This window comes from Caulobacter sp. 17J65-9 (assembly GCF_010975005.1).
Lineage (GTDB): Bacteria > Pseudomonadota > Alphaproteobacteria > Caulobacterales > Caulobacteraceae > 17J80-11.
Window position 1 is genome coordinate 1 of sequence record NZ_JAAIVC010000013.1, and the last position, 45,886, is coordinate 45,886.

Below are 45,886 nucleotides of genomic sequence, written 5' to 3' on the forward strand. Positions count from 1 at the left end.
GGTGGCGCCCGAGGCGTCCTTCAGCTCGGCCGTGGCCGCCGGCTTGGGGGCGGGCTCTGCGGCGGCGGGCTTGGCGGCCGGGGCCGGGGCCGGGGCGGCGGCCAGGGCCGCCGCGATCAGGAACGCTTCGAACATCGGTCCTCCCTCTCAGGGTTTGCGCGTCCACAGAAAACTGTCGGGACGGCCAAGTCGATCATCCGAATGGAGGGGCGCCGGAAATTCCCTTGTGGTTCAGCCCCGCGGCCTATCTCGCGGGGAGAACGCCCGGTCCGCGCGGCCGCGGCTTCTCGCGTCAGGCGCGAACCGGCGCAAACGTGTGGGGACAGCTCGACCGCGCCTTTTGCGCCAACGGGGCCAGGGTGCTAATCAGAGCCGGAACGCAATCGTTTCGATTCCCAAGCTTTCCCCGTGAGCGACGACGCGACCATACCCTCCGGTTCGGAGCCGGGCCGTGGGGGCATCGCCCCCATCGCCATCGAAGACGAGCTGAAGCGCTCGTACCTCGACTACGCCATGAGCGTGATCGTTTCGCGCGCCCTGCCGGACGCGCGCGACGGCCTGAAACCCGTGCACCGGCGCATCCTGTTCTCGATGCACGAGCAGGGGAACACGCCGGACCGCCCCTATGTGAAGTCGGCGCGTATCGTCGGCGACGTGATGGGTAAGTATCACCCGCACGGCGACCAGGCGATCTACGACAGCTTGGTGCGCATGGCGCAGCCCTTCTCCATGGGGCTGGTGCTGGTCGACGGCCAGGGCAACTTCGGCTCGGTCGACGGCGATCCGGCGGCGGCCATGCGCTACACCGAATCGCGCATGGCCAAGCCCACCGTGGCGCTGCTGGCCGACATCGAGAAGGACACGGTCGACTTCCAGGCCAACTACGACGGCAAGGAACTGGAACCGGTCGTCCTGCCGTCGCGGATCCCGAACCTGCTGGTCAACGGCGCCGGCGGCATCGCCGTCGGCATGGCCACCAACATCCCGCCGCACAACCTCGGCGAGGTGGTCGACGCCTGCCTGGCGCTGCTGGACGATCCGAACATCGGCCTGGACGACCTGCTGGACATCGTGCCCGGCCCGGACTTCCCGACCGGCGGCGAGATCATCGGCCGGACCGCGCCGCGCAACGCGCTGATCTCGGGCCGCGGCTCGGTGATCACCCGCGGCAAGGCCTCGGTCGAGACGATCCGCAAGGACCGCGAGGCCGTGGTCATCACCGAGATCCCGTATCAGGTGAACAAGGCCACGATGATCGAGCGCATCGCCGAACTGGTGCGCGAGAAGAAGATCGAGGGCGTCTCCGACATCCGCGACGAGTCCGACCGCGACGGCATGCGCGTGGTGGTCGAGCTGAAGCGCGACGCCTCGGGCGACGTGGTCCTCAACCAGCTGTACCGTTACACCCAGCTGCAGACCTCGTTCGGGGTCAACATGCTGGCCCTGGACCGCGGCCGGCCCGAGCAGATGGGCCTGCGCCGCCTGCTGGACCTGTTCCTGGAGTTCCGGGAAGAGGTGGTGGTCCGCCGCACCAAGTTCGAGCTGGCCAAGGCCCGCGACCGCGGCCACGTGCTGGTCGGTCTGGCCATCGCGGTGGCCAACATCGACGAGGTCATCCACATCATCCGCTCCTCGGCCGATCCGACCGAGGCGCGCGAACGCCTGCAGGCGAAGAACTGGCCGGCCGGCGACATGATCTCGCTGGTCGAGCTGATCGCCGACCCGCGCTCCATCGTGCTGGACGGCGGGCTGATCCGCCTGACCGACGAGCAGACCCGCGCCATCCTGGCCCTGACCCTGTCGCGTCTGACCGGCCTGGGCCGCGACGAGATCTTCGACGAGGCGCGCCAGCTGGCTGGCGCCATCCAGGGCTATCTGGAAATCCTGGCCTCGCGCGAGCGGGTGCTGGGCATCGTGCGCGCCGAACTGGTCGAGGTCCGTGACGCCTACGCCGTGCCGCGCCGCACCCAGATCGTGGAAGGCGACGCCGAGCTCGAGGACGAGGACCTGATCCCCCGCGAGGAGATGGTCGTCACCATCACCCACTCGGGCTACGTCAAGCGCACGCCGCTTTCGACCTATCGGGTCCAGCATCGCGGCGGCAAAGGCCGCGGCGGCATGGCCATGAAGGACGAGGACGCGATCGTGGGCGTGTTCAGCGCCTCCACCCACGCGCCGGTGCTGTTCTTCTCGTCGGCCGGCAAGGTCTACAAGATGAAGGTGTGGCGCCTGCCGCTGGGCACGCCGACCTCCAAGGGCAAGGCCTGGGTCAACCTGCTGCCGCTCGAGACCGGCGACACCATCACCAACGTGCTGCCGCTGCCCGAGGACGAGGCGCAGTGGGACGCGCTGGACGTGATGTTCGCCACCCGCGCCGGCGACGTGCGCCGCAACAAGCTGTCCGACTTCGTCAACGTCAACCGCGCCGGCAAGATCGCCATGAAGCTGGGCGAGGACGACGCCCTGGTCGGCGTGGCGGTCGCCACGGAAGACCAGGACGTGCTGCTGACCACGGCGCTGGCCCGCTGCATCCGCTTCGCGGTGGACGACGTGCGGGTGTTCAAGGGCCGTGACTCCACCGGCGTGCGCGGCATCCGCCTCGCGTCCGGCGACGAGGTCATCTCCATGGCCGTTCTGGGCCGCGTCGACGCCACCCCGGCCGAGCGCACCGCCTATCTGAAAGAGCTGCGCCGCCAGTTGGGCGACGCCGGCGAGGAGGCCGCTCCGGCCGCCGAAGAGGCCGAGGAGGAGGGCGCCGAAGGCGTCGTCACCCTGACCGCCGAACGGTTCAACGAGCTGAAGGCGGCCGAGCAGGTGATCCTGACCGTGGCCGACACCGGCTTCGGCAAGCGCTCGTCGGCCTACGAGTACCGGCGCACCGGGCGCGGTGGTCAGGGCCTGCAGGCCCACGACCTGTCCAAGCGCGGCGGCAAGCTGGTGGCCTCCTTCCCGATCGAGGAAGGCGACGAGATCCTGCTGGTCACCGACGGCGGCCAGCTGATCCGCACCCCGGCCAAGCAGGTCCGCCGGGCTGGACGCAACACCCAGGGCGTGACCATCTTCCGCACCGCGGGCGGCGAGCGCGTCGTCTCGGTCGAGCGTCTGGCCGAGGGCGAGTCCAGCGAATCTGAAGAAGAGGCGGCGGTCGAGGCGTAAGCCTCGGCCGGCTGCAACGACGGGGGGCGCTAATGCGCGTCGGTCTCTATCCGGGCACCTTCGACCCGATCACCAACGGCCACCTGGACATCATCGGGCGGGCCGTGAAGCTGGTGGACCGGCTGGTGATCGGCGTCGCCATCAACCGCGACAAGGGCCCGCTGTTCAGCCTCGAGGAACGGGTCGAGACCGTCCGCGAGGAGTGCGCGAAGATCTCCGACGGCCAGATCGTCGTTCAGCCCTTCGACAGCCTGCTGATGCACTTCGCCGAGCAGGTCGGGGCCCAGGTCATCGTGCGCGGCCTGCGCGCGGTCGCCGACTTCGAATACGAATTCCAGATGACCGCGATGAACCAGCAGCTCAATCGCGACATTGAGACGGTCTTCCTGATGGCGGACCCGAGGCACCAGGCGGTGGCCTCGCGCCTGGTCAAGGAAATCGCCCGCCTGGGCGGCGACATCTCCGCCTTCGTGCCCGAGACGGTGGCCGAGCGGGTGAAGGCGAAGTTCGCCTAAGCGCTACGCCAGATGCATTCAGCGCAACCGAGCGTGGCCGAAGCGCGAAGGCTGCACGGCCAGCTCTACGACATGCTGACCCAGAGCCAGTACTGGTCGGCCGATCGCATGGCGGCGCACCAGCGCGGCCAGCTCGCTCACCTGCTGCGTCACGCCCGCGCGACCGTGCCGTTCTACGAGACGCGGCTGGACGCCGTTCTCGGGGCTGACGGCGAGATCGACTGGGACCGCTGGCACGAAATCCCCGTCCTGACCCGCGCGGACCTGCAGACCCGCTACGACGCCATGCAGTCGGGCGCCTCGCCCCCGGGGCATGGCGAGATCATGCAGTCGCGCAGTTCGGGCTCGACCGGCCAGCCGATCGTCACCTCGCAGAACGCGCTGGCGGCCCTGGCCGCGAGCAGCGCCACCGCCCGCGCCTACGACTGGCACGGGATCGACGTGGCGCGCACCCACGTGTGCGTCTTCGGCGACGACCCGCAGGTCGGCGCCTATCCCGACGGCCTGCTGCATGAGCCCTGGGGGCCGCCCGCGCTGCGGACCGGGGCGCCCGGCCGCCAGTACGACCTGAACCTGGCGGCGTCCCCCGACCAGGCGCTCGAATTCATCCAGCGGCGCCGGCCGAGCTATCTCAGCGGGCTGGTCACCCGCCTCTCGGTGCTGGCGCACGAGGTCCTGCGGCGCGGGCTCGACATCCGGGTCGAGGCGATCCTGCCCTTCGGCGAGGCGGTGAGCCCGGCCCGGCGCAAGCTGTTTGACGACGCCTTCGGCGCACGGACGATCCCGTTCTACGCCTCCCAGGAGACCTACCGGATCGCCCACGCCTGCCCGATGGCGGACCACTACCACGTCAACGCCGAGCTGATGCTGGTCGAGGTCGTCGGCGACGACGGCCGGCCCGCGGCGGCCGGGCAGCCGGGCCGGGTGGTGATCACGCCGTTCTACAACACGGCCCAGCCGCTCATTCGCTACCAGATCGGCGACATCGCCACGGCGAGCGGTAACGACTGCCGCTGCGGCAGGACCCTGCCGGTGCTGGGCGACATCCTCGGCCGCATCGCCCACATGTTCCGCCTGCCGGACGGACGGCCGATCCTGCCCAACATCTCGGACGACGACGTCCTCGAACTGGGCGCGGAGATCTGGCAACTCGCCCAGGTCGCGCCGGACAGGCTGGAATTCCGGTATGTGCCGGGCGAGCGCGCGGGCGACGAAGACCGCTTCGCGCAGCGCCTGAAGGCGCAGCTGCACCCGGACTTCGAGATCGCGTTCAGGAGGCTTGCGTCTTCCGATTTTCAGGAAAGACGCAAGTTCATCCCCTACCTGTGCGAGCTGGCCTGAATGCTGGCCTGTCCGATCAGGTGCAGTGTTCGGCGGTCCAGGTGAAGCCGGCCGCCTCGCAGGCGCCCTGGCTGGTGAAGTCGGAGGCCACGGCGGGCCGCTCCAGCGCCTGACGGCCGGCGGCGGCGAACAGGTCGAAGCCGCGGTCGCGCGGGTCGTCCTGGCGATGGCGCTGGATCAGCGTCTTGCGCTCGCCGCCGAAGTAGAATCGCAGGCCGGCCAGGCCGGACGCTTCGCCGTCTTCGTCGACGCGGGCGTCGAAGGTGAAGGACAGGGGCAGGCTGGCGAACTGGTATTCCGCGCCGAAGTTCACCGAGTCGGCGCCGAAGACCGAGGCCGCGCCCAGGCCAAGGCGCAGGTCGTCGGTGGGATAGTAGCCCGCGCCGACCATGGCGAAGCCGCCGTCCTTGTCCGGCGCGACCGTCTCGTCATAGTCGAGCGAGCCGTAGCCGGCCCAGCCGTCGAGCGTGAAGCGGCCCAGGTAGAGCTCGCCCTCGGCGCCGATCGCGCCCAGGGTCGCGGCGTCGGACTGCACGCCCGAGACGGTGGCCCCGAAGAGGTAGCGATCCGGATCGCGGGTGAAGAGGTGCACGGCGCCGGCGCCCGCCGTCTGGCCGTAGTCCTGGTACGAGCCGTCGGCCTGCAGCCCCCAGTCGCGTCCCAGCGGCAGGGTCACCGACCCGCCGACCCGATAGTGGGTGTCGCCGCCGCCGTCGGCCGCGCCGGCGGCCGCTTCGATCTTGCCGTTCAGGCCCGAAACCGCCGGCCCTTCGGCGTGGGCGACGCCGCTCAGCGACAACTGCATGCAGAAGGCGGCGCCGAGCACGACGCCAGTGTTTATCGAACGCACCATTTGGATTCCCCGACCATTCGCTTGCATCGACGCCGGCGTAACGGCGGTTGCGATGTGTGGATTCGCGGGGGATGGTTAAGTTGAGGTGAACGGAGTTCACTTAGGCGCGTCTGGCCTGCCGCCAGGCTCGTGCCACCAGGAAAGCCAGCGCGACGTGCAGGATCACGGCCGGCCAGAGTAGGACCCCTGCAGGTCCGGTGCTCCCCAGCCAGGCCAGGTCCGCGCCGACCAGCAGGTTGTAGATCGTCAGCGCCCGCAGCTGCGCGACGCTCGCCGTCGGGGCCGGCCAGCAGGCCAGCGCCAGGCCGATCAGCACGACGCCCCCGAGCCGCCCCAGCGCCGAGCCCGGCTCGGTCAGGTCGGCGCCCAGGATCAGCCGGGCGAACAGCGGCGGGCTGGCCAGCAGCAGCAGGCCGGTCGCGCCGGCCTCAATCGCCGCGACGCGGGCGATCCAGTCCGTTGCGGAGGGACGGTGGGCCATGCCCGACAACGGCGCGCGCCGCCGGGCGGGTCCGCCCTCACATGCTGATCTGCGGCAGGTACAGCGCGAAATAGCCGGCCAGGGTCGCGAACAGGCCCACGCCCGCGACCCACTGCGCCCAACGCGCGGGGACGAACCAGGCCAGCGCCAGCAGGCCCAGCATCACCGGGATGCTGGCGTTCACGCCGACGAACTGCTTGGTCAGGGTGGCGTTCAGGACCGCGCCGATCACCAGGTAGACGCCCATGGCGACCGCGTAGCCGCGCCGGTTGTCCAGGTGGAACTGGTAGAGGTCGCGCGGCTCGTCCGACGCGGCCGGCGTGACGAACATGGCGAACAGGTAGAGCACCACGGTCGAGGCGAACACGATGAGCAGGACCGGCAGGCTCCAGGCCTGCAGGTCGCGCAGGCCCCAGAGGCTGAGCCACATGTCGAAGGTCAGCAGCAGGCACATCGCCGCCCACAGGGCGTGCAGGCCTGAGAACTTCACCTTGCCGCCGCCCTGCACCAGGGCGCCGAAGCCGGACAACAGGTGGGTCAGGCCGAGCGACAGCACGACCGACACCAGGACCATCACGTACTCGAAGATCGACACTGTCCGTCCCCCGGCGACCCGCGTTCGCGCGCGAGCCTCCGCTGACTCGCGGGAGCGGTCGACCCGGCGAGCGGTACCTAGGCCTCGCCGCGGTCCAGGCTGCTGACGGCGACGCCGCCGGACACCACCTTCACCCCGAGGAAGCGCATCACGCCGCCTTTGAAGCTGATCTCCTCGACCTTCACGGTCGGATCGCGCTTGAGCTCGGACTCGTCGCGCAGGGTCAGGCGCAGGGTCAGGGCGTTGACGCCCAGGCCGTCGGCCTGCGCCTTGACGATGGCGTTGCGGAAGTCGGCCGAGCGGAGGGTCGGCGCGGGCTTGGTCGGGGTGGGCGCGGGAGCCTTGAGCGGCGTCATCACGATGTCTCCTGAATAGGTGGGGCGGTAGGGCTGGGCGCGGCGAAGGCTGTTCATGCAAGTCCCTTGGGCGTGGCTTCGGGCGTTCCGCGCGGGTCCTGAAGCGCGGCCTTCAGCCGGCGCAGTTCCGCGGCCAGCGTTTCGCGGCGCGCGCGCCAGGATTGGAACAGCTCGGATTCCGCGACATAGGTGTCGCCGGCCCGGCCGCCGCGCAGCGTGCGGCGCAGGGCCCGCAGCTCTCTTTCATTGTCCCGCTCGAGGCGCTTCAGCGCGTCCTCGCAAGTCTTGATCGCGCGCAGGGTCTCGGCGTAGCCGCGGCCGAGCGCGGCGGCCGTCTGGACCGGTGAAACAGCCGTCACGTCATCTCTTCTGGAACGGAGCGGTGCCGGCCGAGATCACGATCGGCGGTTTGGGCTTTTCGGCCTTCGGCTTGCGCGGCTCGCGGCCGCTGCGTTTCTGACCCTTGGCCATGACGGTGCTCCTGGTCGCACGCGACGGAGGTCCGGCGCGCGACGGAATTCCCGATCCGCGGGCGCGGTCGGGCCGAATCGAATCGGGGTCGCGAAGATCATGGGCTGCCCCTTTCCGGGGCGTCTGCCGGGGCGCGCGGCGCGCGACAGTCCGGCGAACGAACGCCTCGCTTCTAGCACGCTTCGCGCCCGCCGCCGGATTATTCGGCGTGCTCTGGACAACCGGCCGCGAACCCGCTGACCTGCGCCCAAATTCGGGGGAGCATCCGTTGAAAGCCGTTCTGTTCGCCGCCGCCCTGGCGCTCGCCGCGCCGGCCGTCGCCTCGGCCGCCGAGCCCGTTCCGACCTGGCGGACGGTCGAGCCCGACAACGCCTGGGTGATCGACACCTCCAAGGGCCGCGTGGTGGTCGAGCTGGTCCCGGAGATCGCGCCCAACGCGGTGGAGCGGATCCGCTTGCTCACCCGCGAGGGGCTCTACGACGGGCTTGAGTTCCACCGGGTGATCGACTGGTTCATGGCCCAGACCGGCGACCCCGGAAACGTCGACGGCGGCAAGTCTAGCCACCCCGACCTGAAGCCGGAGTTCACCTTCCGGCGGGGGCCGCAGACCCCGTTCGCGGCGGTGGCCCAACCCTACGGCACGGTGCTGGGCTTCGTGCAGAGCGTGCCGGTGCAGGGCAATCCGGACGCCGCCATGGCGCGCGCGTCGGACGGCAAGGCGTCGGCCTGGGGGCTCTACTGCCAGGGCGTGGTCGGCATGGGCCGCGGCGAGGCCGAGGACAGCGCCAACAGCGAATTCTTCCTGATGCGCCAGCCCTATCCGGCGCTGGACAAGCGCTACACCGTGGTCGGCCGCGTGGTGTCGGGCCTGGACGTGGTGCGCAAGCTGAAGACCGGCGAGCCGGTCAAGAACGCGGACGCCATGGTCAAGGTGCGCATGCTGTCCGACATTCCCGCCGCCGAGCGTCCGACGGTGGAGGTCATGGACGTCCGCAGCGCCGAGTTCGCCGCCAAGGTCGAGAAGGCCCGCAAGGCCAAGGGCGCCGACTTCTCGCCGTGCGACCTGGAGATCCCGGCGCGGGTGAAGTGATCCAGCGCTCCCTCTCCCGCAAGGGGAGAAGGGGAGGGGATGGACAATCCCACCCGAACCCGTTGATCTCGACCGCAAAGCTCCCGGGGAGGGGAATCCCATGAAATCCGTCGTGCTCGCGGCCGTCGCCGCCCTGGCCGTCACGGGCGCCGCCGACGCCGCGCCGAAGGGGCCGAAGAAGCCCGCCGCCGATCCGGCCCCGAGCGCGGCCGACTGGCGCGCGCTGGATCCCGACAACACCCTGGTGATCGACACCACCAAGGGCCGCATCGTCGTCGAGCTGACCCCCGCCGCCGCGCCCCAGCACGTGGAGCGGATCAAGAAGCTGGCGCGCGAGGGCTTCTACGACGGCCAGTCCTGGCACCGGGTGATCGACTACTTCATGGCCCAGACCGGCGACCCGCTGGGCACGGGCGAGGGCCAGTCGCCCTATCCGGACGTGCCGGCCGAGTTCACCTTCCGCCGCGGCCCTGAGTTGGCCATGACGCCGGTGGCCAAGCCGGCCGGCGCGGTGCTGGGCTTCGTCGGGACCCTGCCGATCGAGACCCAGCCGGACGAGCTGATGGCCAAGACCGGCGACAAGAAGGTGCACGCCTGGGGGCTGTACTGCCCGGGCGTGGCCGGCATGGCGCGCGGCGAGGAGCCCGACACCGCCAACAGCCAGTTCTTCATCATGCGCCAGCCCTATCCGGCGCTGGACAAGCGCTACACCATCTGGGGCCGGGCGGTGACCGGGCTGGACGTGGTGCGCTCGCTGAACGTCGGCGAGCCGCCCGAAAATCCGGACAAGATGATCCGGGTGCGGATGATGGGCGACATGGCCGCCGCCGACGCGCCGAAGCTGAAGGTGATGGACACCAGTTCCAAGGCCTTCGCCGCCCTGGTCGCCAAGGTGCGCCAGGAAAAGGGCGCCGACTTCTCCATCTGCGACATCGAGGTGCCGGTCCAGGGCGGGTGAGCCGTGGCATGAAGAGCTGAGGGGCGGGGGAGAAATCCCCCATTCTGAGCTTGCCGAAAATGGCGCGAAACCGCAGAGATCGACGGCTTCGCCTGAGTGGGGCCCTGAGAGGGGAAAGAGCATGAAAGCTGTCGTGATCGCCGCCCTGGCGGCCCTGGCCGGGCCCGCCGCCGTTTCGGCCGCCACGCCCGTCGCGCCGACGGTGACCGCCCAGGCCGCCGACTGGCGCGCGCTGGATGCCGAGAACACCCTGGTGATCGACACCACCAAGGGCCGCGTGGTGGTCGAGCTGTCGCCCCAGGCCGCGCCGCGCCACGTCGAGCGCCTCAAGCAGCTGGCCCGTGAAGGCTTCTACGACGGCATCATCTGGCACCGGGTGATCAACGACTTCATGGCCCAGACCGGCGACCCGCAGGGCACCGGCCAGGGCGGCTCGACCTATCCGGACCTGCAGGCGGAGTTCACCTTCCGCCGCGGCGCCGACGTGGCCTACGCCTCGATCGACAGCGCCAAGGGCCAGTCGACCGGGTTCGCCGGCCTGCTGCCGGTGCAGACCCAGGCCGACGACATGATGCTGTTCACCGCCGACCAGCGCGTGCCGGCCTACGGCCTGTTCTGCTCGGGCGTGGCCGGCATGGCCCGCACCGGCGATCCGAACACCGCCAACAGCCAGTTCTTCCTGATGCGCGGGGAGAACCACATCCTGGACAAGAACTACACCGTGTTCGGCCGGGTGGCGTCGGGCCTGGACGTGGTGCGCAAGCTGGCGACCGGCGAGCCGCCGGCCTCCCCGGACAAGATGGTCAAGGTGCGCGTGATGGCCGACATGCCGGCCGCCGAGCAGCCGAAGATCAAGGTGCTGGACGTCCGCTCCAAGGCCTTCGCCGCCCTAGTCGACAAGGTCCGCAAGGAAAAGGGCGCCGGCTTCTCGGTGTGCGACGTCGACGTCCCGACCCAGGGCGCGTGAGGTGAGGGCGGGGTCGAGGGCGATTGCGATCGGCCTTGGCGTCGCGCTCTTCGCGACTTCAAGCATCGCTGCGGAGCGGCCTGCACCCGCGCCCGGGCCCGAGATTACCTTCAGGCTGGTGGCGGAGCCGAACCACTCAGCCTCGACCTCCGACGCCACGCCGCCGGTGGTGGAAGTCCTCCCGACTTGGTCCGCTGGGACGACGCTCACGGTCGACCGGGCGCCGATCATGACCGGCGCCAGCATGTCGGAGGCTTGGGTCTCCCAGGACCGCGACGGTGAATGGGGGATCGCGATCCGGCTTGGCGGGGATGACGCGAGCCGCTTCGGCGACACCGTTCGAGCGAACCTCGGTCGGCGCATGGCGATTGTCGTGGACGGCCGGGTCTTGAGGGCGCCTGAGCTCACCGCCGCACCTGAGAACGGCGTTCTGGAGGTCAGTGGCGGTCTGACCCGCGACGAAGCATTAGAGGCTGTGCTCCTTTTGCGCGCTGGAATCATCTGGGAGCGAGGGCGAGGGCGGTGATCCGAGGCGGCCGCATTGCGGGCACGGCGTGGACGGCCCTGGCGCTGATCATCGCGGTCCCGGCCGCGGCGGCCGTGCGGACGGCGGTGGCGCCAGACAACGTGCTGGTGATCGACACCGGCAAGGGCCGCGTGCTGGTCGAACTGGTCCCCGAAGCCGCGCCCGGCCATGTGGCGCGCATGAAGCAGCTGGCCCGCGAGGGCTATTACGACGGCGCGCGGTTCTATCGGGTGGTCCCCAACTACATCGCCCAGGGCGGCGAGAAGCGGACCGACGGGGTCTATCCCTCCGGCAAGGGCGGGCTGAAGGCCGAGTTCACCTTCAAGTCGACGGGCGACGTGGTCGGGCCGCTGCCGTTGGCCAAGGGCGCCGACGGAACGGCCTGGGCGAAGTTCTGCCCGGGCGTGCTGGCCATGGCCCACTACGACGACCCCGACAGCGGCGACAGCCAGTTCTTCATCGTCACCGGCTACGCGCCGCTGGAGAAGCAGTTCACCGTCTTCGGCCGGGTGATCGCCGGTATGGACGCCGTGCGCGCGCTCGCGCCCGGCGAGCCGCCGGTCCAGCCTGACAAGATGGAGAAGGTGCGGTTGCTGGCCGACGACCCGGCGCTGAAGGGCGCGAGCGTCACGCGCGACGTGCTGGGCGCCGGCGCGAAGTGCGAGCAGGCGCTGGAGGGGCGGATTGAATAGATCCTTCTCCCCTTGAGGGAGAAGGAGGGCCCCGTCCACCGGAGCCCGAAGGGCGAAGGTCTGGACGGGAGGATGAGGGGGCTCGCGACCGCTCAGCTTCGAACCGCAGCGCGACCCCTCATCCTCCCGCGCAGGCCTTCGCTGGCGCTCCGGCGCGCGGGCTCCGTCCTTCTCCCTCAGGGGGAGAAGGAGCTAGCTGGCGTCGGCCTTCGCCGGCCCCCGCCGCCGTCTGCGCCGGCGCTTGCGGTTGCGGTCCTTCATCAGCGACAGCAGCATCCCCTCGCGCAGGCCCCGGTCGGCGACGCGGACGCGCTGGCAGGGCCACAGCTCCTGCACGGCTTCCAGGATCGCCGCGCCGGCCAGCACCAGGTCGGCGCGGTCGGGGCCGATGCAGGGTTCGGCGGCGCGGCCCTTGCGGCCCATGTCCATCAGCTTGCCGGCGGCGGCCTGGCAGTCGGCGTGGGTCAGCCACAGGCCGTCCACCCGATTGCGGTCATAGCGCTGCAGGCCCAGGTGCATGCCGGCCAGGCTGGTGATGGCGCCCGACGTGCCGACCAGGTGGGCGCGGCCGTCGGAAAACATCGGGCGCACGGCCTCGGCGCCCTGGAAGGCGGAGATCTCGGCCTTCACGGCGTCGACCATGGCCCGCCACCAGAGCTCCTGGCCTTCGTCGGGCTCGGGGAAGCGCTCCGCCAGGCTGACCACGCCCACGGCGATCGACAGCCAGGCCTTGATGTCGGTGCGCGGGCGTCCGTCGCGACCGGGCGACAGGGCGACCCAGGACAGCTCGGTCGAGCCGCCGCCGACGTCGACCACCAGGGCGGCCTCGGCCTCGCGGTCCAGCAGGTTGCGGCAGCCGGCGACGGCCAGGCGGGCCTCCTCGTCCGGTCCGATGATGGTCAGCTTCAGCCCGGTCTCTTCCTCGACCCGGCGCACGAATTCGGGACCGTTCTCGGCCGAGCGGCAGGCCTGGGTGGCCACCGCCTTCAGCCGCGCCACGCGCCGGCGACGGATCTTCTCGGCGCAGATGCGCAAGGCCGCGACCGCCCGGTCCATGGCCTCGGGCTGCAGCCGGCCGGTGTGGGTCAGGCCTTCGCCCAGCCGCACGATCCTGGAAAACGCCTCGACGACGCGGAAGCCGCCGTCCGCCGGGGTGGCGATCAGCAGGCGGCAATTGTTGGTCCCCAGATCCAAGGCGGCGAAATGCTCCGCCTCGGGCCTGGGGCTGCGACCGGCCTGGCCGCTGCGCGGCCTGGCGGGAGCCTCGGACATGGCTCGACCCCTAAGGTGAGGGCCGCCGTCGCGACCCACATGCGCCGCGCCGAAACAACCCGCTTCACGACCAAGGTAGCGAGCGCCGGGACGAGGGCAAGGTCAGCGGTGAGGGTTTGTAGGTCGGCCTACGGAGAACCCTGACCGCGCAAGGGGAGGAAAATGTGAGCCTGGCGCGCGTCTCCTGACGGAACACCCGTGTTCGCCGTTCATCATTCGGTCAGGCGTAGGGGCGCACCCTTACGGGCATGAACACGCGCATCGCCAAGTATGGGATCGGCCAGGTCGTGCGCCACCGTCTGTTCCCCTTCCGGGGGGTGGTGTTCGACGTCGATCCGGAGTTCGCCAGCAACGAAGAGTGGTGGCGGGCCATCCCCGAGAACGTGCGGCCGTCCAAGGACCAGCCGTTCTATCACCTGATCGCCGACGGCGAGGACGGCGGCTACGTCGCCTACGTCTCGGAGCAGAACCTGGAGGCGGACGACACCGGCCAGCCGGTGAAGAACCCCCAGGCCGAGCAGGTGTTTGTGGCCTTCGACCACGGGCGATACATGCCGAAGCCCAGGCAGCTGAACTAGCCGTCTTAGATCTCCCCCCTTTGGGGGGAGGAGCCGCGCAAGCGGCGATGGGGGGCTCCAGCCTGGCTCGCCGACCGACGTCGCGCCGAGGGCGTTTTCGAGGCTGATCCGGGGCGCTCCGCTGGAGCCCCCCACCGCCGCCCTGACGGGCAGCGGCTCCCCCCAGAGGGGGGAGATCCGCTGTGCGGGCATGATCTGTCAGGCTTTGTGATCACCCCGCCGCCGCGCTCGGGTCTATAGTCGCGCCGCTTTCAAGCGGAGCGGATCGCGATGGCCTGGTTGTTCGGCAAGGGGCGAAACGGCGGACGCGGCGGCAAGCCGCCCGAAGGTCCGCCGCCGCCGGAGCCGCCGTCCGGCGACGATCATCCCTTTTCCGGCGACGTGGGCGATGTCGCCGCCCTCGGCCCCGAGGGCGCGCTGGAGCTGCTGAAGGCCGGCAACCGCGCCTTTCTGAGCGGCGAGGGCGTGCTGGCCCACGTCACCGCCGGCGATCTGGCCGCCCTGCGCGAAGCCCAGCACCCGTTCGCCGCGGTGATCGCCTGCGCCGACAGCCGCACGCCGCCGACCATTCTGTTCAACCAGGGCCTGGGCCGGCTCTTCATCGTGCGGGTGGCGGGCAACACCATCGACCGGCGCGGCCTGGCCTCGATCGTCTATGCGGTGAAGCACCTGAAGTGCCCGCTGGTGCTGGTGCTGGGCCACACCGGCTGCGGCGCGGTCGCCGCCGCCGAGGCGGTGGTCGACGGGAAGATGGAGCTGGATCCCTCGCTGGAGGAGATGGTCACCCCGATCATCCCGGCCGTCCTGCACGTGCGCGCCCGAGGCGGCCACGCCGATGCGGCCGTCGCGGCGGTGGAGGAGAACGCCCGTCGCGTGGCCGAGCGGCTGCGCACCGCCGAGACCGCCCTGGCCGACGCCATGACCGCGGGAAAGCTGAAGATCGTCGCGGCCGTGAAGCACATCGACACCGGCGAGGTGAAGTTCCTCGACTGAGTGTCAGGCCGCCGCGCTTTCCGCGTCGTCGTCGGCGGCGGGCGTCAGCGCCTCGTTCAGCGCGGTCAGCAGGGCCACGGCGGTGACCGGCTTGGCGACGTGGCCGTCGGCCCCGGCCTGCTCGGCCGCTTCGCGGTGCTCGGGCATGGCGTTGGCGGTCAGCATCAGGATCGGCGTGCGCGGCGTGCCGGCCGACTGCTCGTGGGCGCGGATGCGGCGGGTGGCTTCCAGCCCGTCCATCACCGGCATCTGCATGTCCATCAGCACCACGTCGTAGCGGTCGCGCTGCAGAGCTTCGACCGCCTCGGCGCCGTTCTCGACGGTGGCGACCTCGACCCCGAAGTCGGCCAGCATGACGCGCACCACCTGGCGGTTGGTCGGGTGGTCGTCGGCCAGCAGCACGCGCACGGCGCGCTCGGCCACCGGCTCGGGTTGGGCCGCCGCGGCGTCGGCCCCGGCGTCCTGGGCGGCGGGCGGCAGGGGCAGCTCGGCCCAGAACACCGAGCCCAGGCCCGGCGTGGAGTCGCAGTCCAGCGTGCCGCCCATCAGCTCGGCCAGCTGGCTGGAGATGGCCAGGCCCAGGCCTGAGCCGCCGTAGCGGCGGGTGATCGAGCCGTCGGCCTGTTCGAAGCGGCCGAACAGCCGGTGCTTCTGGCTGGGATCGAAGCCCACGCCGGTGTCCAGCACCGCGAAGCGCGCGCGGTCCTCGCCGGCCGACTGGACCGACAGGGTCACGCGGCCGGTCTCGGTGAACTTCACGGCGTTCGAGACCAGATTGACCAGCACCTGGCGCAGGCGCGCGGAGTCGCCGACGCAGACGGCCTCCATCTCAGGCGCGATCTCGACTTCCAGGGCCAGGCCTTTCTCGTCGGCGCGCAGGCGGCTCAGCGCGGCCACGGCGCGGACCAGGTCGCCGACGTGGAACGGGGCGTTCTCGACCGCCAGCCGGCCGGCTTCGACGCGGGCCAGGTCCAGCACGTCCGACAGCAGCCGCTCCAGGGCCTGGGCGGAGCTGTCGACGATCTGCGCCATCTCGTGCTCGCGCGGCGGCAGGTCGGCCTTGGCCAGCAGGCCGGCCAGACCCACCACGCCGTTCAGCGGCGTGCGGATCTCGTGGCTCATATTGGCCAGGAATTCGCTCTTGGCCCGGTTGGCGGCCTCGGCCTGCACCTGGGCGGCCTTCAGCCGGCGGGCGGCGCGGCGCTGCCAGACCAGGGTGGCGGCGGCCGACAGCACGAACACGCCGGCGATGGCGAACATCCAGTGCTGGGCGGCGATGACGTCCTGCTGCAGGGCGGCGTTGCGCCGGGCGGTCTCCAGCTGCTCGCGGCGGCGCTGCAGCTGGCCCTGCATTTCCGAGGTGATCTGGTGGACGCCGGCGTTGAACTTCCGGGCCGAGCTTTCGGCGCGGTGCTGGTAGTAGGCGCGCTGCTTCTCGAAAGCTTCGTCGTAGTGGCCCTGGGCGCGCAGCACCTCGGCCTCGACCTGCAGCAGGCGCGAGCCGCCGCCGACCGCGCGCAGGCGGACCAGGTCGTGGGACGCCGCCGCCGTCTGGCCGGTCTGGGCGCGGGCGATGGCGCGCATGGGCAGCAGGGCGGGGGCCAGGAACTCCGCGCCCTTCAGTTCCTCGCCCATGCCGTCGAAGCAGGCCAGCACCTCGCGCGGCGCGTCGCGCGCCTCGCGGACCATGCCGCACAGATAGCGGTCCCACTTCTTCAGGCTGGCCAGGTCGGAGCGGGACGCCAGCCGGTGGTGGGCTTCGTAAAGGTCGTTGGCCAGGTCCTTCTCGCCCAGCCGCACCGACAGGGTGGCCAGGTTGTAGACGCTGTCGAAGTCCGGGCGGGGATAGCCGGTGGCGGCGGAATCGAACTCGAAGCGGCGGAAGGCGTCGGCCGCGCCCTGCAGGTCGCTGAGCTCCATCAGCACCAGGCCGGTGATCTCCCAGACGCCGGCGCGTGCCGTGGCGGCGTAGCGGTCCTTGGCCGGGATCAGGGTGTCGGCGAAGGCCAGCAGCTTCAGGGCCGAGCCGACCTGGTCGGTGCGCAGGATGTAGGCGCGCATGCGAAGCGCGTGGACGCGGGCGTACCAGTCGGTCTCGGCGGCGGCGATGCGGGCGATCTCGGCCGACGCGCTCTCGTCGCCCTCGTCATAGCGGGCGCGCGCGGCGTTGATGCGGGCCATCGACAGATAGCGCGCGTCCTGGTCGCGTTCGGCCTGGGCGCGCAGGCGTCCGTTCCACAGCTCGAACTGCTCGAATTCGGACTGGTTCAGATAGACCCAGGCGACGTGCTGCAGGCGGTCGAGCCGCTCGCGGCCCTCAAGCTTCATGGCCGCATCGCCGAAGGCGGCCAGCGCCTTGAAGCTGGTGTGGTCGGCGCGGTCCTCGACGGCGCGCGCCAGGGCGTGCGGCGCGTCGGTGCGCGTCGGCTGCGCGTGCGCGCCGAAGGGGAGGGCGGACGCCAACGAGACCGCCAAAACCGGACCAAGAACTCTGACGCCGCGCATCGCTGCTCCCAGGACGACGCACTGTCCGACGGCGGCCTTAGGAAAGCGTGAAGGGCGCGGCCGCTTGCGGCCAAGTGCGACGGGAGTTCGTGTGGCGCTACCGCAACGGTTGTATAATTTCACCGTGTAGCGCCCGGTTACCGCAGCTTTCACGTGCAAAGCGGCCTAGAGGGAAAATTGTCGGTTTTTCTTCCGACGTCGAATTGTTTCCCGAGGGGGGATTTCAGTGAAACTGTTCGCTTCGGCCGCCGCTGCGGCCCTGATCGTCGCGTCCGCTTCGGCTGCTCAGGCCGGTGACACCTACGCCCAGGTCGACGCCGGTATCGTCGCGGGCGGCTCGTACGACCTGACCGTCGACGATCCGTTCTTCTCGGGCTCGATGAGCAGCGACGCCGAGATCGGCTTCCTGCTGAGCGGCCGCGTCGGCAAGGAGCTGGACAACGGCTTCGCCGTCGAAGGCGAACTGCTGGTGACCCACAACGGCGTCGACGCCGACGAGCTGGGCCTGGGCGACGTGACCAACACGAACACCCTGCTGATGGTCAACGCCAAGTACGCCTTCCACTCGGACAAGGACGTCTCGCCCTACGTCGGCGCCGGCGTGGGCTACGGCCAGTCGCAGTACGAGTTCGCGGACGTGGGCTCGGACGACGACAACGGCGTGGCCTGGCAGCTGCTGGCCGGCTTCACCTACAAGAAGGACGGCCGCGTCTGGGACTTCGGCTACCGCTACATCGACACCCCGGAATACAAGATCGGGGACAGCGGCACGACCGTCACCGTGGAAGGCGACATCCACGCCGTGACCCTGGGCGTGCGCTTCTAAGCGTCGCCAGATCGGGAAAGGGCGCCGAGCCGCAAGGCCGGGCGCCCTTTCTCTTTAGGCCGCAGGCGCGCGCAGGTCTTGAACCCAGATTTCCGCCCGCCGCGCTTCCTCCTCGATGCGAGTGTGGTTCTCGCGTCACAGTAAATTCAAATAAAAGTTGTTGTGTGCAGTTTTACATTTCTAGGTTGAGGAAACGGCTCTAGGCGAATGCGAGCCGAGCTTGTTCGGCCTTCGCTGTTCGTTTTCCCAAGGGGGATCTAGTGAAACTGTTCGTTTCGACCGCCGCTGCGGCTCTTATCGTTGTCTCCGCTTCGGCGGCTCAGGCTGGCGACACCTACGTCCAGCTCGACACCGGCCCGATCGTTGCGGGCTCCGCCGACGCGACCGTCGACGGCATCGGCACTGCCGGCACCGACACCAAGTTCGGCTTCCTGGGCGGCGTCGCCTACGGCATGGACATGGGCAACGGCCTGGCCGTCGAAGGCGAACTGGTCGCCGCCTACAACGGCGTCGACATGGGTGTCGAAGACCCCAGCATGACCACCCTGCTGCTGATGGCGAACGCCAAGTACACCGTCCAGACCGACATGGCCTGGAAGCCGTACGTCGCCGCGGGCGTGGGCTACGGCAAGGTCGACTACGACCTGAACGGCGGCTCGATCGACGACTACGGCGTCGCCTGGCACCTGAAGGCTGGCGTCCAGCACAAGACGGAAGCCGGCAAGATCGTCGAAGTCGGCTACCGCTACACCCAGGCGCCGGAGCTCAAGGCGACCGACGGGTTCGACACCCTGACCATCGAGACCGGCACCCACGCCGTGACCGTGGGCGTGCGCTTCTAAGCGTCTGATCGCCAGATCGGGAAAGGGCGCCGGGCCGCAGGGCCGGGCGCCCTTTTTCTTTAGGCCGCAGCCTTCTCTAGGCCGCGGGGGCGCGCAGGTCTTCCAGCCAGGTCCCCGCCTGCCGGGCCTCGGCCTCGTGGCCGGGCTCGCGCCAGGTCTCGGCCAGGGCGTCGGCGTACCAGGCCCGCATGGACGGCAGGTCCAGCACGCGCCGCACATAGGCCGCCGCCGGCGCCGAGAGCTCCAGCCCGTAGGTCTGCGCGCGGAAGGCGACCGGTGCGAAGAAGGCGTCGACCGCGGTGAAGGCGCCGCCCGCCAGGAACGGCCCGCCGAACCGCTCCAGCCCCTCGCGCCACAGCTCGTCGATGCGGGCGACCTCGGCGTCCAGGGCGGGAGAGGTCGCCGCCAGCCGCACGCGCAGGCCGCAATTCATCGTGCAGGTGTTGCGCAGCGCGCCGAAACCCGAGTGCATCTCCGCCGCCGCCGAGCGGGCCCAGGCGCGCGCCTCGCGCCCGGCCGGCCAGACGCCCGGGTGCGCCTCGGCCAGGTATTCGCAGATGGCCAGCGAGTCCCAGACCTGGGTCGCGCCGTCGATCAGGCACGGCACCTTGCCGGTCGGCGAGAAGTGGCGGAAGGCCGCCCAGCTCGAGCCGGTCTCGAACGGGACCAGCCGTTCCTCGAACGGGACGTCCAGCGCGCGCATCAGCACCCAGGGGCGCAGCGACCAGGACGAGTAGTTCTTGTTGCCGATGTAGAGGACGTACATGCGCGCGGTCTCCGGACGGGAGGTCCGGCGTACGGCGATCCGCGTCGAGCGGCAATCCGCGCCGCCGTTAGGGTCCGGGCAAGGCCGGCGCCCGATGATCGCGGCGAATGCGGGAGCAGCCGGACGTGCGTGCGTATCCAGGGTTCGGCCGGCGCCGGTCGCCGGAAGACATCTCCAGCCGTCCCGCGTCCGTCGGCGAGCCCGCGGACGCGCCGGTCGAGGCCGCCCCCGGAATGAGCTGGGGCAGGCGGCTGAAGCTGCTGGTCCTGATCATCCCGATCGCCTTCGCCTGGCAGGAACTGGACCTGGCCACCGCCCGTCAGGCGGCCTCCGACGTGTCGCCAGGGCTGCGGATCGCGGCCGAGCGTTACCAGACGCCGAAGGGGTGTCCCGGGTCGGCCTGGGACGAAGGCCAGCGGATGCCCAGGGCCTGCGTGCGCGGGTATGGCATCCCCTCTGGGGAGATCTGGGCCTACGGCTTGACGTCTCCTCCGCCGAGCAGCTTGGGCTTGGCCCTCCAGGTCTGGTTCCGGGCCGGCGACGACGCGGTGCTGGCCCATTGCGGGCTGGGGGTCGGCTGCAAGGCCACCTATGTGGTGCGCGGCCGCTTCTACGACGCCTGGGAGCCGCGCGCGTGATCCGCCGCCGGTCAGGTTCAGACGACGCGACGGACGACAATCCGCCTGTCCCGACGGCGTGGCGGGAAGGCTGGGGCAGGCGGCTGAAGCAGCTCGGCTTCATCATCCTGATCGCCTTCGCCTACGACGAGTACAAGCTGGCTCGCGCGCGCCAGTCCGGCTCCGACGTGTCGCCGGGGCTCCGGATCGCAGCCGCGCGCTACCGGACGCCGAAAGGCTGCTCCGGCGCGAACTGGAACGAGGGCCAGCGGATGCCGGCGGCCTGCCAGCGCGGCTACGACATCCCGGACGGCGAGGCCTGGGGCTACGGGCTGACGCCGCCCGCCGGCGGGATACACGTGCGCCAGCACTGGTTCCGGGCCGGCGACGACGCGGTGCTGGCCTATTGCGGGCTGCTGGTCGGCTGCAAGGCCACGCTGGTGGTGCGCGGCCGCTTCTATGACGCCTGGGAGCCGCGCGGATGATCCGAAAGGTCTTCGGCCGGCGCGGACGCGAGCCGGCGCCGACGGGCGAGGGATCCGAGCTGGACGCCTGGCGGCGCGGGCGGCTGGACGCGGCCTACGAGAAGATCGAGCTGCGCACGAAGCGCGCGCGCAAGCCGTGGCTGGAGGCCGGCCTGATCCTGGCCGCGATCGTGACGGCGCTGGCCCCCGACCTGACCCTGCTGGGCGACCTCGCCCCGGGGGCGGTCGACCTGTCGCCGGGCCTGAAGGTGTCGTCCCGGTCCTACGAGGCGCCGGACGGCTGCCGGCCCCGGCTGAACTGGCGGGCGGGCGACTGGATGGCCTTCGCCTGCCTGAACGGCGCCGCCGCCCTGCCGGACTGGAAGCTGACGACCTACGGCCTGGGACGGCCGAACCGCTCGCGCGGCCGCACCGGCCGCTCGCTTCGGCAGAAGTGGGTGAGGGTGGGGCCGGACGCCCTGCTGGTCCGCTGCGGCCGGCTGGTCGGGTGCCGGGTCACGCGGGTCGTGGCCGACCGTTTCGTGGAGAGCGTGAGTGGTTGAAGCCAAGCGCCGGCGGCGCAATTCCGGAGACGACCGTTGGCTGTTGGCCGGACTGGCCGCCTTCGCCGCGATCCTGCTCGGCTTCGACCTGTGGCTGTTCGGCCCGCCGAAGCCCGAGGCGTTCGACCTGGAGCCGGGCCTGCGCGTCGCGGCCGGACCCTATCGACGTCCTGAGGGCTGTCCCACGCGCTATTGGCGGACGCAGGACTGGATCGCGCGCGCCTGCCTGGACGACGGGGCGACGATCGAGACCTGGGGCGGGCGCCGCTATGGGCTGAGTTCGCCCGGCGAGGGCCAGAGCCACGGCGCGGCGCAGGCGTGGGTGCGGGCCGACGACGACGCCGTCCTGGTCGAATGCCACCGCCTGGGCGGCTGCCGGGTGGCCGGCGTGGTCCGCGGCCGGTTCAGCCCCGAACCCGTGCTGTCGGCGACCCCGTAAGGGCTCGGCGCCGGTATCCCCCGCGACGCTCGCGCGTTAGACTCGCTCCTGTTTCAGGGTATAGGCGTCCGCCATGAGCGACTTCGAGCACGTCTTCGACACCCCGCCGCCGGGCGCCGCGGCGGACTGGACCATCCCGCAGGACTGGGACGCCTACACCGACGTCGAGCACCAGACCTGGGTGACGCTCTACGAGCGGCAGATGAAGATCCTGCCTGGCCGGGCCTGCGACGCCTTCATGAAGGGGCTGGACGCGCTGGACCTGCACGGCGGCGGCATTCCCGACTTCCGCAAGATGAACGCGGCGCTGCAGAAGCTGACCGGCTGGACCGTCGTGGCCGTGCCGGGGCTGGTGCCCGACGACGTGTTCTTCGACCACCTGGCCAACCGCCGCTTCCCGGCCGGCCAGTTCATCCGCAAGCCGGACCAGCTGGACTACATCCAGGAGCCGGACGTCTTCCACGACGTGTTCGGCCACGTGCCCATGCTGTCGGACCCGACCTTCGCCGACTACATGGAGGCCTACGGCAAGGGCGGCGCCCGCGCGCTGGCGCTGGGCCAACTGAAGAACCTGGCGCGGCTCTACTGGTACACCGTCGAGTTCGGCCTGATGGAGACGCCGCAAGGCCTGCGCATCTACGGCGCCGGCATCGTCTCGTCGAAGACCGAGAGCGTGTTCTCGCTCGAGGACGCCTCGCCCAACCGCCTGGGCTTCGACCTGGAGCGGGTGATGCGCACCCTGTACCGGATCGACGACTTCCAGCAGGTCTACTTCGTGATCCCCTCGATCGAGAGCCTGCTGGCCGAGACCACCAAGGACTTCGGCGCGATCTACGCGCGCGTGAAGGACCAGCCGGACCTGCCGATCGAGGAGGTCCTGGCGGCCGACAAGGTCTTCACCCGCGGCACCCAGGCCTACGCCCGCGCCGGCGGCCGGTTCGCGAAGAAGGCGAGCTGAGCCGAACTCGCGCCTAGCGCAGCAGGGGCGCCACGGCGGCCCGGTCGGCCGCGTTGAGCTCCAGCCGCGCCGCCGTGCGGAAGCTCTCTCGCGCGGCCTGCGCCTGGCCGGCGGCGGCCTGAGCCCGTCCCAGGGCCAGGTGAAGCGCGCCCCAGTGCGGAGCCAGCTTCACCGCGTCGTGATACTGGCGGACCGCCTCCGCAGGCTTGTTCTGCAGGATCAGGGCGTCGCCCCAGAGCTTGCGCGGCTCGGCCCAGTTCGGTCCCTTCCGGACCGCCAGACGGGCCTGGGCGAGCGCCCCGGCCGCATCGCCCCGCACCAGGTAAGCTTCGGCCCAATCGTTGTGCGCCGCGGGCAGGGACGGGGTGATCCGCACGCTTTCGCTCAGCCAGTGGTCGGCCGCGCGCGCGTCGCCGGCGTAGGCTTCGACCAGCCCGCGGGCCCGCACGCACGGCGCACAGTCCAGGTCGGTCGGCGCGATGGTCGCCCGCGCTTCGGCGATCCGCCCCAGCTTCGCATAGGCCAGGGCCAGCACCGTGCGCGTAAGAGCGGTCGGATCGGCCTGGTAAGGGCCCCGCTCATGGTCGCCGGTCGCGGCCAGCACGTCGGCCAGCCTGGCGCGGACAGCCTCCCAATCTCCGATGGCCCGCGCGAAGGCGGACTCGACCTCCACGGTCGGCCCGAACTGCGCCTGAAGCCGCGCCATCGCCTGCGGCGTGGACAGGCCGTTCGCCTGCAGGATCCGGCGTGCGGCCGCCGGGTCATGCCCTTCGGCCATGGTCAGGGCGGCGCGCACGAGCGCCGCGCTCTTGAAGCTCGCCACGGCCAGGTCGACGCCCGTCTCCGAGAGCTCGCCCGCTCGCCCCAGGTCCCCGACGAGGGCGGCGCGCGACGCCTCCGCTTCGTTCAGCATGTCCGCCGCCCACCCGGGCTCGAATTCCCGTCGGGCGGAGCCGGCGTCAGCCAGGAACCGCCCGAGTTCCTGATAGCCGCGCTCTTCCTGTCCGAAGCCGCCCACGGCCTGCGCCAGGTTGAAACGGGCCGGCGCGAAGCGCGGGTTCTTTCTCAGCGCGACGCCGTAGTAGAATTCCTTTTCGGCCAGGGTCTCCGCCAGGTTTCCCAGCCCGTAGTAGCCCCACAGCTGTTCGTTCTTGTCCGTGCCGGCGACCAGCCGCTGCAGCACCGCCCTGGCGTCGTCGATCCGATTTTCACGGACGAGCCAGACCGAGTAGCGGTAGGGCTGGGTCTCCGCGTAAATCGCCTCGGCGCCCTTTTGCAGCAGGGCGTCCAGCTCGTCCTCGGCCCCTTCCGAGCGCGTCGCGGGCGTCGCGCCGACGCGCGTGGTCACGGCGAGCCGTCCGTCGGCCAGGCGGAAGACCTCGCCCGACAGACGGGTCTGATCGCCCAGCCAGGCGCGCAGGTAGCGCCGGGCCTCGCCGATCGAAACGCCGGTGCTGGGAATTTCGATCTCGATCTCGTCGCCCCAGTTGTCGGCGTAGGTCGAGGCGGCGCGCGTGGAATCCGTCTGGGCCTGCATGCCCCGCAGCTTGTCCAGCATCTGCGTCGCCAGGACCGGGCCGCTCAGGCCACGCTCCACGAGCTCGGGCGGGGCGGCGAACGGCTCGACCACCACGCCCCCGGCCTGTGACGCGTCCCAGACCAGCAGGCCCGCGGCGGCCAGCGCGCAGACGCCCAGGCCGGTGAGGATGAAGTCGCGCCAACGCTGACGGCCCAGCTGCGCGGTCTGGGCGTCGATCAGCCGTTCGTGCTTGAGCAGAAACCGCCGGGTCGGGCTGTCCGGAGCGGCGGCGCCGTGCTTCTCGGCTTCGAGGGCGATGTCGATCACGTCCAGCGTGGTCGGGAGCGCCTCCGCGACATCGATAGAGGAAGCGCCCGCCGCGGCGACCTGATCGCCCCTGCGCCTCGCCCGCCTGGCCATTCCCCCTCCGGCACGCTGCTTGGACAAATATCAGTGGTGTCCAAACATCGCCCTGTTCGGGAGGTTTTGTCGACAGCGCCGGCGCGCGAGGAAGCTTGCGCCTACCGGCCGCCGGTGCTCGGCCCGACCAGGGCGGCCTCGGTGACGCCCAGCGACGGGAAGACCTCGGCCAGGGTGCGCGCTTCCGGCAGGACGTAGACGATGCCGCCGCGCTGCTTGAAGGCGGGCGTCACCACCTCGTCGAAGAAGGCGTCGGGCACGTTGATGCAGCCGTAGGTGATGCGGTTGTCGGCCGGGCTCGGCGATTTCAGGCGCTGCCAGCGCCCCTCGCGCGGACCGGAGCGGCTGAGTTCGCGAAGCGGGTGCAGGGCGACCGCCGCGTCATAGTCCATCCACAGCGACTTCTTCTTGCCGCCGTTGGGCCGAAAGCTGGTCAGGAAGCGGCCCGCCGGGGTGGTGCGCTCGCCCGGCTTGATCTTCTCGATGGGCCGCTTGCCGATGCCGGGGACGGAGTCGTCGCCGGCGGCGTAGCCCAGCAGCACCGGCACGGCCCCGTTCGGGCTGCCGTCGGCGTTGAAGACGAAGGCCGCGGCCTTGCGCTTGTCGATGACGACGAAGGGCAGGCCGCCGTTGTCGTGGCTGGCGACGACGCCTGAGACCAGGCCGCTCACGGCCGGCGAGGCCACGGGCGTGGCCAGTTGCACCGGCTTGGCCTTGGCCTTCGCCTTCGCCTTGGCGGCTGCGGATTTGGCGGTTTGCTTCGCAGCGGGCTCGGCCGCCGCGGACGTCGCGACCGCGCCGGCGGCCAGCAGGCCCACGCCCAGGGCGCAGGCCGTGAAAATCTTTCTCAGGCCCGCGGCCGATCCGTACGCTTGCAACACACACTCCCCAGACTTGCGCGCCTTGCGAACCTCAGGTTCTGGGCCTTCCACCCGTCGCACGCTCAAGCTCGAGGGTATCGGCCTGCACTGTGGCCGGGTCGAGGCGCCGGACGCGCGATGCGGTCTTCCGCCGCGGCGTGGTCCGGGACGCGTCATCCCGGTGCGCTCGGCTGGACGGCGGGGGCTTCGGCCTCGTCCTTGGAGCGCCGCGAGAACCACTTGCGCCAGCCCTTCTTCTCGCCCTGCGCCGACGCCTTGGTGAAGCCGGCGTCCTCGCCCAGCGTCGGGAAGACGTCGTGCAGCGGGCGCGCCTCGGGCAGGACGTAGACGATCCCGTCGCCGTCCTTGAACACGGGGGCCACCACCTTGTCGAAGAAGGCGTCCGGCACGTTGATGCAGCCGAAGGTGATGCGGTTGTCGCCGGGGCTCGCGGTCTTCAGCCGCTGCAGGCGATGTTCGCGCGGATCGGACAGGGTCACTTCGCGCACCGGGTGCAGCGAGATCGCGGCGTCGTAGTCGACCCACAGCACCTGCCTGGGGCCGTTCGCCCGGAAGCCGGCCTCGAAGCGGCCGGCGGGCGTGGTGCGTTCTTCCGGCGTGATCTGGGCCAGCGGGCGCTCGCCGATGCCGGGCACGGAATCGTCGCCGGGGGCGAAGCCGATCAGGGCCGGGCTCGCCGCGTTCAGGGTCCCGTCGGGGCGATAGACGAAGACGGCGGCCTGCAGCTTGTCGACGATGACGAACGGTCGCTCGGCGTTGTCGTGGCGGGCGACCACCCAGTCGGCGAAGGCCGTCACTGTGTCCGAGGCGGCGATCTTGGCGGCCTTGGCCGGCTTGGCCTTGGTCGCGGTCTTTTCGGCCTTGGGCTTGGAAGCGGCCTCGGCCGGCGTGACGAGCACGCCGGCCGACACCAGGCCTAGGCCTAGCGCGCAGGCCGCGAGGGCGGTCCTCAGGCGGCCGCTGGAAGCCGCCGCCTGTCCATCCCGGACCGTCTTCACGAGCCCGCGCACGCGCGCCTCAGTTCCGGGGCGACCGGACGGGGGCGGCGCGCTGACGCTCCAGAGCGTCGACGCGGCCCGAGAGCTGGTCGATGCGCTGGTTGGCGGTCCGGGCTTCGCCGGCCGCGGCCTGGGCCGCGCTGGAGGCGGCGTCGGCGCGCTGGGCGGCGTCCGTCGCCTTGGCGTCGACCGCGTCGATGCGGGTGTTCACCCCGGCGATCTGCTCGTCGACATACTTCGTCGAGGCGCAGGCCCCCAGGCTGGACGCGCCGAGGAGCAGGATGGAGGCGAGCCAGACACCCGGCTTCCGAACGTTGGCTTGGGTCATAGTTTCCAAGTTCCCTTGTTGCGGAATTTGGAATGTTCCTCAGCGGCTGCGGTTCCACACTAAATGCACCGCTTGCACGCGCCGCGGCGCGCGTTGGCTGAAGATCCTTGAGGAATGTGCGCAGTTTCAGCTACTTACGCCTGCGTGCGGCTAAAATGCAGATTTCTGCAATTTGCGTCGGGTCAGGCTCGTTTCGGCTTCGGCCGGCTGAGCTCGATCATCTTGATCCAGCCCACCAGCGTCATGGCCAGCAGGCCCGCGCCCCACAGCAGGCCGTAGATCCACGTGGGCGTGTCGTGCAGGCCGAAGGCCTCGGCGATCCCGAAGCCCGACGCGGTGACGAACAGCGCGATGGCCAGCACGTCGGCGCCGGCGATCAGGCGCAGGCCGCGGCCCTTCTGCCGTCCGGCGCGGGTGAACAGGAAGCCGGTGATGCTGCACGCCACGGCCAGCACGACCAGGTGCGGGGCCAGCGCGTCCTGCACCACGGGGCCCAGCGGCGTGCGGGCGAACCAGCAGGCGAAGGCCGCCGCGAACAACGCAATCGACGACAGGTGGAAGACTGCGCTCATCAGAGCCTCCTGTGGTCCCACCGACGGCGCGCATGGTCGCGGTCTCAAGCGTGTCTGTCCAGCGTGCGCGGCCACGCGTCACGTAGAAGTTGCGGGCGGCCCCTGCTTAACCAGTCGATAGCCGTCGCCCTGTAGGGAGGCCGACTTTTCCGGGGAGCACGCGGCCGAGTGGGCGGGGCGAGCGCGATCGCGAACAAACAGTCTTTGAAGGCCTGGGCGGATTTCCGGGCGGCGGCGACCTGCGCGCTGGTCGTGTTCGGCTGCGTGGTGGCCAGCCTGGCCTTCACCACCGAGGCCGACCGGCTGGCGGCGCTGTGGCCGGCCAACGCCGCCATGCTCGCCTTCGTGCTGCGCAATCCGACGCGTCGCACCGACCTGCTTATGGTGTCGGCCTGGACGGCCAACCTCGCGGCTAATCTGACGATCGAACTGGCGCCGTTGCGCGCGGTGACGCTGGCGACGGCGAACTGCGCCGAGGTCGCCATCTGCGTGGAGCTGCTGCGCCGGCTCGGCGGGCCGACCCTGGACCTGACGCGGCTGCGTCACCTGAAGGCGCTGGCCCTGGCGGCGGTTTCCGCGCCGATGGTCAGCGGCGCCGTGGCGGCGGTCGCGCTGCATCTGCTGGACGGCGCGCCGGTGCTGTCGAGCTTCGTGCACTGGTGGGCCACCGACGGGCTGGGCCTGCTGGTGCTGACGCCGGCCTTCCTGCTGCTGTCGCCCCGGCGGCTGGGGCGCATGTGGCGGCCTGAGCTGCGGCGGGGGAGCCTGGGGCTGGCCCTGCTGCTGGCGCTCGCCCTGGCCGTGGTGTTCGGCCAGTCGCGCTACCCGCTGGGCGTGCTGGCGCCGGTGGTGCTGATGCTGATCGCCTTCCAGCGCGGGGTTACGGGCGCGGCCCTGGGCCTGCTGGCGACCGCCGTGGTCGGCAGCGCGGCGACCATGCACGGCGTCGGGCTGCTGGCGGGTGTCGAGACCCAGACCGAACAGGTGCTGGTGCTGCAGACCTATCTCGCGGTGACGGTGGCCGGCGCCCTGCCGGTGGCCGTCAGCATGGCCCAGCGCCGGCGGCTGGAGCGCTCGCTGACCAGCGCGCGCGCCGCGGCCGAGCGCAGCGAGCGGCGCTATCGGCTGGTTGCGGATCACTCGACCGACGTCATCACCCACCTGGACGTGTCGGGGCGCGCCACCTTCATCTCGCCGTCGTCCGCGGCCCTGATCGGGCGTCCGCCCGAGGGCCTGATCGGAACCGTCACCCTCGACCTCGTCCATCCCGAGGATGTCCAGCGGGTGCGGGGCGCCTTCCTGGCCCTGCTCGATCCGGCCGCCCCGGTCCGGGCGATCGAGTGCCGGCTGCGCCACGCCGACGGGCGCTGGATCTGGATCGAGGCCAAGCCGACCGCCGTGCGCGGTCCGGACGGCCGGGTCAGCGGCTATGTCGACGTCGTGCGCGACGTCAGCGCCCGCAAGGCGGCCGAAGCGGAGCTGGCCGAGGCCAAACTTCAGGCCGAGGCCGCCGCCGCCGCCAAGTCCGACTTCCTGGCCACCATGAGCCACGAGCTGCGCACGCCGCTGACCAGCATCATCGGCTTCTCGGGCCTGCTGGCCGGCTCGGAGCGGCTGGGGGAGGGCGAGAGCCGCCATGTCGAGCGCATCCGCGTCGCCTCGGAAGCCCTGCTGGGCGTCGTCAACGACGTGCTCGACTTCTCCAGGCTGGAGGCCGGCGCGGTCGAGCTGGACCCGCAGCCCTTCCAGCTGTCGGCCCTGGTCGGCGAGACCGTGGGCCTGGTCGCCCAGCAGGCCGAGGCCAAGGGCCTGAGCCTGGAGGCGGGGATCGAACCTGCCGACGCGGTGCTGGTCGGCGACGCGCCGCGCCTGCGCCAGGTGCTGCTGAATTTCCTGGCCAACGCGGTGAAGTTCACCGCCCGCGGCGGCGTCCGAGTCACGGCCGAGGTCCGGCCGGCCGGGCCGGCGCGCGCCCGCCTGAAGGTCTCGGTGCGCGACACCGGCATCGGCGTCGCCCCGGACAAGCTGGACCAGCTGTTCGACCGCTTCGTGCAGGCCGACGGCTCGATCTCGCGCCGGTTCGGCGGCACGGGCCTGGGCCTGGCCATTTCGCGGCGGCTGGTCGACATCATGGGCGGCGAGATCGGCGTCGACAGCCGGCCGGGCGAGGGCTCGACCTTCTGGTTCGAGGTCGGCCTGCCGCTGGCCGACGCGACCGCCCGTCCGGTCGCGGCCGCGGTCGCGCCGCTGTCGACCGCGCGGGTCCTGATGGTCGACGACAACGCCGCCAACCGCGAGCTGGGCCGCGCCCTGCTGGAGGCGGCGGGCCTCGAGGTCGACACCGCCTGCGACGGGGTCGAGGCGGTGGAAGCGGTGAAGGCGCAGGCCTACGCCGTGGTGCTGATGGACGTGCACATGCCCGAGATGGACGGCATGGACGCGACCCGCGCGATCCGGAGCCTGGGGCCGAGGTTCGCCAGCCTGCCGATCGTGGCCCTGACCGCCAACGTCCTGCCCGAGGCCGTCGCCCGCTGCGGGGAGGCCGGCATGGACGACCACGTGGGCAAGCCGATCATCCCGGCTCAGCTTTATGCCGCCCTCGGCCGTTGGCTTCCCGCGGAGGCGGCTTGACCGGAGCCTTTTCCGCCACCAGCTCCGGACGGCGCTCGAACATCGGGAAGACGTCGTCCAGCGGCCGCGTCTCCGGCAGGATGTAGACCACGCCCTTGGTGCCGGTGAAGGCGGGGCGGATCACCTCGTCGAAGAAGGCGTCGGGCACGTTGATGCAGCCGAAGGTGATGCGGTTGTCCTTGGGGGTTGGGGAATTCAGCCGCGACAGCCGGCGTTCCCGCGGATCGACCAGGGTCACCTGGCGCAGCGGGTGCATGGAGATGGCCGTCTCATAGTCCACCCAGAGCACGTCTTCCTTGCCGGGGCCTTTTCCGAAGGCGGCCACGAAGCGGCCGGCGGGGGTGGTGCGTTCCTCGGGGCGGATGTTGGACAGTTCGCGGTCGCCGACGCCGGGCGTGCTGTCGTCGCCGTGGGCCAGGCCGATCAGGACGGGCGCGAGGCCCGTCATCCGGCCTTCCGGGTCGAACACGAACACCTCGGTCTCGATCTTGTCGATGACGACGAAGGGCAGGCCCTCGTTGTCGCCCGACGCGACCACCCAGTCGGCGAAGCTGGCCACGGTCGCGGCCGCGAAGGCCCACGCGCGTCCGGCCGCTTCCTTGTCCTTCGGATCTTCCTTCGGATCTTCGGCCTTGGGGGCGACCGCCTTCACCGCGACAGCCTTCTTGGCGGCCGCGTAGGCCGGAGGCGCGGACGCTCCGGCCGCAAGGACGCAGAGGCACGCGGTCCAGGCCGCGAGCCCCGTCCTTCGGGGATAGCGCATAGCCCGCTCCAATGAACGCAGGACGAGCCGCCGACAGCGGACGCCGGGGCTAGACTTCGCCCCGGACGCCCGTGTCGCTCACGTCAGGTCAGTTCCGGGGCTTCTTGGTCTGCTGCATCTGCATGGCCCGCTGCTCGAGGCCGTCGACCCGTTGGGTCAACTGGTCGAGCCGCTGGTTGGCCGTGCGAGCTTCGCCGGCGGCCGCCTGGGCCGCGCTGCCCGCGGCGTCGGCGCGCTGGATGGCGTCATTCGCCTTGGCGTCGACCCCGTCGATGCGACTGTTCACGGCGGCGATCTGCTCGTCCACGTACTTCGTCGATGCGCACGCGCCGAGAGACGTTCCACCCACGAGCAGGATCGCAGCGAGCCAGACACCTGCCTTCGGATTCTTCAGCCGGGTCATTTTCCCAAAGTCCTCGCTATGGACCTCTGATTGTCCTCCAATCGGGGTCGCGCAGATATCGGGTGAACCCCCTAGGGCATGTGCGGGGGCCGTTACGCCCCGATCCGTTTGAATTTCAGGTGCTGGAAGTCGTAGCTGAAGTCGGCCAGCGGCGAGAACGCCTTGGCGGTCACCTCGACCGGACGGCCGCGCTTCACGGCGAAGGTCAGGACGGCGTCCTCCACCGTCGGGTCGGTGAAGCGGGTGCGGAAGGCGTCCGGGCCCCAGGGCTCCAGCGGCCCCTGGAAGGCCGGGGTCTTCAGGAAGGCGACCTTCAGGCCCTCGCCGTCGCGGCGCACTTCCAGATCGCCGTACCAGGGATCGCGGTAGAGGCCGGCGTAGCGGGCCAGCGGCGCGGTCGGGCCGCCGACCGGCTTGCCGGTGTCGGCGGCCTTCAGGGTGGCCAGCGCCGCCTCGCGACGGGTCTGGCCGCGGTTGCGGTAGTAGGCTGCCCAGTCGAAGGCCGGCGCGCCCATCAGCCGGTCCAGCAGGGCGTTGCGCAGGCCGTTCTGCACGCCGACCTCCTCGGCGTTGGTCAGCACGGTGATCCCGACCCCGCGGCCGGGGATCATGGCGGTGGCGGTCAGCTGGCCGTTCATGGCCCCGCCGTGGGCCACGACCCGCTCGCCGCGCCAGTCGAACACCTGCCAACCCAGCGCGTAGGTCGCGAACAGCGAGCGGCCCGGTTCGTCGGCGGTCGGGCCGGCCGAGGTTCCGATCAGGGTCTGGGGCGCCCACATCTCGTTGGACTGGATCTCGCTCCACACAGACTTGCCGTCGGGACCCAGGCCGCGGGCCAGCTGGATGTGCAGCCAGGCGGCCATGTCGCGCGCGCCGGCCTGCACGCCGCCGGCCGGGGCGAAGGAATCCGTCTCCTGGCGCTCGACCACCCGCATCTCGCCCATGCCGTACACCGGACCGCCCAGGCGGGCGTGGCGGGCGGCGATGTCCGCCGTGCTGACCAGGGACGGGGCGGGGACCGCGTGGGCCATGCCGGCGGGCCGGAGCACGCGCTCGGTGACGAAGCTCTCCCAGCTGGTCCCGGTCACCCGCTCGATCAGCTGGCCGGCGGTGACGTAGAGCACGTTGTCGTAGTCGTAGCCGGTGCGGAAGCCGCGCACGGGCGCCAGGTAGCGCAGGCCGTGGACCACCTCGGCGCGGGTGTGGGTGGTGGTCGGCCAGATCATCAGGTCGCCGGCCCCCAGCGGCAGGCCGCTGCGGTGGGTCAGCAGGTCGCGCACGGTCATGGCCTGGGTGGTGGCCGGATCGTACATGGCGAACTCGGGCAGGCGGCGGACCACCGGCTCGTCCCAGCTCAGCTTGCCCTCGTCGACCAGGATGGCCAGGGCCGCGGCGGTCATGGCCTTGGTGTTGGAGGCGACGGCGAACAGGGTGTCGGGGGCGACCGGCTCGGGCGAGCCCAGCTTTCGCACGCCCCAGCCCTGGGTCAGGTCGGGCTGCCCCGGCCGCACCACCGCCAGCGCCACGCCGGGCGTGCCGAACTCGGCCATGAAGGCGTGGACCAGGCCGTCGAGGTCGGCCAGCGGGTCGGCCGCCTGCGCCCAAGCCGGACGCGCGACCGCCGCGGCCAGACCGACCGCCGCCCCGGACGCCAGCAGCGCCCGCCGATGGATGAACCCGCTCACGCCCAGATCCCCGACTCGCTTCGGCTCGAAGCATCACGGTTGGGGACGGCTTGGCAATGCGGCAACGGGCCCGCGACGATCTGCCCGGTTCACGCCGTCGGAGGGCGGCCTAGCTTGGCCTTGGCGGGGGCGCACAAGAACAAGAGGGAGCGAAGCCATGGCCTTCGATCTCGGCCCCGAGCCGCACCACCCCAACTGCCCCAGCTGCAAGCGTCCGGTGACCGACCACGACGCCGCCACCCGGCTGGTGTTCCGCGAGGACCAGAGCGGCTGGCGGGGCTATTCCGGCCTGTGGCACGACCTGTGTTCGCGCCCCTACTGGGAGAAGGCCGCGCGCATCATGGGCCGGCTGGACCGCTGAGGCCCGCGACGATCCGCGCGGTTCGCAAGGCCGGCCGAGGTTCTAGCTTGTCGGGGCGCGCCTCGGGGGCGCGCGTCTGCGAGCTGGACCATGGCCTTCGATCTCGAACCCGGCGGCGACCCGCGCGGCCCCTGGTGCCCCAAGTGCAAGCTGCCGGTGATGAAGGGCCAGCCGCAGACCAAGATGACCTTCCCGGAGGACCCGGACGGCAGCCGCGGCATGAGCGGCCTGTGGCACGGCGAATGCTCGCGGCCCTTCTGGGACACCTTCTCCCATGTGCTGGACATGCTGGGCGGGTTGAAGAAGTAAGCCGATCCTCCCCCGAGCGAGCGAAGCGAGCGGTGGGGGAGGGGGACCACGCGTAGCGTGGTGGAGGGGGCTCGCCCTGGCGCGACGGATGCCGCGCGCTCCGCTGGAGCCCCCCACGGCGGCTTGCAGCCGCCTGCTCCCCCCAGCGCTGACGCTCGGGGGGAGATCTAAAGGCCCCCTAGGTGATCGGCGCCCCCGGGCTCGGGGCGCTCCCGATGGTTCGCCGCAGCCCGGCCGTGCTCCGTACTCGCGTCCATGCGAGCGGAGGCCGACATGCCGAACGGGAAGCCGAACATCCTGGTGATCTGGGGCGACGACATCGGGATCGCCAACCTCAGCTGCTACACCCACGGCCTGATGGGCTACCGCACGCCCAACATCGACCGCCTCGCGGCCGAGGGCATGAAGTTCACCGACTGCTACGGCGAGCAGAGCTGCACGGCGGGCCGCTCGTCCTTCATCACCGGCCAGAGCGTGTTCCGCACCGGCCTGTCGAAGGTCGGCACGCCCGGCGCCGACGTCGGCCTGCAGGCGGAAGACCCGACCATCGCCGAACTGCTCAAGCCGCTGGGCTACGCCACCGCCCAGTTCGGCAAGAACCACCTGGGCGACATGAACAAGTACCTGCCCACGGTGCACGGCTTCGACGAGTTCTACGGCAACCTCTACCACCTGAACGCCGAGGAAGAGCCGGAGCTGCCGGACTGGCCGTCCAAGAAGGATTTCCCGAAGTTCAACGAGCGCTACGCGCCGCGCGGCGTGCTGCACTGCTGGGCCACCGACACCGACGACGCCACCACGCACGAGCGCTGGGGCCGGGTCGGCAAGCAGAAGATCGAGGACACCGGCCCGCTGACCAAGAAGCGGATGGAGACCTGCGACGACGATTTCGTCGCCAAGGCCAAGGACTGGATCCGCAAGCAGAAGGAGGCCGGCCAGCCGTTCTTCTGCTGGGTCAACACCACCCACATGCACCTGCGCACCCACACCAAGCCGGAGAGCCTGGGGCAGGCGGGGCGGTGGCAGTCGCCCTACCACGACACCATGATCGACCATGACAAGAACGTCGGCCAGCTGCTGGACCTGATCGACGAGCTCGGCATCGCTGAAGACACCTTCGTCATGTACTCGACCGACAACGGCCCGCACATGAACACCTGGCCGGACGGGGCCATGACCCCGTTCCGCAGCGAAAAGAACACCAACTGGGAAGGCGCCTTCCGCGTGCCCATGGCGGTGCGCTGGCCCGGCAAGATCAAGGCCGGCACGCTCTCCAACGAGATCGTCCAGCATCACGACTGGCTGCCGACCTTCCTGGCCATCGCCGGCGAGCCCGACATCGTCGAGAAGTGCAAGGCGGGCCACAAGGCCGGCGACAAGACCTTCAAGGTCCACCTCGACGGCTACAACCTGCTGCCCTACCTGACCGGCGAGCAGGAGAAGAGCCCGCGCCCGGGCTTCATCTATTTCAGCGACGACGGCGACCTGGTGGCGCTGCGCTTCGACAACTGGAAGGTCGTGTTCATGGAGCAGCGCGCCAGGGGCACGCTGGACGTGTGGGCCGAGCCGTTCGTGGCGCTCAGGGTTCCGAAGATCTTCAACCTGCGAACCGACCCGTTCGAGCGGGCCGACATAACCTCGAACACCTATTGGGACTGGTTCCTCGACCACGACTACATCGCGCTCGCGGCGAACATGGTCGTCGGGCCGTTCCTGGAGACCTTCAAGGACTTCCCGCCGCGGCAGAAGGCGGCCAGCTTCACCATCGACCAGGCCATGGAGAAGATGACCGAGGCGGCGTTCGGCGCGCACTGAACGAGGCGAGGCGGGGCGAACTGTCCGCCCCGCCGCCATGTTGGCCCGCTGTGACCGACCATCCCTCCGAGCTCGACCGTCTGCTCGCCGTGCCGGAGGCGCGGGCGCTGATGGACGCGCTGATGAGCTACACGCCGTCGATCACCACGGTCGTGCGCGCCACCGACCTCAAGGTGCTGCGGGTCAGCGACTTCGCCTCCGAATTGCTGGGCCTGATGCCGGTGCCGCGGGAAGGCGTGCCGTTCGACGTCTACGCCGGCGGCTTCAGCGCGTTCGATGCCGAACGGCGACCGATGCGCTTCGAGGACCGGCCGCTGATCCGGGCGGTGCGCGGCGAGGTGGTGCACAACCAGTTCGGCTATGTCCAAGACAGCGCCGAACGGTGGGTCCCGATCGTCTGCAACGCGGCGCCGATCCGTGACGCGGAGGGCAGGGTGATCGGCGCCATCCTGTCCTGCACCGACATCACCAAGCAGAAGCAGCTGGAAGACGAACTGCGCGACGCCGCGGCCCAGAAGGAGGCGCTGTTCCGCGAGCTGGCGCACCGGGTGAAGAACCACCTGCAGATCATGTCGGGCCTGATCGCGCTGGACGCCCGCGACGACAGCCTGAGCGCCGCCGAGGTGGCCGAGCGCAACCAGTACCGCCTGCGCATGCTGGCGGCGGTCTACGACAGCCTGACCCAGGCCGAGGCCGGCGAGCGGATCGGCGCGCGCGTCTTCGTCGACGACGTCTGCCGGCCGTACCGGACCGAGCAGGTGGCGGTCGACGTAGACGTCGAGCCGGCGGACCTGACCCTGGCCCCGGACCAGGCCGCGCCGTTCGGCATGCTGCTGAACGAGGCGGTCTGCAACGCCTACAAGCACGCCTTCCCCGACCGCGCCGGGCGGGTGCAGGTCAGCCTGCGGCGCGCGGGCGAGGGGCTGGTGCTGGAGGTGGTCGACGACGGCGTGGGCCTGCCGGCCGAAGCCGCCGACCGGCCGTCGCACGGGCTGAAGCTGATGCGTCTGCAGGCCGACCAACTGCACGGCAGCCTGACCATCGGGGACCGGCAGGGCGGCGGCGCGGTGGTCACCGCCGCCCTGCCGGAAGCGCCGGCGTGACCGGCCTCAGCCGGGCGCCAGTTCGGGCACGAGCGGCTCGGCCTGGCGCCGCGGCCGGGCTTTCAGGCCGAACAGAGGCCGCAGCCAGCCCACGCGCCGCACGACCTCGAAGGTCAGCAGGCATCCGCCGGCGGTGATCGCGATCAGCAGGCCGGCCTCAAGCGCCACGGGCAGGCCGAGCCGGGCCAGGTGGTGGGCGGCCACCACCGTGATGGTCTGGTGGACGATATAGAACGGGAAGACCGCTTCGGTGAGATAGCGCAGCACGGGGCCGCCGCGGGTCAGCCGACGCCGGGCGAAGCCCAGGATCGCGGCGATCGCGCTCCACTGCAGGGCGGCGTAGACCACGCGCATGCACACGCGCAGGGTTTCCGGCGGCACGGCGTCGTCGCCGCGGTAGGTCCAGGCGTAGGTCGCCCAGGCGGCGTAGGCGGTGAGCGCCAGCAGCAGGGCGGGCCAGCGCAGGCGCACGAAGCCTTCGGTGATCCGCTCGGACCGGACCGTCAGGAAGCCGAGCAGGAAGACGCTGAACGAGAGGGCGTGGTTGTACCAGTCGTCGATCAGGGCGTGGGTGATCTCGAAGCGCGGCGCCAGGAACATGCGGAAGACGGCCAGCATGAGGATCGGCCAGACCAGCAGGCCGGCGCCCGCCAGCGGCCGCTCGAGCGCGCGTCCCAGGGCCAGCAGCGGACGCCGCGCGATCCGCAGCACGACGCTCAGGACCTGCACGTAGACCAGCAGGTAGGCGACGAACCACATGTGGTTCCAGGTCGGCGTGGTCAGGCACCCGTCGGCGTCGCACCAGTGACCGGAGGCCGAGGCGTACTTCAGCCAGAAGGCGCCGTAGTCCATCGACCAGCCGGGCAGGGACTCGACCAGCTCGTAATAGGACTGCGGCGGCACGATCACGAACATCGCCAGCAGCAGGGGCGGCAGCAGGCGCGCGGTGCGCTCCCACACCAGCCGTCCCGCGCCCAGCCGGTCGGCCATGAACCGCACGGCGCATCCGGAGATGAAGAACAAAAGGCTCAGCCGCCAGGGGCTGCTGCCCATCATGAGCAGTTCCAGCGTCTCGCTCTGGCGCGGGCTCTTCACGTGCCAGTCCCAGGTCACGTAGAACATACCCACGTGGTACAGGATCAGCAGGGCGAAGGCGCCGACGCGGATCCAGTCCAGGTCGTAGCGGCGGTCAGGCGGGAAGTTCGGTGTCACGGTCAACGGTCCTCAGAGCGAGCGTTTCGCCCTGTTCCGCCGACGTGGCGTGCGACGGAAGCCGTCCCGGGACCGGCGGCCGGACGGCCGTGACGAGCGGAGGCGCTCGGTGACCAGCGGCGGCGTTTCCGGGACGAGCGGCGGCGGCCCGCTGCGCAGCTACGCGATCGTGGCCGCGATGGTGACCGCCTTCGGGCTGGTGAACGCGCTTTCGCTCTCCGACGAAATGGTCCGCAGCGGCGACAGCCTGCCCCGGTGGGTCCCGTTCGCCCTGGAGGGCACCAGCAACCTGGCGGTTCTGCTCATGTCGCCGCTGGTCGCCTGGGCGGTGCGCCGCGCGCCGCCGGGCGAGGCCGGCTGGCGCACGCTGCTGGCCGTCCACCTGCCGGGCTCCGTCGCCTTTTCGCTCGGTCACGTGGTCCTGATGGTCGCGCTGCGCCACGCCGTGTGGGCGGTCGCGGGGCGGTCGTTCCAGTTCGATTTCGCCGGCGAGTGGCTCTACGAGTACCGCAAGGACCTGCTGGGCTACGCCCTGCTGGCGCTGGTGTTCTGGCTCGGCCGACGCCGGGCCCGGCGCGCCGAGCGGCCTGACGCCGCCCCGGACGAAGCCGCCGCGCCGGCCTTCGTGACGCTCCAGGACGGCGTGCGGCCGGTGCGGTTCGCGGCAGGCGAAGTTCTGGCCGCCGAAGCCAGCGGCAACTACGTGGAACTGGTGCTGGCCGGGGGACGGCGGCCGCTGGTGCGCACCACTCTGGCCCGGGCGCTGGAGGCGCTGGCCGCGCACGGCTTCGTACGCACCCACCGCTCATGGATCGTGTGCGCCGGGCGGGTCGTCGAGGTGGATCCCACCGGGACCGGCGATTGGCTGCTGCGGCTCGACGGCGGGGTGGAAGCGCCGCTTTCGCGACGCTTCCCCGAGGCGCTGCGCCGGATCAGGGAGCAGCAGGCCGCCGCCTGACCCGGATCAGTCCCAGCGGCTATCCCCAGTGCCAGGGATCGATGCTGGTCATGGAGCCGAGGGACACGCTCTCGACCGTCACCGTCTCGCCGGTGGAGAAGGCGAACACCACGTCCGGCCCGACCTGGGTGACCGAGTAGGTCGCGCCCGTGCCGGCGAAGGCGGAGAAGTCCAGGGTGTCCTCCGTGCCGCCGGCGATGAAGTCGCCGATCACGTCCGAGCCGGAGCCGGGCTGGAACACGAAGGTGTCGTCGCCGGCGCCGCCCTTCAGGGCGTCGTTTCCGGCCCCGCCGTCCAGCACGTCGTTCCCCTTGCCGCCGCTGATCTCGTCCTTGCCGTCCCAGCCGGTCAGGCGGTTGTCGTTCTCGTCGCCGATCAGCACGTCGTCGCCGTAGGAGCCGCCCAGGTTCTCGATGGACTTCAGCGTGCCTGAATTGCCCCAGCCGTCGTCGACGATCTGGCCGATCGACAGGTCCACCCACACGCCGTTCGTGCCGTAGTCGATCTCGGCCACGCCGTCGCCGTCGGTGTCGACCAGGCGGGTCTGGGTGAAGACCAGGATGCTGTCGATCCCGTCGCCGCCGTCGACCAGGTCGGGCGCGTCGTCGATCTGGAAGGTGTCGTCGCCCTTGAAGCCCTCGGCCGTGTCCTTGCGGGCGGCCAGGATCAGGTTGTCGCCGTCGTCGCCGTAGAACTGGTCGTCGAAGATGGTGCCGGCCCCAAGGCCCTCGATGGAGTCCATCTTCTCCTTGTTGCCGTAGCCGTCGTTGTAGACCGTCTGGTCGCGCAGGTCGGCGATCACGCCCTGGGTGGCGTCGAAGTGGTAGAAGCTGACCCGGTCGAAGCCGGCCCCGCCGATGAACACGTCCTCGCCCGCGCCGCCGCGCAGCTGGTCGTCGCCGTCGCCGCCGTCCAGGGTGTCGTTTCCGGCCCCGGCGCGGATCATGTCGTCGCCTTCCCAGCCGTTGATGACGTTGTCGCCGGCGTCGCCGGTCAGCACGTCGTCGCCGGCCGAGCCGCCCAGGTTCTCGACGTTCCAGATCCAGCCCGTGCCGCCCCAGCCGTCGTCCTGGATGCGGTGGGCCTCCAGGCTGACCCGCACGCCGTTCGTGCCGTTCTCGATCTCGGCTATGCCGTCGCCGTTGGTGTCGACCAGGCGCATCTGCGAGAAGCGGAGGATGGTGTCGATCCCGTCGCCGGCGTCGAGGAAGGCGACCGCGTCGTCGATCTGGAAGGTGTCGTCGCCCTTGAAGGCTTCGATGTGGTCGCCGCGGGCGCCCAGGATCAGGTTGTCGCCGTCGTCGCCGTAGAACTGGTCGGCGAACATGGTGCCGTCGCCCAGGCCCTCGATCGAGGACATCTTCTCCGCGTTGCCGTAGCCGTCGTTGTAGACCTTCTGGACGCGCAGGTCGGCGATCACGCCCTGGGTGGCGTCCAGGTGGAAGAAGCTGACCCGGTCGATCCCGGCCCCGCCGTCGAAGCTGTCCTTGCCAGCCCCGCCGCGCAGGTAGTCGTCGCCGTCGCCGCCGAGCAGCTTGTCGTTCCCCTCGTCGCCGCGGATGTAGTCGTCCCCGTCGCCGCCATCGAGCACGTCGTCGCCGAGGCCGCCCAGCAGGTGGTCGGCGCCGTCCTTGCCGTACAACTCGTCGTTCCCGGCCAGGCCGAGGATGGTGTCGTCGCCTGACGTTCCGGCAAGCACGTCGGCCGCGGCGGTTCCCGTGATGGTAGGCATGGCGATGGCTCCTGAAGACGCGCGGACCGGGCGCAGCCGCCTGTCGCACGCGAAGGTGGGCCGCCTTCTTCGCATCGCCGGGCGGAGGTCCGGCAGGGCGTTTGTCTCAGGGGGAATTTACGGATGGACGCGCGCCGCAGCCCGGCGGTCGGGGCGAACCGGCGGTCCGTCCCGGGCGTTGGAGTCCGAGGAAGGTCCCCATGATCGACATCCTGCCCGCGCCCGAAAACGTCGCCGCCTACCGGCTGTCCGGCCGCATCACCGGCGAGGACTACGACGGCCTGGTCGCCGACCTCGAGACCCGGCTGGAGACGCACGACAAGCTCGGCGTCTACGTCGACCTGATCGAGTTCGACGACATGACCGTGGAGGCCGCCTTCAAGGACCTGCGCTTCGGCCTGGCCAAGCTGGGCGACCTGCGGCGCTTCCCGCGCGAGGCGGTGGTCACCGACAAGCAATGGGTGAAGGCGCTGACCCGCTTCGCCGACCCACTGCTCCCCCACGTCGAGGTGCGCACCTTCGCCCCCGACCGGCGCGACGAGGCCATGGCCTGGGCGGCGCAGGCGCGGTGAATAGATCCTCCCCCTCTGGGGGAGGGGGACCGCGAAGCGGTGGAGGGGGCTCGTCTTGGCGCGACGGAAGCCGCGCACTCTGCTGGAGCCCCCCACGGCGGCTGACGCCGCCTGCTCCCCCCAGCGCTGACGCTCAGGGGGAGATCTAAGTCAGGCCGCCTTCATCCGCGCCGCCGTCCAGTCAGCAACCACCCGGCCCAGCACGTCCAGCGGCATGGCCCCGCCCAGCAGCACCGCGTCGTGGAAGCCCTTCAGGTCGAAGCGCGCGCCCAGCTTGGCCTTGGCCTGTTCGCGCAGGCGCACGATCTCCAGCTGGCCGATCTTGTAGCCGCAGGCCTGGCCGGGGATGACGCAGTAGCGGTCGATTTCGCTCTCGGCCGCGCCGGCGGCCAGGCCCACCGTCTCCATCATGTAGGCGACAGCCTTCTCGCGGCTCCAGCCCATGGCGTGCAGGCCGGTGTCCAGGACGATGCGGGCCGCGCGGTAGAGCATGGACTGCAGGTAGCCCAGCTTGCCGACCTCGTAGCCGTCGTACATGCCGGCCTCCAGCGCCAGCTGCTCGGCGTACAGCCCCCAGCCCTCGGCGTAGGCGTTGAAGGCGAGCGTCTTGTGCAGCAGGGGCGTGCCTTCGGCCTCCAGCGCCAGGGCGCCTTGCAGGTGATGGCCCGGCAGGCTCTCGTGATAGGTCAGGGTGGGCAGGGCCCACTTCGGCCAGACCGCGGTGTCGACCAGGTTGATGTAGTAGGCGCCCGGGCGCGAGCCGTCGACGCTGGACGACTGCGAGTAGCCGCGCGGCGCGCCCAGCTCGATGGCCGGCGGCACCCGGCGGACCTCGACGGCGGCCTTCGGCAGGTGGGCGAACAGCTCGGGCAGGCGCTTGCGCATCCCGTCGACCTGCACGTTCAGGTCGGCCAGCAGGGCGGCGCGGCCGTCGTCGGTGTTGGGGTAGAGGTACTTCGGATCCTGGCCTAGAGCGGTCAGCCGCGCGCCGACCGACCCTTGCGTCAGGCCTTGCTGCTTCAGCAGGGCGTCGGCCTCGGCGACGATCTCGGCCACCTGCGACAGGCCCAGCTTGTGGGCTTCCGCCGGGGTCAGGCCGGTCGAGGTCTGGAAGCGCAGGCACATGGCGTAATACGCCTCGCCGCGCGGAAGGCGGGCGACGCCGGCCTCGTGCGTGGCCGTGGCCTGCCAGGAATTGAGCAGGGCGATCTGGCGGTCCAGCGCGGCGGCCAGCGGGCCGTCGACGATCTTCGCCGCGCGCGCGCTCCAGTCGCCGGCCAGGCCCTTTGCCTTGGCGCGGCCAGCCAGGGAGGTGACCAGACCGGAGCTCTCGCCCGACTGGCCACGCAGCGCGGCCAGCTGGGTCAGGGTCTTGCTCAGGATGAAGCCCGGCGGGATCGCGCCCGCCGCGCCGTCGGCCCGCGCGCTGGCGGTCTCCTGGTCCAGCGCCCGGGCGAAGCCGTCGAGGCGGGCGAGGTAGGCCTCGGCGTCCTCGCGGGTCTCGACGGTGTGCATCGAGTTCAGGAAGTCCGGCACGGCCTGGTAGGCGCCGGTCATCTGGCTGATCAGGTAGGGCGCCTGGTCGCTGGTGGCGTCGACGCCGCCGAACGGGTACTGGGCGACCTCGGCCGTCATGTCGGCCAGCCAGGCCACGGTGTCGAAGTCGCTGGCGGCGCGGCCGGTCAGCGCCTTGCGGTCGATCTTCTTCAGGGCCGGGCGCGCGTCGGCCAGGGCCTGCAGCTGAAGCAGACGCTTGCCCGGCGAACGGTCGTCCAGCTTGCTCTTGAGCGCCGCGCGCGCGCCGGTGTCGAGGCCGAAGGTGGTGGCCGTCTCCGGGCTGTCGCGCAGCATCTGCTCCATGATGCTGTCATAGAGCGCGGCCGCCTGCGCTTGCGGGCCAACCGGGCCGCGGGCAAACGCCGGCGTCGCGGCCGCGGCCGTCAGCGCGGCCCCCGACATCAGAAAGGCCCGGCGATCCATGGTGTGCGACTCCCCCCGCGCCGAGACGGCGCCGGCGGGATGTGGTCAGCGCCGCGGTTGGGCGTCAAGCGGACGGAGAGGCGCAGTCCGAAGATCTCCCCCCTCTGGGGGGAGGAGCCGCGAAGCGGCGATGGGGGGCTCCAGCGGAGCGCGCGGGCGCCGACACAAATCCGCTCATCCCCGCGAAAGCGGGGACCCAGAGCGCTAGCGGTCAGATCCTGTCAGCCCGGCACGAAGCGCGTGCGAAGCCCGTGGACGTCGCGTGCTGGGTCCCCGCTTTCGCGGGGATGAGCGGTTTGGGGGCTGAAACCGCGCGCTCCGCTGGAGCCCCCCACGGCGGCTTGCAGCCGCCTGCTCCCCCCAGCGCTGACGCTCGGGGGGAGATCTAAGTCAGGCCGCCTTCGCCATCCGCGTCGCGGTCCAGTCGTCGACCACGCGGCCCAGCACGTCCAGCGGCATGGCCCCGCCCAGCAGCACCGCGTCGTGGAAGCCCTTCAGGTCGAAGCGCGCGCCCAGCTTGGCCTTGGCCTGTTCGCGCAGGCGGACCATCTCGATGTGGCCGATCTTGTAGCCGCAGGCCTGGCCTGGCCAGACGCAGTAGCGCTCGACCTCGCTCTCGGCGGCGCCGGGCGCGAGGCCCACGGTCTCGACCATGTAGGCGATGGCCTTCTCGCGGCTCCAGCCCATGGCGTGCATGCCGGTGTCCAGCACGATGCGCACGGCGCGGTAGAGCATGGACTGCAGGAAACCCAGCTTGCCGACCTCGAAGCCCTCGTACATGCCGCTTTCGAGCGCGAGCTGCTCGGCGTAGAGCGCCCAGCCCTCGTTGTAGGCGTTGAAGCCGAGCGTCTTGTGCAGCAGCGGTGTGCCTTCCGCCTCCAGCGCCAGGGCGCCCTGCAGGTGATGGCCCGGCAGGCTCTCGTGGTAGGTCAGGGTGGGCAGGGCCCACTTCGGCCAGATCTGGGTGTCGACCAGGTTGATGTAGTAGGCGCCCGGCCGCGAGCCGTCGACGCTGGACGACTGCGAATAGCCGCGCGGCGCGCCCAGCTCGATGGCCGGCGGCACGCGGCGGACCTCGACATTGGCCTTCGGCAGGTGGGCGAACAGGTCGGGCAGGCGCTTGCGGATCGCGTCGACCTGCACGTTCAGGTCGGCCAGCAGGGCGGCGCGGCCGTCGTCGGTGTTCGGATAAAGATACTTCGGATCCTGGCCCAGCGCGGTCAGGCGCGCGCCGACCGTGCCCTGGGACAGGCCTTGCTGCTTCAGCAGGGCGTCGGCCTGGGCGACGATCTCGGCCACCTGCGACAGGCCCAGCTTGTGGGCCTCGGCCGGGGTCAGGCCGGTCGAGGTCTGGAAGCGCAGGCACATGGCGTAATAGGCCTCGCCGCGCGGCAGGCGGGCGACGCCGGCGTCGTGGACGGCCTTGGGCTGCCAGGACTTGAGCAGGGCGATCTGGCGGTCCAGCGCGGCGGCCAGCGGGCCGTCGACGATCTTTGTCGCGCGCGCGCCCCAGTCGCCGTCGATCCCTTTTTCCTTGGTGCGGCGAGCGATGGAGGCGACCAGGCCGGCGCTCTCGCCCGACTGGCCGCGCAGCGAGGCCAGCTGCTTCAGGGTCTTGCCCAGGATGAAGTCCGGCGGAACCACCCCGGCCGCGCCGTCGGCGCGGGCGCGGTCGGTCTCCTGTTCGATCGCCTTGGGGAAGGCCTCGAGGCGGGCCAGGTAGGCCTCGGCGTCCTCGCGGGTTTCGATGGTGTGCTGGCTGTCCAGGAAGTCCGGCACGCTCTGGTAGGCGCCGGTCAGCTGGCTGACGATGTAGGGCACCGGATAGGTGTAACCGTCGACGCCGCCGTACGGGACCTTGGCGATCTCGGCCGAGATGTCGGACATCCAGGCGATGGTGTCGAAGTCGCTGGCGGCGCGGCCGGAGAGCGCCTTGCGGTCGACGCCCTTCAGCGCGGCCCTGGCGTCGGCCAGGGGTTTAAGCTGGCGCAGGCGGTTGGCGGGCGAGCGGTCGTCCAGCCGGGCCTTCAGCGCCGCGCGGGCGCCGGTGTCGAGGCCCAGGCCGGTGGCGGTCTCGGGGTTGTCGCGCAGCATCTGCTCGACGACGCGGTCGTAGAGGCCGGTCGCCTGCTGTTGCGGGCCCGCCGGGCCTCGCGCGAACGCCGGCGTCGCGGTGGCGGCCGCCAGCGCGGCCCCCGACATCAGAAAGGCCCGACGATCCATGGTGTACGACTCCCCCGACGGCGCTCTGGCGGCGCGTCGGGGGATGTGGCCAGCGCGGCGGTTGGCCGTCAAGCGAAGGGGCGTCGCGGCAAAATCCTCCCCCGAGCGCAGCGGTGGGGGAGGGGGACCGCCGAAGGCGGTGGAGGGGGCTCATCCTGGCGCGACGGAACCGCCGCACTCCGCTGGAGCCCCCCACGGCGGCTGGCGCCGCCTGCTCCCCGCAGCGCTCCGCTCGGGGGGGAGATCTTTCAGCTCAGCATCCGCCCGATCTCGTGGTCGTTCGGCAGGCGACCTTCGGGGGTGAGCTTGTCGACGGCGTCGGGCAGTTCGTCGGACAGTTCGGACAGCAGTTGCTCGCGGCCCAGGCCCGTCTCGACCTCCAGCTCGTCGACCGTGTGCGGGCCCAGCGCCTCGGCCAGCTGATGGGGGGCGATCTGCTGGTTCTGGCCGCGGCCGATCCAGGAATCGATCAACCCGCCGTGGCCGTTCTTGCCGAACTGCTCGACCAGGGCGCCCAGCGCGCCGGCCCCGCCCAAGCCCGCCAGCACGCCGCCCAGCCCGCCCGGCAGGCCGCCGCCGGTCTCGTGCGTGTCGGCC

Annotated in this window: 46 protein-coding genes; 24 read left to right on the plus strand and 22 right to left on the minus strand. The window is 71.0% G+C overall.

The features are described 5' to 3' along the window. The first annotated feature begins 408 nt into the window (after nucleotides 1-408). The 3 genes from gyrA to G3573_RS04015 are packed head-to-tail and all read left to right on the plus strand — an operon-like array spanning nucleotide 409 to nucleotide 5,012. On the plus strand, nucleotides 409-3,156 hold the full coding sequence (gene gyrA, locus G3573_RS04005; protein WP_163259561.1) for a DNA gyrase subunit A: 2,748 nt from the start codon (nucleotides 409-411) through the stop codon (nucleotides 3,154-3,156). Between the two features lie 32 nt (nucleotides 3,157-3,188). After that, on the plus strand, nucleotides 3,189-3,671 hold the full coding sequence (coaD, locus tag G3573_RS04010; protein ID WP_163259562.1) for a pantetheine-phosphate adenylyltransferase: 483 nt from the start codon (nucleotides 3,189-3,191) through the stop codon (nucleotides 3,669-3,671). 12 nt (nucleotides 3,672-3,683) lie between these two features. After that, nucleotides 3,684-5,012, plus strand: coding sequence for a phenylacetate--CoA ligase family protein (locus G3573_RS04015; RefSeq protein WP_163259563.1), 1,329 nt, complete (start codon nucleotides 3,684-3,686; stop codon nucleotides 5,010-5,012). Nucleotides 5,013-5,028: 16 nt separating this feature from the next. Here G3573_RS04015 and G3573_RS04020 read toward each other — a convergent pair whose 3' ends face one another. The 6 genes from G3573_RS04020 to G3573_RS22145 all read right to left on the minus strand — a co-directional run bounded on the left by G3573_RS04020 (nucleotide 5,029) and on the right by G3573_RS22145 (nucleotide 7,768). Next, nucleotides 5,029-5,865, minus strand: a complete 837-nt coding sequence (locus G3573_RS04020; RefSeq protein ID WP_163259564.1) for a hypothetical protein — start codon at nucleotides 5,863-5,865, stop codon at nucleotides 5,029-5,031. Between the two features lie 100 nt (nucleotides 5,866-5,965). Further along, entirely contained in the window at nucleotides 5,966-6,346 is a 381-nt protein-coding gene (locus G3573_RS04025; protein ID WP_163259565.1) for a hypothetical protein, read from the minus strand. A 37-nt stretch (nucleotides 6,347-6,383) separates the two neighbouring features. Next, a complete protein-coding gene (locus tag G3573_RS04030) occupies nucleotides 6,384-6,941 on the minus strand; it encodes a hypothetical protein (RefSeq protein WP_163259566.1) in 558 nt (185 codons plus the stop codon). 77 nt (nucleotides 6,942-7,018) lie between these two features. After that, on the minus strand, nucleotides 7,019-7,354 hold the full coding sequence (locus tag G3573_RS04035) for a hypothetical protein (RefSeq protein ID WP_163259567.1): 336 nt from the start codon (nucleotides 7,352-7,354) through the stop codon (nucleotides 7,019-7,021). Next, nucleotides 7,351-7,656, minus strand: a complete 306-nt coding sequence (locus tag G3573_RS04040; RefSeq protein WP_163259568.1) for a hypothetical protein — start codon at nucleotides 7,654-7,656, stop codon at nucleotides 7,351-7,353. The genes G3573_RS04035 and G3573_RS04040 overlap by 4 nt, the downstream gene beginning before the upstream one ends. A 1-nt stretch (nucleotide 7,657) precedes the next feature. Further along, nucleotides 7,658-7,768 (minus strand): hypothetical protein, encoded by a 111-nt coding sequence (locus G3573_RS22145; protein WP_240454498.1) that lies wholly within the window; start codon nucleotides 7,766-7,768, stop codon nucleotides 7,658-7,660. A 268-nt stretch (nucleotides 7,769-8,036) separates the two neighbouring features. On the opposite strand from G3573_RS22145, the gene G3573_RS04045 reads away from it, so the two are divergent. The 5 genes from G3573_RS04045 (at nucleotide 8,037) to G3573_RS04065 (ending at nucleotide 12,001) form a co-directional block, all read left to right on the plus strand. Continuing rightward, complete coding sequence (locus G3573_RS04045; protein ID WP_240454499.1) at nucleotides 8,037-8,858, plus strand: peptidylprolyl isomerase; 822 nt, start codon at nucleotides 8,037-8,039, stop codon at nucleotides 8,856-8,858. A gap of 100 nt (nucleotides 8,859-8,958) precedes the next feature. Continuing rightward, nucleotides 8,959-9,816 carry a peptidylprolyl isomerase gene (locus tag G3573_RS04050; RefSeq protein WP_163259570.1) on the plus strand — a complete coding sequence of 286 codons (858 nt, stop codon included), beginning with the start codon at nucleotides 8,959-8,961 and terminating at the stop codon, nucleotides 9,814-9,816. A gap of 121 nt (nucleotides 9,817-9,937) precedes the next feature. Further along, the gene (locus G3573_RS04055) at nucleotides 9,938-10,783 is read left to right on the plus strand and encodes a peptidylprolyl isomerase (RefSeq protein WP_163259571.1); all 846 of its coding nucleotides are present in this window, start codon (nucleotides 9,938-9,940) and stop codon (nucleotides 10,781-10,783) included. Nucleotides 10,784-11,012: 229 nt separating this feature from the next. Then, on the plus strand, nucleotides 11,013-11,309 hold the full coding sequence (locus tag G3573_RS04060; RefSeq protein ID WP_163259572.1) for a hypothetical protein: 297 nt from the start codon (nucleotides 11,013-11,015) through the stop codon (nucleotides 11,307-11,309). Then, the gene (locus tag G3573_RS04065; protein WP_163259573.1) at nucleotides 11,306-12,001 is read left to right on the plus strand and encodes a peptidylprolyl isomerase; all 696 of its coding nucleotides are present in this window, start codon (nucleotides 11,306-11,308) and stop codon (nucleotides 11,999-12,001) included. The genes G3573_RS04060 and G3573_RS04065 overlap by 4 nt, the downstream gene beginning before the upstream one ends. A 192-nt stretch (nucleotides 12,002-12,193) precedes the next feature. Here the strand turns inward: G3573_RS04065 and G3573_RS04070 are convergent, their stop codons facing one another. Next, on the minus strand, nucleotides 12,194-13,273 hold the full coding sequence (locus G3573_RS04070) for a Ppx/GppA phosphatase family protein (protein WP_163259574.1): 1,080 nt from the start codon (nucleotides 13,271-13,273) through the stop codon (nucleotides 12,194-12,196). Nucleotides 13,274-13,521: 248 nt separating this feature from the next. Between G3573_RS04070 and hspQ the strand changes: the two genes are divergently transcribed. Continuing rightward, complete coding sequence (hspQ, locus tag G3573_RS04075; protein ID WP_163259575.1) at nucleotides 13,522-13,851, plus strand: heat shock protein HspQ; 330 nt, start codon at nucleotides 13,522-13,524, stop codon at nucleotides 13,849-13,851. 270 nt (nucleotides 13,852-14,121) lie between these two features. After that, entirely contained in the window at nucleotides 14,122-14,844 is a 723-nt protein-coding gene (locus G3573_RS04080) for a carbonic anhydrase (RefSeq protein ID WP_163259576.1), read from the plus strand. Nucleotides 14,845-14,847: 3 nt separating this feature from the next. Here G3573_RS04080 and G3573_RS04085 read toward each other — a convergent pair whose 3' ends face one another. Next, nucleotides 14,848-17,307, minus strand: a complete 2,460-nt coding sequence (locus G3573_RS04085; RefSeq protein WP_240454500.1) for a response regulator — start codon at nucleotides 17,305-17,307, stop codon at nucleotides 14,848-14,850. Between the two features lie 268 nt (nucleotides 17,308-17,575). Between G3573_RS04085 and G3573_RS04090 the strand changes: the two genes are divergently transcribed. Beyond that, on the plus strand, nucleotides 17,576-18,175 hold the full coding sequence (locus G3573_RS04090) for an outer membrane beta-barrel protein (protein ID WP_163259578.1): 600 nt from the start codon (nucleotides 17,576-17,578) through the stop codon (nucleotides 18,173-18,175). A gap of 260 nt (nucleotides 18,176-18,435) precedes the next feature. Next, complete coding sequence (locus G3573_RS04095) at nucleotides 18,436-19,017, plus strand: porin family protein (RefSeq protein ID WP_163259579.1); 582 nt, start codon at nucleotides 18,436-18,438, stop codon at nucleotides 19,015-19,017. 76 nt (nucleotides 19,018-19,093) lie between these two features. Here the strand turns inward: G3573_RS04095 and G3573_RS04100 are convergent, their stop codons facing one another. Continuing rightward, on the minus strand, nucleotides 19,094-19,783 hold the full coding sequence (locus G3573_RS04100) for a glutathione S-transferase family protein (protein ID WP_163259580.1): 690 nt from the start codon (nucleotides 19,781-19,783) through the stop codon (nucleotides 19,094-19,096). Between the two features lie 125 nt (nucleotides 19,784-19,908). Here G3573_RS04100 and G3573_RS04105 point away from each other — a divergent pair, with 125 nt between their 5' ends. From G3573_RS04105 to phhA, 5 genes are all read left to right on the plus strand, one after another. Beyond that, entirely contained in the window at nucleotides 19,909-20,421 is a 513-nt protein-coding gene (locus tag G3573_RS04105; protein ID WP_163259581.1) for a hypothetical protein, read from the plus strand. After that, nucleotides 20,418-20,885 carry a hypothetical protein gene (locus G3573_RS04110; protein WP_163259582.1) on the plus strand — a complete coding sequence of 156 codons (468 nt, stop codon included), beginning with the start codon at nucleotides 20,418-20,420 and terminating at the stop codon, nucleotides 20,883-20,885. The genes G3573_RS04105 and G3573_RS04110 overlap by 4 nt, the downstream gene beginning before the upstream one ends. Further along, the gene (locus tag G3573_RS04115; RefSeq protein ID WP_163259583.1) at nucleotides 20,882-21,427 is read left to right on the plus strand and encodes a hypothetical protein; all 546 of its coding nucleotides are present in this window, start codon (nucleotides 20,882-20,884) and stop codon (nucleotides 21,425-21,427) included. The genes G3573_RS04110 and G3573_RS04115 overlap by 4 nt, the downstream gene beginning before the upstream one ends. Beyond that, nucleotides 21,420-21,866: a hypothetical protein gene (locus tag G3573_RS04120; RefSeq protein ID WP_163259584.1), complete on the plus strand. Its 447-nt coding sequence runs from the start codon at nucleotides 21,420-21,422 to the stop codon at nucleotides 21,864-21,866. Before G3573_RS04115 ends, G3573_RS04120 begins: the two co-directional genes overlap by 8 nt. Nucleotides 21,867-21,939: 73 nt before the next feature. Continuing rightward, nucleotides 21,940-22,824 carry a phenylalanine 4-monooxygenase gene (phhA, locus tag G3573_RS04125; RefSeq protein WP_163259585.1) on the plus strand — a complete coding sequence of 295 codons (885 nt, stop codon included), beginning with the start codon at nucleotides 21,940-21,942 and terminating at the stop codon, nucleotides 22,822-22,824. A 13-nt stretch (nucleotides 22,825-22,837) separates the two neighbouring features. Here phhA and G3573_RS04130 read toward each other — a convergent pair whose 3' ends face one another. The 5 genes from G3573_RS04130 to G3573_RS04150 all read right to left on the minus strand — a co-directional run bounded on the left by G3573_RS04130 (nucleotide 22,838) and on the right by G3573_RS04150 (nucleotide 27,542). Then, nucleotides 22,838-24,670: a hypothetical protein gene (locus G3573_RS04130; RefSeq protein ID WP_163259586.1), complete on the minus strand. Its 1,833-nt coding sequence runs from the start codon at nucleotides 24,668-24,670 to the stop codon at nucleotides 22,838-22,840. Nucleotides 24,671-24,864: 194 nt separating this feature from the next. Then, nucleotides 24,865-25,641, minus strand: a complete 777-nt coding sequence (locus G3573_RS04135) for a L,D-transpeptidase (RefSeq protein ID WP_205598060.1) — start codon at nucleotides 25,639-25,641, stop codon at nucleotides 24,865-24,867. A 155-nt stretch (nucleotides 25,642-25,796) separates the two neighbouring features. Then, nucleotides 25,797-26,654 (minus strand): L,D-transpeptidase, encoded by an 858-nt coding sequence (locus G3573_RS04140; protein WP_163259587.1) that lies wholly within the window; start codon nucleotides 26,652-26,654, stop codon nucleotides 25,797-25,799. Nucleotides 26,655-26,661: 7 nt separating this feature from the next. Continuing rightward, nucleotides 26,662-26,970 (minus strand): hypothetical protein, encoded by a 309-nt coding sequence (locus G3573_RS04145; protein WP_205598061.1) that lies wholly within the window; start codon nucleotides 26,968-26,970, stop codon nucleotides 26,662-26,664. A gap of 182 nt (nucleotides 26,971-27,152) precedes the next feature. Further along, nucleotides 27,153-27,542, minus strand: coding sequence for a hypothetical protein (locus G3573_RS04150; RefSeq protein ID WP_163259588.1), 390 nt, complete (start codon nucleotides 27,540-27,542; stop codon nucleotides 27,153-27,155). 204 nt (nucleotides 27,543-27,746) lie between these two features. Between G3573_RS04150 and G3573_RS04155 the strand changes: the two genes are divergently transcribed. After that, entirely contained in the window at nucleotides 27,747-30,173 is a 2,427-nt protein-coding gene (locus tag G3573_RS04155) for an ATP-binding protein (protein WP_163259589.1), read from the plus strand. Here G3573_RS04155 and G3573_RS04160 read toward each other — a convergent pair. The 3 genes from G3573_RS04160 to G3573_RS04170 form a co-directional block, all read right to left on the minus strand. Further along, nucleotides 30,115-30,825 carry a hypothetical protein gene (locus G3573_RS04160; RefSeq protein WP_163259590.1) on the minus strand — a complete coding sequence of 237 codons (711 nt, stop codon included), beginning with the start codon at nucleotides 30,823-30,825 and terminating at the stop codon, nucleotides 30,115-30,117. The genes G3573_RS04155 and G3573_RS04160 overlap by 59 nt on opposite strands. Before the next feature lie 199 nt (nucleotides 30,826-31,024). Further along, complete coding sequence (locus G3573_RS04165) at nucleotides 31,025-31,339, minus strand: hypothetical protein (RefSeq protein WP_205598062.1); 315 nt, start codon at nucleotides 31,337-31,339, stop codon at nucleotides 31,025-31,027. A gap of 92 nt (nucleotides 31,340-31,431) precedes the next feature. After that, on the minus strand, nucleotides 31,432-33,024 hold the full coding sequence (locus G3573_RS04170; RefSeq protein ID WP_163259591.1) for a serine hydrolase: 1,593 nt from the start codon (nucleotides 33,022-33,024) through the stop codon (nucleotides 31,432-31,434). Nucleotides 33,025-33,181: 157 nt separating this feature from the next. On the opposite strand from G3573_RS04170, the gene G3573_RS04175 reads away from it, so the two are divergent. From G3573_RS04175 to G3573_RS04190, 4 genes are all read left to right on the plus strand, one after another. Further along, on the plus strand, nucleotides 33,182-33,385 hold the full coding sequence (locus G3573_RS04175) for a hypothetical protein (RefSeq protein ID WP_163259592.1): 204 nt from the start codon (nucleotides 33,182-33,184) through the stop codon (nucleotides 33,383-33,385). Nucleotides 33,386-33,475: 90 nt separating this feature from the next. Continuing rightward, nucleotides 33,476-33,694, plus strand: coding sequence for a hypothetical protein (locus G3573_RS04180; RefSeq protein WP_163259593.1), 219 nt, complete (start codon nucleotides 33,476-33,478; stop codon nucleotides 33,692-33,694). Nucleotides 33,695-33,967: 273 nt separating this feature from the next. Further along, nucleotides 33,968-35,509 carry an arylsulfatase gene (locus G3573_RS04185; protein WP_163259594.1) on the plus strand — a complete coding sequence of 514 codons (1,542 nt, stop codon included), beginning with the start codon at nucleotides 33,968-33,970 and terminating at the stop codon, nucleotides 35,507-35,509. 50 nt (nucleotides 35,510-35,559) lie between these two features. Then, nucleotides 35,560-36,612: a PAS domain-containing sensor histidine kinase gene (locus G3573_RS04190; protein WP_163259595.1), complete on the plus strand. Its 1,053-nt coding sequence runs from the start codon at nucleotides 35,560-35,562 to the stop codon at nucleotides 36,610-36,612. Between the two features lie 6 nt (nucleotides 36,613-36,618). Here G3573_RS04190 and G3573_RS04195 read toward each other — a convergent pair whose 3' ends face one another. Next, nucleotides 36,619-37,824: an acyltransferase family protein gene (locus tag G3573_RS04195; RefSeq protein WP_346427340.1), complete on the minus strand. Its 1,206-nt coding sequence runs from the start codon at nucleotides 37,822-37,824 to the stop codon at nucleotides 36,619-36,621. A gap of 109 nt (nucleotides 37,825-37,933) precedes the next feature. Between G3573_RS04195 and G3573_RS22515 the strand changes: the two genes are divergently transcribed. Beyond that, entirely contained in the window at nucleotides 37,934-38,782 is an 849-nt protein-coding gene (locus G3573_RS22515; RefSeq protein ID WP_163259597.1) for a LytTR family DNA-binding domain-containing protein, read from the plus strand. 19 nt (nucleotides 38,783-38,801) lie between these two features. Here the strand turns inward: G3573_RS22515 and G3573_RS22400 are convergent, their stop codons facing one another. Next, nucleotides 38,802-40,514 carry a calcium-binding protein gene (locus tag G3573_RS22400; RefSeq protein ID WP_276208669.1) on the minus strand — a complete coding sequence of 571 codons (1,713 nt, stop codon included), beginning with the start codon at nucleotides 40,512-40,514 and terminating at the stop codon, nucleotides 38,802-38,804. Nucleotides 40,515-40,714: 200 nt separating this feature from the next. Here G3573_RS22400 and G3573_RS04210 point away from each other — a divergent pair, with 200 nt between their 5' ends. Further along, entirely contained in the window at nucleotides 40,715-41,086 is a 372-nt protein-coding gene (locus G3573_RS04210) for an STAS/SEC14 domain-containing protein (protein ID WP_163259599.1), read from the plus strand. Nucleotides 41,087-41,236: 150 nt separating this feature from the next. Here the strand turns inward: G3573_RS04210 and G3573_RS04215 are convergent, their stop codons facing one another. From G3573_RS04215 to G3573_RS04225, 3 genes are all read right to left on the minus strand, one after another. Beyond that, on the minus strand, nucleotides 41,237-43,066 hold the full coding sequence (locus G3573_RS04215; protein WP_163259600.1) for a DUF885 family protein: 1,830 nt from the start codon (nucleotides 43,064-43,066) through the stop codon (nucleotides 41,237-41,239). Nucleotides 43,067-43,456: 390 nt separating this feature from the next. Continuing rightward, complete coding sequence (locus tag G3573_RS04220) at nucleotides 43,457-45,289, minus strand: DUF885 family protein (RefSeq protein ID WP_163259601.1); 1,833 nt, start codon at nucleotides 45,287-45,289, stop codon at nucleotides 43,457-43,459. Nucleotides 45,290-45,537: 248 nt separating this feature from the next. Further along, nucleotides 45,538-45,886, minus strand: a 349-nt coding sequence (locus G3573_RS04225; protein WP_163259602.1) for a YidB family protein, incomplete at its 5' end; no start/stop codon positions are given.

Coding starts and splice junctions, on each gene's coding strand:
- coaD (WP_163259562.1), top strand. CDS start 3,189: ATGCGCGTCGGTCTCTATCCGGGCACCTTCGACCCGATCACCAACGGC.
- phhA (WP_163259585.1), top strand. CDS start 21,940: ATGAGCGACTTCGAGCACGTCTTCGACACCCCGCCGCCGGGCGCCGCG.
- G3573_RS22400 (WP_276208669.1), bottom strand. CDS start 40,514: ATGCCTACCATCACGGGAACCGCCGCGGCCGACGTGCTTGCCGGAACG.
- G3573_RS04060 (WP_163259572.1), top strand. CDS start 11,013: ATGACCGGCGCCAGCATGTCGGAGGCTTGGGTCTCCCAGGACCGCGAC.
- G3573_RS04220 (WP_163259601.1), bottom strand. CDS start 45,289: ATGGATCGTCGGGCCTTTCTGATGTCGGGGGCCGCGCTGGCGGCCGCC.
- G3573_RS04080 (WP_163259576.1), top strand. CDS start 14,122: ATGGCCTGGTTGTTCGGCAAGGGGCGAAACGGCGGACGCGGCGGCAAG.
- G3573_RS04035 (WP_163259567.1), bottom strand. CDS start 7,354: ATGAACAGCCTTCGCCGCGCCCAGCCCTACCGCCCCACCTATTCAGGA.
- G3573_RS22145 (WP_240454498.1), bottom strand. CDS start 7,768: ATGGCCAAGGGTCAGAAACGCAGCGGCCGCGAGCCGCGCAAGCCGAAG.
- G3573_RS04015 (WP_163259563.1), top strand. CDS start 3,684: ATGCATTCAGCGCAACCGAGCGTGGCCGAAGCGCGAAGGCTGCACGGC.
- G3573_RS04165 (WP_205598062.1), bottom strand. CDS start 31,339: ATGACCCGGCTGAAGAATCCGAAGGCAGGTGTCTGGCTCGCTGCGATC.
- G3573_RS04185 (WP_163259594.1), top strand. CDS start 33,968: ATGCCGAACGGGAAGCCGAACATCCTGGTGATCTGGGGCGACGACATC.
- G3573_RS04215 (WP_163259600.1), bottom strand. CDS start 43,066: ATGGATCGCCGGGCCTTTCTGATGTCGGGGGCCGCGCTGACGGCCGCG.
- G3573_RS04115 (WP_163259583.1), top strand. CDS start 20,882: ATGATCCGAAAGGTCTTCGGCCGGCGCGGACGCGAGCCGGCGCCGACG.
- G3573_RS04100 (WP_163259580.1), bottom strand. CDS start 19,783: ATGTACGTCCTCTACATCGGCAACAAGAACTACTCGTCCTGGTCGCTG.
- G3573_RS04150 (WP_163259588.1), bottom strand. CDS start 27,542: ATGAGCGCAGTCTTCCACCTGTCGTCGATTGCGTTGTTCGCGGCGGCC.
- G3573_RS04020 (WP_163259564.1), bottom strand. CDS start 5,865: ATGGTGCGTTCGATAAACACTGGCGTCGTGCTCGGCGCCGCCTTCTGC.
- hspQ (WP_163259575.1), top strand. CDS start 13,522: ATGAACACGCGCATCGCCAAGTATGGGATCGGCCAGGTCGTGCGCCAC.
- G3573_RS04055 (WP_163259571.1), top strand. CDS start 9,938: ATGAAAGCTGTCGTGATCGCCGCCCTGGCGGCCCTGGCCGGGCCCGCC.
- G3573_RS04210 (WP_163259599.1), top strand. CDS start 40,715: ATGATCGACATCCTGCCCGCGCCCGAAAACGTCGCCGCCTACCGGCTG.
- G3573_RS04175 (WP_163259592.1), top strand. CDS start 33,182: ATGGCCTTCGATCTCGGCCCCGAGCCGCACCACCCCAACTGCCCCAGC.
- G3573_RS04180 (WP_163259593.1), top strand. CDS start 33,476: ATGGCCTTCGATCTCGAACCCGGCGGCGACCCGCGCGGCCCCTGGTGC.
- G3573_RS04050 (WP_163259570.1), top strand. CDS start 8,959: ATGAAATCCGTCGTGCTCGCGGCCGTCGCCGCCCTGGCCGTCACGGGC.
- G3573_RS04070 (WP_163259574.1), bottom strand. CDS start 13,273: ATGTCCGAGGCTCCCGCCAGGCCGCGCAGCGGCCAGGCCGGTCGCAGC.
- G3573_RS04145 (WP_205598061.1), bottom strand. CDS start 26,970: ATGACCCAAGCCAACGTTCGGAAGCCGGGTGTCTGGCTCGCCTCCATC.
- G3573_RS04025 (WP_163259565.1), bottom strand. CDS start 6,346: ATGGCCCACCGTCCCTCCGCAACGGACTGGATCGCCCGCGTCGCGGCG.